Annotated in this window: 53 protein-coding genes; 14 read left to right on the top strand and 39 right to left on the bottom strand. The window is 60.0% G+C overall.

All coding sequences use genetic code 11. The features are described from left to right. Positions 1-127: 127 nt before the first annotated feature. The 26 genes from HX793_RS17895 to HX793_RS18020 all read right to left on the bottom strand — a co-directional run bounded on the left by HX793_RS17895 (position 128) and on the right by HX793_RS18020 (position 28,655). The gene (locus tag HX793_RS17895; RefSeq protein WP_028617322.1) at positions 128-472 is read right to left on the bottom strand and encodes an Hpt domain-containing protein; all 345 of its coding nucleotides are present in this window, start codon (positions 470-472) and stop codon (positions 128-130) included. 30 nt (positions 473-502) lie between these two features. Continuing rightward, on the bottom strand, positions 503-2,221 hold the full coding sequence (locus tag HX793_RS17900; RefSeq protein ID WP_177061719.1) for an ATP-binding SpoIIE family protein phosphatase: 1,719 nt from the start codon (positions 2,219-2,221) through the stop codon (positions 503-505). After that, a complete protein-coding gene (locus HX793_RS17905) occupies positions 2,218-2,523 on the bottom strand; it encodes an STAS domain-containing protein (RefSeq protein ID WP_016975641.1) in 306 nt (101 codons plus the stop codon). The genes HX793_RS17900 and HX793_RS17905 overlap by 4 nt, the downstream gene beginning before the upstream one ends. 65 nt (positions 2,524-2,588) lie before the next feature. Next, positions 2,589-3,038, bottom strand: a complete 450-nt coding sequence (gene fliJ / locus HX793_RS17910) for a flagellar export protein FliJ (RefSeq protein WP_016975640.1) — start codon at positions 3,036-3,038, stop codon at positions 2,589-2,591. 3 nt (positions 3,039-3,041) lie between these two features. Then, positions 3,042-4,400, bottom strand: a complete 1,359-nt coding sequence (gene fliI / locus HX793_RS17915) for a flagellar protein export ATPase FliI (RefSeq protein ID WP_016975639.1) — start codon at positions 4,398-4,400, stop codon at positions 3,042-3,044. Then, entirely contained in the window at positions 4,390-5,154 is a 765-nt protein-coding gene (gene fliH, locus HX793_RS17920; RefSeq protein WP_177061717.1) for a flagellar assembly protein FliH, read from the bottom strand. The genes fliI and fliH overlap by 11 nt, the downstream gene beginning before the upstream one ends. 10 nt (positions 5,155-5,164) lie before the next feature. Then, entirely contained in the window at positions 5,165-6,184 is a 1,020-nt protein-coding gene (gene fliG, locus HX793_RS17925) for a flagellar motor switch protein FliG (RefSeq protein WP_010208743.1), read from the bottom strand. Beyond that, positions 6,177-7,955 (bottom strand): flagellar basal-body MS-ring/collar protein FliF, encoded by a 1,779-nt coding sequence (gene fliF, locus HX793_RS17930; protein WP_016975637.1) that lies wholly within the window; start codon positions 7,953-7,955, stop codon positions 6,177-6,179. The genes fliG and fliF overlap by 8 nt, the downstream gene beginning before the upstream one ends. Positions 7,956-7,971: 16 nt before the next feature. Next, positions 7,972-8,301, bottom strand: a complete 330-nt coding sequence (fliE, locus tag HX793_RS17935; protein WP_015885194.1) for a flagellar hook-basal body complex protein FliE — start codon at positions 8,299-8,301, stop codon at positions 7,972-7,974. A gap of 131 nt (positions 8,302-8,432) precedes the next feature. Beyond that, positions 8,433-9,809, bottom strand: coding sequence for a sigma-54-dependent transcriptional regulator (locus HX793_RS17940; protein ID WP_016975636.1), 1,377 nt, complete (start codon positions 9,807-9,809; stop codon positions 8,433-8,435). Between the two features lie 7 nt (positions 9,810-9,816). Then, positions 9,817-11,028 carry a sensor histidine kinase gene (locus tag HX793_RS17945; RefSeq protein WP_256349142.1) on the bottom strand — a complete coding sequence of 404 codons (1,212 nt, stop codon included), beginning with the start codon at positions 11,026-11,028 and terminating at the stop codon, positions 9,817-9,819. Between the two features lie 110 nt (positions 11,029-11,138). Then, positions 11,139-12,614, bottom strand: coding sequence for a sigma-54 dependent transcriptional regulator (locus HX793_RS17950; protein WP_016975634.1), 1,476 nt, complete (start codon positions 12,612-12,614; stop codon positions 11,139-11,141). Positions 12,615-12,782: 168 nt separating this feature from the next. After that, positions 12,783-13,079 (bottom strand): flagellar protein FliT, encoded by a 297-nt coding sequence (fliT, locus tag HX793_RS17955; protein WP_177094450.1) that lies wholly within the window; start codon positions 13,077-13,079, stop codon positions 12,783-12,785. Between the two features lie 24 nt (positions 13,080-13,103). Then, positions 13,104-13,493, bottom strand: coding sequence for a flagellar export chaperone FliS (gene fliS, locus HX793_RS17960; RefSeq protein WP_016975632.1), 390 nt, complete (start codon positions 13,491-13,493; stop codon positions 13,104-13,106). Positions 13,494-13,630: 137 nt separating this feature from the next. Continuing rightward, on the bottom strand, positions 13,631-15,022 hold the full coding sequence (gene fliD / locus HX793_RS17965) for a flagellar filament capping protein FliD (protein ID WP_016975631.1): 1,392 nt from the start codon (positions 15,020-15,022) through the stop codon (positions 13,631-13,633). An 81-nt stretch (positions 15,023-15,103) separates the two neighbouring features. Continuing rightward, positions 15,104-15,460: a flagellar protein FlaG gene (locus HX793_RS17970; RefSeq protein WP_016975630.1), complete on the bottom strand. Its 357-nt coding sequence runs from the start codon at positions 15,458-15,460 to the stop codon at positions 15,104-15,106. Positions 15,461-15,534: 74 nt separating this feature from the next. Then, positions 15,535-16,968, bottom strand: a complete 1,434-nt coding sequence (locus HX793_RS17975) for a flagellin N-terminal helical domain-containing protein (protein WP_016975629.1) — start codon at positions 16,966-16,968, stop codon at positions 15,535-15,537. Positions 16,969-17,233: 265 nt separating this feature from the next. Continuing rightward, the gene (locus HX793_RS17980; protein ID WP_016976557.1) at positions 17,234-18,163 is read right to left on the bottom strand and encodes a ketoacyl-ACP synthase III; all 930 of its coding nucleotides are present in this window, start codon (positions 18,161-18,163) and stop codon (positions 17,234-17,236) included. Positions 18,164-18,438: 275 nt separating this feature from the next. Further along, positions 18,439-20,034, bottom strand: coding sequence for a flagellar hook-associated protein 3 (locus HX793_RS17985; RefSeq protein ID WP_016976556.1), 1,596 nt, complete (start codon positions 20,032-20,034; stop codon positions 18,439-18,441). A gap of 14 nt (positions 20,035-20,048) precedes the next feature. Continuing rightward, positions 20,049-22,103 (bottom strand): flagellar hook-associated protein FlgK, encoded by a 2,055-nt coding sequence (gene flgK, locus HX793_RS17990; protein ID WP_016976555.1) that lies wholly within the window; start codon positions 22,101-22,103, stop codon positions 20,049-20,051. Between the two features lie 10 nt (positions 22,104-22,113). Continuing rightward, positions 22,114-23,385 carry a flagellar assembly peptidoglycan hydrolase FlgJ gene (gene flgJ, locus HX793_RS17995; RefSeq protein WP_016976554.1) on the bottom strand — a complete coding sequence of 424 codons (1,272 nt, stop codon included), beginning with the start codon at positions 23,383-23,385 and terminating at the stop codon, positions 22,114-22,116. Between the two features lie 4 nt (positions 23,386-23,389). Further along, on the bottom strand, positions 23,390-24,478 hold the full coding sequence (locus tag HX793_RS18000; RefSeq protein ID WP_033901075.1) for a flagellar basal body P-ring protein FlgI: 1,089 nt from the start codon (positions 24,476-24,478) through the stop codon (positions 23,390-23,392). Between the two features lie 27 nt (positions 24,479-24,505). After that, positions 24,506-25,201 (bottom strand): flagellar basal body L-ring protein FlgH, encoded by a 696-nt coding sequence (gene flgH / locus HX793_RS18005; RefSeq protein ID WP_033900737.1) that lies wholly within the window; start codon positions 25,199-25,201, stop codon positions 24,506-24,508. Positions 25,202-25,254: 53 nt separating this feature from the next. After that, on the bottom strand, positions 25,255-26,040 hold the full coding sequence (flgG, locus tag HX793_RS18010) for a flagellar basal-body rod protein FlgG (RefSeq protein ID WP_005790105.1): 786 nt from the start codon (positions 26,038-26,040) through the stop codon (positions 25,255-25,257). Positions 26,041-26,102: 62 nt separating this feature from the next. Then, the gene (locus HX793_RS18015) at positions 26,103-26,843 is read right to left on the bottom strand and encodes a flagellar basal body rod protein FlgF (protein ID WP_015885209.1); all 741 of its coding nucleotides are present in this window, start codon (positions 26,841-26,843) and stop codon (positions 26,103-26,105) included. A 246-nt stretch (positions 26,844-27,089) separates the two neighbouring features. Then, positions 27,090-28,655 (bottom strand): sigma-54-dependent transcriptional regulator, encoded by a 1,566-nt coding sequence (locus HX793_RS18020; protein WP_177061715.1) that lies wholly within the window; start codon positions 28,653-28,655, stop codon positions 27,090-27,092. Between the two features lie 257 nt (positions 28,656-28,912). Between HX793_RS18020 and phhA the strand changes: the two genes are divergently transcribed. The 3 genes from phhA to HX793_RS18035 all read left to right on the top strand — a co-directional run bounded on the left by phhA (position 28,913) and on the right by HX793_RS18035 (position 31,381). Further along, positions 28,913-29,704, top strand: coding sequence for a phenylalanine 4-monooxygenase (gene phhA / locus HX793_RS18025; RefSeq protein WP_016976550.1), 792 nt, complete (start codon positions 28,913-28,915; stop codon positions 29,702-29,704). Between the two features lie 97 nt (positions 29,705-29,801). Beyond that, complete coding sequence (locus HX793_RS18030; RefSeq protein ID WP_016976549.1) at positions 29,802-30,158, top strand: 4a-hydroxytetrahydrobiopterin dehydratase; 357 nt, start codon at positions 29,802-29,804, stop codon at positions 30,156-30,158. Continuing rightward, on the top strand, positions 30,158-31,381 hold the full coding sequence (locus tag HX793_RS18035) for an amino acid aminotransferase (protein WP_177052491.1): 1,224 nt from the start codon (positions 30,158-30,160) through the stop codon (positions 31,379-31,381). The genes HX793_RS18030 and HX793_RS18035 overlap by 1 nt, the downstream gene beginning before the upstream one ends. A gap of 78 nt (positions 31,382-31,459) precedes the next feature. Here HX793_RS18035 and HX793_RS18040 read toward each other — a convergent pair whose 3' ends face one another. Next, positions 31,460-32,269, bottom strand: a complete 810-nt coding sequence (locus tag HX793_RS18040) for a UDP-2,3-diacylglucosamine diphosphatase (RefSeq protein ID WP_177052490.1) — start codon at positions 32,267-32,269, stop codon at positions 31,460-31,462. A gap of 137 nt (positions 32,270-32,406) precedes the next feature. Here HX793_RS18040 and HX793_RS18045 point away from each other — a divergent pair, with 137 nt between their 5' ends. From HX793_RS18045 to HX793_RS18055, 3 genes are all read left to right on the top strand, one after another. Beyond that, positions 32,407-33,156, top strand: coding sequence for an AraC family transcriptional regulator (locus HX793_RS18045; protein WP_177052489.1), 750 nt, complete (start codon positions 32,407-32,409; stop codon positions 33,154-33,156). 99 nt (positions 33,157-33,255) lie between these two features. Then, on the top strand, positions 33,256-34,140 hold the full coding sequence (locus tag HX793_RS18050; RefSeq protein WP_095017129.1) for a DMT family transporter: 885 nt from the start codon (positions 33,256-33,258) through the stop codon (positions 34,138-34,140). Positions 34,141-34,272: 132 nt separating this feature from the next. Further along, positions 34,273-34,554: a hypothetical protein gene (locus HX793_RS18055; protein ID WP_016976544.1), complete on the top strand. Its 282-nt coding sequence runs from the start codon at positions 34,273-34,275 to the stop codon at positions 34,552-34,554. A 33-nt stretch (positions 34,555-34,587) separates the two neighbouring features. On the opposite strand, the gene HX793_RS18060 is transcribed toward HX793_RS18055, so the two are convergent. Beyond that, complete coding sequence (locus HX793_RS18060) at positions 34,588-34,875, bottom strand: Rdx family protein (RefSeq protein ID WP_016976543.1); 288 nt, start codon at positions 34,873-34,875, stop codon at positions 34,588-34,590. An 84-nt stretch (positions 34,876-34,959) separates the two neighbouring features. Here HX793_RS18060 and HX793_RS18065 point away from each other — a divergent pair, with 84 nt between their 5' ends. Next, positions 34,960-37,149, top strand: coding sequence for a patatin-like phospholipase family protein (locus HX793_RS18065; protein WP_095017130.1), 2,190 nt, complete (start codon positions 34,960-34,962; stop codon positions 37,147-37,149). Positions 37,150-37,333: 184 nt separating this feature from the next. On the opposite strand, the gene HX793_RS18070 is transcribed toward HX793_RS18065, so the two are convergent. Further along, the gene (locus tag HX793_RS18070; RefSeq protein ID WP_010208708.1) at positions 37,334-37,768 is read right to left on the bottom strand and encodes a MarR family transcriptional regulator; all 435 of its coding nucleotides are present in this window, start codon (positions 37,766-37,768) and stop codon (positions 37,334-37,336) included. 121 nt (positions 37,769-37,889) lie between these two features. Next, positions 37,890-40,016: a DNA helicase RecQ gene (gene recQ / locus HX793_RS18075; protein ID WP_177094452.1), complete on the bottom strand. Its 2,127-nt coding sequence runs from the start codon at positions 40,014-40,016 to the stop codon at positions 37,890-37,892. A gap of 275 nt (positions 40,017-40,291) precedes the next feature. Between recQ and HX793_RS18080 the strand changes: the two genes are divergently transcribed. From HX793_RS18080 to HX793_RS18090, 3 genes are all read left to right on the top strand, one after another. Continuing rightward, entirely contained in the window at positions 40,292-40,879 is a 588-nt protein-coding gene (locus HX793_RS18080) for a UPF0149 family protein (RefSeq protein WP_016976541.1), read from the top strand. Between the two features lie 20 nt (positions 40,880-40,899). Then, the gene (locus HX793_RS18085) at positions 40,900-41,307 is read left to right on the top strand and encodes a YbaN family protein (protein ID WP_042942931.1); all 408 of its coding nucleotides are present in this window, start codon (positions 40,900-40,902) and stop codon (positions 41,305-41,307) included. A gap of 73 nt (positions 41,308-41,380) precedes the next feature. Continuing rightward, a complete protein-coding gene (locus HX793_RS18090; protein ID WP_177052487.1) occupies positions 41,381-44,851 on the top strand; it encodes a hybrid sensor histidine kinase/response regulator in 3,471 nt (1,156 codons plus the stop codon). Between the two features lie 107 nt (positions 44,852-44,958). Here HX793_RS18090 and HX793_RS18095 read toward each other — a convergent pair whose 3' ends face one another. Beyond that, the gene (locus HX793_RS18095) at positions 44,959-46,323 is read right to left on the bottom strand and encodes a DNA recombination protein RmuC (protein WP_166794315.1); all 1,365 of its coding nucleotides are present in this window, start codon (positions 46,321-46,323) and stop codon (positions 44,959-44,961) included. Positions 46,324-46,499: 176 nt separating this feature from the next. Continuing rightward, complete coding sequence (locus HX793_RS18100; protein ID WP_095017134.1) at positions 46,500-46,823, bottom strand: SEL1-like repeat protein; 324 nt, start codon at positions 46,821-46,823, stop codon at positions 46,500-46,502. 457 nt (positions 46,824-47,280) lie between these two features. On the opposite strand from HX793_RS18100, the gene HX793_RS18105 reads away from it, so the two are divergent. From HX793_RS18105 to HX793_RS18120, 4 genes are all read left to right on the top strand, one after another. Then, positions 47,281-47,586 carry a hypothetical protein gene (locus HX793_RS18105; protein WP_016976536.1) on the top strand — a complete coding sequence of 102 codons (306 nt, stop codon included), beginning with the start codon at positions 47,281-47,283 and terminating at the stop codon, positions 47,584-47,586. Positions 47,587-48,029: 443 nt separating this feature from the next. Continuing rightward, positions 48,030-48,254: a hypothetical protein gene (locus HX793_RS18110; protein WP_005790139.1), complete on the top strand. Its 225-nt coding sequence runs from the start codon at positions 48,030-48,032 to the stop codon at positions 48,252-48,254. Positions 48,255-48,534: 280 nt separating this feature from the next. After that, positions 48,535-49,017, top strand: coding sequence for a hypothetical protein (locus HX793_RS18115; RefSeq protein ID WP_177052486.1), 483 nt, complete (start codon positions 48,535-48,537; stop codon positions 49,015-49,017). A 146-nt stretch (positions 49,018-49,163) separates the two neighbouring features. After that, entirely contained in the window at positions 49,164-50,459 is a 1,296-nt protein-coding gene (locus tag HX793_RS18120) for an OmpP1/FadL family transporter (protein WP_095017137.1), read from the top strand. 65 nt (positions 50,460-50,524) lie between these two features. Here HX793_RS18120 and HX793_RS18125 read toward each other — a convergent pair whose 3' ends face one another. The 7 genes from HX793_RS18125 to cobU form a co-directional block, all read right to left on the bottom strand. Then, positions 50,525-51,076: a glutathione peroxidase gene (locus tag HX793_RS18125; protein ID WP_177052485.1), complete on the bottom strand. Its 552-nt coding sequence runs from the start codon at positions 51,074-51,076 to the stop codon at positions 50,525-50,527. A gap of 148 nt (positions 51,077-51,224) precedes the next feature. Then, positions 51,225-52,424, bottom strand: a complete 1,200-nt coding sequence (locus tag HX793_RS18130) for an MFS transporter (protein WP_177052498.1) — start codon at positions 52,422-52,424, stop codon at positions 51,225-51,227. A 63-nt stretch (positions 52,425-52,487) separates the two neighbouring features. After that, positions 52,488-52,892, bottom strand: coding sequence for a MarR family winged helix-turn-helix transcriptional regulator (locus tag HX793_RS18135; protein WP_177052484.1), 405 nt, complete (start codon positions 52,890-52,892; stop codon positions 52,488-52,490). Positions 52,893-52,934: 42 nt separating this feature from the next. Further along, positions 52,935-53,663: an adenosylcobinamide-GDP ribazoletransferase gene (locus tag HX793_RS18140; RefSeq protein WP_177052483.1), complete on the bottom strand. Its 729-nt coding sequence runs from the start codon at positions 53,661-53,663 to the stop codon at positions 52,935-52,937. A gap of 2 nt (positions 53,664-53,665) precedes the next feature. Continuing rightward, complete coding sequence (cobC, locus tag HX793_RS18145) at positions 53,666-54,241, bottom strand: alpha-ribazole phosphatase family protein (RefSeq protein ID WP_016976528.1); 576 nt, start codon at positions 54,239-54,241, stop codon at positions 53,666-53,668. Continuing rightward, positions 54,238-55,293 carry a nicotinate-nucleotide--dimethylbenzimidazole phosphoribosyltransferase gene (gene cobT, locus HX793_RS18150; protein WP_177094454.1) on the bottom strand — a complete coding sequence of 352 codons (1,056 nt, stop codon included), beginning with the start codon at positions 55,291-55,293 and terminating at the stop codon, positions 54,238-54,240. The genes cobC and cobT overlap by 4 nt, the downstream gene beginning before the upstream one ends. After that, positions 55,290-55,811, bottom strand: coding sequence for a bifunctional adenosylcobinamide kinase/adenosylcobinamide-phosphate guanylyltransferase (gene cobU / locus HX793_RS18155; protein ID WP_177052481.1), 522 nt, complete (start codon positions 55,809-55,811; stop codon positions 55,290-55,292). Before cobU ends, cobT begins: the two co-directional genes overlap by 4 nt. Between the last annotated feature and the right edge of the window lie 146 nt (positions 55,812-55,957).

The raw sequence follows: 55,957 nt of genomic DNA on the forward strand, positions 1-55,957 counted from the left end.
AGCCTAGGCGAGGTGCCGAGTGTTGGGGCGGAGCGTTTTTGGTTACTTTTTGCGCTCTTCAAAAAGTGACCCGCTGTAAGAGCGGAACCATAAGCAGCCGTTACCGCAGAAATGGATATGTACTCAATCAAATCTGAAACCGCTGCCGCTCCGTCTCATACAACGGCTTCACCAACGCAAACTCATGATCAATCTGATCCACCAACGCCCCCAAATCTGCATTGGACTCAACAGACTCAACCTCCAACCGCTGACACAACTGCGCCAACCGCACCGCCCCAAGGTTCCCACTACTCCCCTTGAAACTATGCGCAATCCGCCCCAACGCCTTGGCATCATCCCTAGCCTTGCGCAGCGCCTCGACACGCTTCTGGGAATCATCGAGAAAGGTATCCAGCAACTTCGGATACTCGCCTTCCATCACTTCCTGCAAACCCGACAACACCGCCGGGTCCAGATGTAGATCAACCACTTGCTCGCTCCTTGATCAAGAATCGGCGGATTATGCCAGAGCCTCCCAGCAAAACTCCACGCAGACACTACGCCCGCCATCCGACCAGCCTACATGGCTACTCAACTGACGGACCAGGCTCAAGCCCCGGCCAGACAAACGGTCGACATCCAGCGGCCGCGCCAACACCTGCGCCACATCAAACCCCGGACCGCTGTCCTCAAGGCGCAGGGTCATCTTCCCACCCGCCCCAACCGGCACCACCTGCACATGCACCCGTATATACCCACTGTTCAGTTGCGCGAGGCGGTCATTACGCTGACGGTAATACTCGGCAAACCCTTGAGCATCGCGCTTGAGCCGCGAATCCAGCCCCAGCACGCCATGCTCCAGCGCGTTCGAATACAGCTCGGCCATCACACTGTAGAGCGCCCCGCTCTGCTCACGCAGGCCATGGATCTCCAGCAACAGTTGCAACAGATAGGGCAACGGGTTGTAACGTTTCAAGGTTTCAGCGCGAAACTCGAAACTCACCGACCAATCCAGCGGGCACGACTGCCCACTGTCTGCATACAACGGCCCCGAAGCACGCAGTTGCTGGCCAGGCTGCAAGGTGATTTCCACCATGCTCACGTCATCGCGCACTTCACCGCGAAACGCCGCCAGTGCCTGTTCGATCTCTTCAAATAAACGATCAGGCTCGCGATTGGCGGCAAATACCTGCTGTAGGCGTTCGGCACCGAACAATTGATCGTTGGCATCGGCGGTATCCAGCACGCCATCGGACAACAGGAACACCCGATCACCCAGGGCCATAGGCCAGACTTCAGTGCGATCATCAAAAGCCTCGGCCGACAGCACCCCCAACGGCAAGTGCCGCGATTGCAGCGGAGTGCGTTTGCCGGTGGCGACTTCATGCACATAGCCTTCCGGCATGCCGCCATTCCACACTTCCACCACCCGCCTCTGCGTGCTCAGGCACAACAGGGTGGCGCAGCAGAACATGTCCACCGGCAGGATGCGTTTGAGCTTGGCGTTCATCTCCCGCAGGGTTTGTCCCAGGCCGTAGCCCTTGGCGGTCATGCCGTAAAACACTTCGGCCAAAGGCATAGCCCCCACCGCCGCCGGCAAGCCATGGCCGGTGAAGTCGCCGAGCAGCACGTGCATGTCACCGGACGGCGTATAGGCCGCCAGCAGCAGGTCGCCGTTGAACAGTGCGTAGGGCGATTGCAGGTAGCGGATATTCGGCGCGGCATTGATGCAGCCCGAATGCGCGACCTTATCGAACACCGCCTTGGCCACCCGCTGCTCATGCAGGAGGTAGTCGTGATGCTTGGCGATCAGGTCGCGCTGCTGCAGGACCGTGGCCTGCAACCGGCGCAGGCGGTCCATGGCGTTGATTTTCGCCGCGAGAATCAGCTGGTTGTAGGGTTTTGGCAGGAAGTCATCGCCGCCGGCATCCAGGCACTGGGCCAGGGCTTCGCTCTCGCGCAGGGAGGTGAGGAAAATCAGCGGCACCAACGCCTCACCCGCCAACTGCTTGATCCGGCGTGCCGCTTCAAAGCCGTCCATCACCGGCATCAGCGCATCCATCAACACCAGTTGCGGGCGCTCACGGGTAAACACCTCGACCGCCTCAGCGCCATTGGTGGCCGTGAGTACCTGGTGACCCTGGCGCCGCACGATAGTCGACAGCAACAGCAAATCGGCGGCGCTGTCTTCGGCGATCAGGATCGTCAGCGGCTCAAGGACCGGGGCCAGGGCGCTCAACTGATGTCGAACAGTTTGTCGAAGTTGGAGATGGCGAGGATCTTGCGCACGTCGGAGTTGCTGTTGACCACCCTGACCTCCGACTCGTCGCCACCGGCGTGGTCACGCAGGAGCAGGAGCATGCCCAAGGCCGAACTGTCCATGTAGGTGGTGTCCTTCAAGTCGACCACGTACAACTCGGGCACCTTGTAGAAACGCTCGTAGGCATCGCGAAACGTCTGGTGGCTGCCGAAATCGAACCGGCCCTTGACGGCGATCGTCAACTTCTTCCCATCCAGGGATACTTCTGACTCGACTGACATGCGACTGCTTCCTTGTCATTGGCAATGACACAAGGTTTAGCAGGAGAAGGCGTCGCGGGCAACTTTCAATAGACGTCTTTGCGCGGCATGCGTTGGGACAGCTCGTCGAGCAACTTCTGCTCGCGCTTGTCTTCCAGCGCCCGCGCTTCGTCAATGTAGCGCTGCACCAGCTTGCGCAAACCTTCAACCCGGGCAAACGCCGCTTGCCAGCTTTCGCGGGCTTTATCGAGGTTGTTCTGATGCCACGCCAGGCTCTGGCGCTGCTGCCCGACGGCGGTTTCCAACTGGTTGAGAAAGCCTTGGTAGCCCATCAGCCATTGTCCGGACACGCCTTTGCTGCCGCGCTCGATCCACTGCTGCTGGTACTCACCGCGAAAGCGCTCCAGGTCGCCCAGCTTGCTTTCGGCCAAACGGACTTGCCCCTGGAAATAACCCAGGCGCTGCACGGCGGTTTTCTCGGCCTTTTCGGCCATGTCCACCACCGGAGCCAGGCGTGCGGCGCGGCTGTTGGCCATGGTTTAGCCGCCCGGCGCCGGGGCGAAGATCGACTGCAAGTGCGCTTCGCTTTCGCCCATGCTGATCTTGTCGTTGAGGCCCTGGCGCAGGTAGGTCACCAACTGCGGTTGCAGGGCGATGGCCAGGTCGGTGTCGCGATCGCCGCCGGCCACGTAGGCGCCGACGCTGATCAAGTCGCGGCTCTGTTGATAGCGCGACCACAATTGCTTGAACTGTTGCGCGCGGATCATGTGTTCCGGCGTCACTACCGCCGGCATTACCCGGCTGATAGAGGCCTCAATGTCGATGGCCGGGTAATGCCCTTCTTCAGCCAAGCGCCGTGACAGCACGATGTGACCATCGAGTACACCCCGCGCCGAGTCGGCAATCGGGTCTTGCTGGTCATCGCCTTCGGACAGCACGGTGTAGAACGCGGTGATCGAGCCGCCACCGGCTTCGGCGTTACCGGCACGCTCCACCAGTTTGGGCAACTTGGCGAACACTGACGGCGGGTAACCCTTGGTGGCCGGTGGTTCGCCGATGGCCAGGGCAATCTCCCGCTGGGCCTGGGCGAAACGGGTCAGCGAGTCCATCAATAACAGGACGTTCTTGCCCTTGTCGCGGAAGTATTCGGCAATACGCGTGCAGTACATGGCGGCGCGCAGGCGCATCAGCGGCGCATCGTCCGCCGGGGACGCGACGACGACCGAACGCTTGAGCCCTTCTTCCCCCAGGCTGTGCTCGATGAATTCCTTTACCTCGCGGCCCCGTTCGCCGATCAGCCCGACCACGATGATGTCAGCCTCGGTAAAGCGCGTCATCATGCCCAGCAACACCGACTTACCCACGCCGGTACCGGCAAACAGGCCCAGACGCTGGCCACGGCCGACCGTCAATAATCCGTTGATGCTGCGAATGCCCACGTCCAGCGGCACGCTGATGGGGTTGCGGTTGAGCGGGTTGATGGTGGGGCCGTCCATCGGCACCCAGTCTTCGGCCTTCATGCCGCCCTTGCCATCCAACGCGCGACCGGCGCCGTCGAGTACGCGGCCGAGCATGCTCATGCCCATCGGCAGGCGGCCGGTGTCGGCCAAGGGCACCACGCGGGCGCCGGGAGCAATGCCCGCCAGGCTGCCCACAGGCATCAGGAAAATCTTGCTGCCGGAGAAGCCCATCACTTCGGCTTCGACCTGCACCGGGTGGTAGCTGTCATCGTTGATCACCATGCAGCGGCTGCCCATGGCGGCGCGCAGGCCTTCGGCTTCGAGGGTCAGGCCGACCATGCGCAGCAGGCGACCTTCAAGGATCGGCTGGCCAGGCAACTCGGCGGCTTCGGTATAACCGCTCAAGCGCTTGGCGAAGCTGGTGCGATCAAGGCGCATCGGGGGCGTCCAGGTCCAGGCTGAGGTCCGGCTCGGCAGGGTTCAGCACCTGCTCGTGGGCTTGGTCCAGCAGCTTGGCCATGATCTGGCTGATGCGGGTTTCCACCGTGGCATCGATGCGACTGTGTTCGGTCTCGACGCGGCAACCACCGGGCTGCAACGACGCGTCCTCGACGATGCGCCAGGTTTCTTCATGGCGCTCGCGCAGGGCTTTGACCTGTTCGAAATCCTGCGGGTTGATGTACAGCCGCACATTGCCGACGCCCAGGGGCAGCAGCTTGAGGGCTTCGCGCATCACGCTTTCGATATGGCTGGAGTCCAGCACCAGCTCGCGCTGGATCACCTGGCGGGCGATGTGCTGCACCAGCTCGACCATGGCTTTTTCGATTTGCGCATCCTGCTCGGCGATGGGGTCGAACAGCCCGCCCATCAAGCGTTCCAGGCTGGCCAGTCTGACGCTCAGCGCCTCCTCGGCTTCCTGGCGGACCTTGAGGGTGGTGCTGCGAAAACCATCTTTTTCACCGGCCGCGAACCCCTCGTTGTAGGCCTCCTGGCGGATGGCTTCCAACTCTTCGAGGGTCAGTGGCTGGACTTCCTCCAGCGGCACTTCTTCCATTTCCGCCGGTGGCTCTTCAACCGGTTCCGGCTCGGGCTCCGGCACATGCGGATCGAAGCTGGGCAACGACCAGATGTCGAACCCACCGACGTCCCGTGCGCGAATCAGATCGCTGGGCGCCTCATCTTTGTTCGACATGAGAGGCGCCTTAGATCATTTCTTCGCCGCCCTTCCCGCCGAGAACGATTTCTCCGGCTTCGGCCATACGGCGGGCAATGGTGAGGATTTCTTTCTGCGCGGTTTCCACGTCGCTGACGCGCACCGGACCTTTGGCTTCCAGGTCGTCGCGCAACAGTTCCGAGGCACGCTTGGACATGTTCTTGAAGATTTTCTCTTTGACGTTTTCGTCCGAACCCTTGAGGGCCAGTACCAGCACATCGGAGGACACTTCGCGCAGCAACGCCTGGATGCCACGGTCGTCGACATCGGAGAGGTTGTTGAACACGAACATGAGGTCTTCGATCTGGCCGGACAGGGTGTCGTCGATCTCGCGGATCGAGTCCATCAACTGGCCTTCGACCGAGCTGTCGAGGAAGTTCATGATATCGGCCGCGCGCTTGATACCGCCCAAGGTGGTGCGCGAAGCATTCGAGTTGCCGGAGAACTGCTTCTCCAGAATCGTGTTGAGTTCTTTCAGGGCCGCCGGCTGCACGGTGTTCAGCGACGACACACGCAGGATGATGTCCAGGCGCACTTTATGGTCGAAGTGGCCGAGCACTTCACCGGCCTGGTCCGGGTCGAGGTAGGCCACCACGATCGCCTGGATCTGCGGGTGCTCGTAGCGGATCACGTCGGCAACGGCGCGCGGCTCCATCCATTTGAGGCTGTCGAGGCCGCTGGTGTTGCCACCGAGCAGGATACGGTCGATCAGGCCGTTGGCCTTGTCTTCGCCCAGGGCCGAGGTGAGCATCTTGCGGATGTAGCTGTCGGAGCCGACACCCAGGCTGGTCTGGTCGCCGACGATCTCGACGAACTCGCTCATCACCTGCTCGACTTGCTCGCGGTGCACATTGCGCATCTGCGCCATGGCCACGCCCACTCGCTGAACCTCTTTGGGGCCCATGTGGCGCAGCACTTGGGCGGCGTCGGTTTCACCGAGGGACAGCAGCAGGACTGCGGCTTTGTCGACCTTGGTGAGCTTGGCAACAGCGGCTCGATTATCACTCATCTGCGTTGATCCACTCTTTCACGACCTGGGCCACACGGCCCGGGTCTTCTGCCACCAGACTCTTGATTGCGTTCAACTGAGCGTCATAGCCTTCGCTCGGGCTTGGCAACAGAATGCTTTGCGGGCCGCCGAGGCTGACGCGGTCGTTGGCCAGTTCGCCGTCGAGACCGCCCATGCCACCCAGTTCCACGTCGCCACCGGCCAGGGCCAGCTGTTTCTTGCCGTTGCCGGTGATGTTGTTGAGCACCGGGCGCAGCACGCCGAACACCAGCACCAGGATGAACAACACGCCCAGCACTTGCTTGACGATGTCCCAGAACCACGGCTGCGAGTAGAACGACGGTTCAGCGATCACTTCGCCACGCTCGGCAGAGAACGGCATGTTGATCACGCTGACACTGTCACCACGACTGGCGTCAAACCCGACAGCGTCCTGCACCAGGCGGGTGAAGCGCGCCAATTCATCGGCGGTCCATGGGGCACGGGTAACGGCGCCATCGGCGGCATTGACCTTGACCTGGTCATCCACCACCACCGACACCGACAGGCGATTGACGCGACCCTGTTGCTGCTTGGTGTGGCTGATGGAACGGTCAAGCTCGAAGTTCTTGGTGGACTGGTTGCGTTTGTCCGCCGGGTACGGGGCGAGCATCGGCTGGCCAGTGGCCGGGTCCATGATCTGTTGGCCGTTGGCATCCAGCAGTGGCTGGCCTGGCTGAATCGCACCCGCGCTGGCAGCAGTGCCACCGGTGGTTTGCGGCGCCGAAGCCGGGGCTGGCGGCTGGTTGCTCAGGGCGCCCGGCACACCCTGCGGCGGGCCATTGGCGGCGGTGCGTTGTTCGCTGGTGGACTGCTCGCTGCGCAGGGCAGGCTGGTCCGGGTTGAATTGCTCGGAGGTCGACTCGACGGCGCTGAAGTCCACATCGGCGGACACTTCAGCCTTGTAACGGTCGTTGCCCAGCACCGGCTGCAGGATGTTGTGCACACGCTGGGTAAGCATGCTTTCCACGCGACGGCTGTAGTCGAACTGCTTGCCGGCCTGGGTCAGCGCGGAGTTTTCCGCCTGGTCGGACAGCAGGTTGCCCTTCTGGTCCACCACGGTAATTTGCGACTTGCTCAGTTCAGGCACGCTGGTGGCAACCAGGTTGACGATCGCCAACACCTGGCCAGGCTCCAGGGAGCGACCGGCAAACAGTTCCACCAATACCGACGCGCTTGGCTTGCGCTCATCGCGCACAAACACCGAGCTTTTCGGAATGGCCAGGTGCACGCGGGCACCCTTGACGTTGTTGAGGCTGGAGATAGTGCGCGCCAGTTCGCCTTCCAGGCCGCGACGGTAGCGGGTGGCTTCCATGAACTGGCTGGTGCCCAGGCCCTGGTCCTTGTCGAGGATCTCAAAACCGATGTTGCTGTCAGACGGGGTCACGCCGGCGGCGGCGAGTTTCATGCGCGCACGGGCCACGTCGTCGGCCTTGACCAGCAGGGCCCCGGAGTTGGGCTCCACGGTGTAGGCGATGTCGGCGGCGGCCAGGGTTTCCATGATCTGCTTGGAGTCCATGCCCGCCAGGCTGCCGTACAGCGGCCGGTAATCAGGTTGCTGCGACCACAACACCACGGCAAAACCAATCGCCACGCTCGCTGCCAGGCCGACCATCAGGCCCACCTGACGCAGCATGGTCATTTCGGAGAGGTTTTCCAGGAACGACAGGCCAAACAGCGGCGGCTTGCCGTCTGCCTTGGCGGGTGCGTTGTCCACGACTGCTTCTGCCATGACTTAAATCTCGTCCTTAAACCGGCATCTGCATGATGTCTTGGTAGGCCTGAACCAGCTTGTTACGCACTTGGGTCAGGGCCTGGAAGGAAACGCTGGCCTTTTGCGAGGCGACCATCACATCGGTGAGGTCCACACCACTTTTGCCAATTTCAAAGGCGTTGGCCAACTGGCTGGAGGCTTGCTGGGTGTCACTGACTTTGTTGATGGCCTGGCCGAGCATATCGGCGAAGCTGCTTTGGCCCAATTCCGGCGCTGGCGCGACGGATTTCGGTTGAGCCATGGCATCCATTTGCATGGAGCGCATATCCAACATCAACCGATTGAACTCAATACCCTGGCTCATGAACTTCTCTCTCCGACAACCCGCATGTTTTTTGACGCTACGCCGCAATTACTAGGGAGGTAGCAACAAGGGTGCCAGCTCTGTATCAACTCGTAAGAAAAGGCGACAAACCTTGTCGACCTTGTTACCGGTTATGTGGCGAACAGATACGCTTCCACATCCATCCCGGCATCGCGCATCTGCGCCAGCTTGTAGCGCAAGGTCCGCGGGCTGATGCCCAAGCGTTCGGCGGCCTCTTTACGGCGACCGCGCTCAGAGCGCAGGGTGTCGATGATCATCTGGAATTCACGGCGACGCAGGTCGTCGCCCAGTGCACCGGCGGTCTCGGTTTCAACCACCCCGGGCGCCGGCGCCAAGGTCGGCAACGGCACAGCACCGCTGCCCATTGCCAGGCAGAAATCCTGGGGCTGGATCAACCCGCCCTGTTGCAGGATCAGCGCACGCTGGATGGCGTTGTCCAATTCCCGCACGTTACCCGGCCATGGATAAGCGATCAGGCAGGCCTGAGCCTCGGCCGACAGGCGCGCCTGGGCATGCTTCATTTTTTTGACGTGGTTGTTCAGCAGGCGCTCGGCCAGCGGAATGATGTCCGCCGGGCGCTCGCGCAACGGGCGCCAGGCCAGCGGGAATACCGAGAGCCGGTAGAACAAATCTTCACGGAAGCGCCCCGCCGCCACTTCGCCCGCCAGGTCGCGGTTGGTGGTGGCAACCACACGAATATCCAGCTGGATCGGCTTGCGCGCGCCGACGCGCTCAACCTCACGCTCCTGCAGCACCCGCAGCAACTTGGCTTGCAGGCCCAGGGGCATTTCCGAAATCTCATCGAGCAGGATGGTGCCGCCGTCGGCCTGTTCGAACTTGCCCGCCTGGGCCGCGATGGCGCCAGTGAAGGAACCCTTTTCGTGGCCGAACAGTGTGGCTTCGAGCATGTTGTCTGGGATCGCCGCGCAGTTGATCGCGATAAACGGCTGCTTGGCGCGGGTCGATTGCTGGTGGATGTAGCGCGCCAACACCTCCTTGCCGGTGCCGGACTCGCCGGAAATCAACACAGTGGAATCGCTGCGCGCCACGCGGGCCGCCAGTTCCAGCAATTGTGCGCTGGCCGGCTCGAAGGCAATCGGGCCCTCGCCTTCACTGGCGGAGATCACGCCCAAGGCATGCCGCGCGACCAGTTCGATCAGCGCTTTAGGTTCGAATGGCTTGACCAGGTAATCCGCCGCGCCCTGGCGCATGGCGTCGACCGCACGCTCGACCGCACCGTGGGCGGTCATCAGTAACACCGGCAACTGCGGCTGGCGCGCACGCAGCAGGCCGAGCAACTGGTGGCCGTCCATGCCGGGCATGTTGACGTCACTGACCACCAGGCTGAAGGACTCCTGCTCCACCGCCTCCAAGGCGTCCTCGGCAGAACCGACTGCCCGGTAGTCATGGCCCGCCAACAGCAGCGTGTCAGCCAATGCTTCACGCAGGGCGCGATCGTCTTCCACCAACAGAACCTTGATAGCCATAACCTTTCTACTCCGCGCTTGCCGCGCTGGAAAACAGCGGCAAGGTCATCAATGCACAGGTGCCACGCCCGACACGGGAATGCAGTTGCAATTCTCCCTGATGGGCACGTGCCACTGCCTTGACCACGGTCAGGCCCAGGCCGGTACCGTTGGTCTTGGTGGTGAAAAAGGGTTCGCCCAGGCGCTGCAACACGGCGGGCTCGATACCACTGCCACTGTCACTGATGCACAGCCGCAGGTTTTGCCCGCGGCTGTACAGGTGCACCTTGAGCCGCGCACCGGGGCCGCTGGCCTGGGTGGCGTTTTCGATCAGGTTGAGCAGCGAACCCACCAGCGTGTCGCGGTTGCACAGCAGCTCACCGAGGTGGCTGTCGCACTGCCAACGCACCTGGACATCCTGAATATGGGTAGCGGCCGCCGCTTGCAGGGCCTGCATCAGCTCGGCTGGTTTGATGCGGTCGGTGAGCGGTAACTCGCCACGGGCAAACACCAGCATGTCGCGCACCTGGTGCTCCAACTCATGCAGGCGCTCCTTGAGACGACCGGCAAACCGCTGGTGGGTGGCGGCGGGCAATTGCTCATCAGTCAAATGACTGGCGTAGATCAAGGCAGCCGACAGCGGCGTGCGGATCTGATGCGCCAAAGAAGCGACCATGCGCCCCAGGGACGACAAACGCTCATGGCGCGCCAACTGGTCTTGCAGGTGACGGGTTTCAGTCAGGTCATTGAGCAACACCAGTTGGCCTGGCTCTGCGTCCAGGGAACGAGTGGCAATGGACAAGCGGCGACCGTCTTTCAAGGAAATTTCGTGACCGTCATCTTCACGCGGCGCAAAGCAGCGGGTGATGACATGCCGCCACAGCTCGCCTTCCAGCGGCAGGCCAAGCATGTCGCAGGCAGCCGGGTTGGCTTCGCGCACGCGGCCTTCTTCGTCGATGACGATCACCCCGCCGGGCAGCAGCGACAGCAGGTTTTGCAGACGGTTGGCCAGGCGTTCTTTCTCGGCCAACTCTTCCATGCGCTGGGCACTGACCACCGCCAGTTCACCTTTAAGCTCGGAAACCCGGGCTTCGAGCAGGCTGTAGGAATCGGTCAATTGGCTGGACATCTGATTGAACAGCGAAAAGGCCTGTTCCAGGCCCTGGCGGCTTTGCTGTTCTACAGAGGGAACCAGCCCCGCAATGGCAGGACTGGAAGAATGTTGGGCGGCGTGGGGCATCATGCTCTCTCGCTTGGCTGACCGTCAGTTAAACGGAACGTTGCGAGGGCTGTAGCAATACCCGTGCCTAAAAAAATAGGCTTAGTTTTCAGTCAGTTGAAAAACAGGCGTCAATCATCCGCCTGTTCATCACCTTCTTTGCGGCTCATGCCGTACTTGCGCATCTTCTCCACCAGGGTGGTCCGACGGATGCGCAGGCGCTCGGCGGCACGAGCGACAATGCCGTTGGCATCGTCCAGGGCTTGCTGGATCAGGCCTTGCTCCAGGTTGCCGAGGTAGTCCTTCAGGTCCAGGCCTTCGGGCGGCAGCATCGCGGTGTTGCTGAAGTCCGGAGCATGACCATTGATGGCAACGCGCTCCTCCATGTCGCTGCGCAGGCTGTCGACCAGTTGCTCGTCTTCGTCGTCGACGTAGCGGAATTTCTTCGGCAGCTCGACCACGCCGATCACGCCGTAGGGGTGCATGATCGCCATGCGTTCCACCAGGTTGGCCAACTCGCGGACGTTGCCCGGCCAGCCGTGGCGGCACAGGGACATGATCGCGGCAGAGTTGAAACGGATCGAACCACGCTTTTCGTGCTCCATGCGCGAGATCAGTTCGTTCATCAGCAGCGGGATGTCTTCCACGCGCTCGCGCAGCGGGGCCATCTCGATCGGGAATACGTTGAGGCGGTAGTACAGGTCTTCGCGGAAGCTGCCGACCTCGATCATGCTTTCGAGGTTCTTGTGGGTGGCTGCGATGATGCGCACGTCGACGCTCTGGGTCTTGTTGCTGCCCACGCGCTCGAAGGTACGTTCCTGCAACACGCGCAGCAGCTTGACCTGCATTGGCAACGGCATATCGCCGATTTCATCGAGGAACAGCGTGCCGCCGTTGGCCAACTCGAAACGCCCGGCACGGCTGGTGATCGCCCCGGTAAAGGCGCCCTTCTCGTGGCCAAACAATTCGCTTTCGAGCAGCTCCGCCGGGATCGCCCCGCAGTTGACCGGCACGAAAGGCCCGTCGCGGCGCTTGGAGTGATAGTGCAGGTTGCGCGCAACCACTTCCTTGCCGGTGCCCGACTCGCCGAGGATCAGCACGCTGGCATCGGTGTCGGCCACTTGCTGCATCATCTGGCGTACGTGCTGGATGGCGCGGCTGGTGCCGACCAGGCTGCGGAACAGGTTGGGTTCGCGGTGACGGCCGCGCTCGCGGGCCTGGTCGTACATCTCGCGATAAACCTGGGCACGGTGCAGGGAATCGAGCAATTTGCTGTAGCTGGGGGGCATTTCCAGGGTGGAAAGCACCCGGCGGCGCTGGTCTTCGGGCAGGTCGACGGAAGAAATATCGCCCATCAGCAACACGGGAAGGAACTCATCCCAGGTTGACAGTGTCTTTAACAGGCCCAAAACAGCGCCAGGAGCGTTTACCGTCCCGATCAGCACACAAATGACTTCACGGCTCGATGACAATGAGCTGACCGCCTGCTGCCAATCATGGCTGCCGCAGGGCAGATTTTCTTCGCCAAGAAAATTCAAAATCACCGCTAAATCGCGGCGGCGCACGCTATCGTCATCAATCAGCAGAATTTTGGTTTCACGCCACATGCAATAGCAACTTCCCTAGTTAACTCAAATGCCCTCGAGTCGGGGCAATCTAGATGGCTGTAGGCTTTTTCTGCCCACAGCCGTCTGAATTCTGAAAACAGCACTAGTTAAGTCAAAAAATCGCGCGCAGTCAAATTTATGACGCGCGTTCGGATTAACTGAGCCAGTTCAGCCGAACAGATGGTAAACCTTTGACGCATTTTTCGCTTGGTTGATCTGCGACATCTCTTCGAAAATCGCCTGGCGTTCGCCCTTCGTCACTTCCAACAAACGCTCATAGACAGCAAGCAGGCCCTCCAACTTTTGGCGCAGCATGTCTTCGTCCACCGGCGCTTCGCAGAGCACTTGATCAATCACCGCACGACACCCCAAATCCAGCTCACCAATGGCATCCCAGTTACGCTCAGCCAGCGCGCCAACCAAGGCATCACGGGTTTCGTCGATCTTTTGCAGTGCATGACTCATGACATCATCCTCAGGCCAATTGGCCTACAGTGTTGCAATCCCGTCCCAGCCTTCCTTCAACGTAATCATCAGCCCGGCGACTTCATCGATCATCGCAACGTCGTTTTGACGGTTCGCTTCCATTAAACGCGTGCTCATGTAAGCGTACAAATTATCCAATTGCTGCAACGCTGCAGGATCATCGGTTTTTTCTGGATTCAGACCGTCGCGCAAACCGACAAGAATATCCACGGCCTTACCCAGCAGCAGCCCCTTCTGTGCGATATCGCCACGGGCCATAGCGCCTTTGGCCTGGGCCATACGATCCAACGCCCCCTCCATCAACATCTGTACCAAGCGATGGGGGCTCGCCTCGGAGACTTGAGCATGGGAATTGACCTTCTGATATTGGCGAAGGGCTCTCATGGGATTCATGTTTCTACCTCGTAACCGGCACAGCTAAATAAGAAGGCTCTGATTAATATGTCGACTGTGTCGCAAAAAACTTTAACCCGAACCGCCAAGGGAGATACCCGGCACCCCGGCTCGGCGCGCCAGGCAACGCAGTGGAATCAGTTGTTCTTGGCATTGTTCAACGCGTTGAGAGTCCCCAGAACACTGTCTTTCTGGGCATTCAGCTGTGCGACCAAGCCGTCCATTGCCGTGTACTTCGCAGTCAGGCTGGTTTGCAGGCCGGCAATACGCTGATCCAAGGCATCCTGCTGTTTTTTCAAATCAGTGAGACTGTCACTCAGACTCGAGGATCGTTTCGCAAATACACCCGTATTGCTTTGAGCGAAGCTGGCCGTCGCCTTCGTCATGCGCGCCAACAGACCATTATCACCACTGAAAACACTGTTAATGTCCGTCGAGTTGGTCTTTAGTGCAGCGTCCCACTTCTTATCATCGATCGACAGCAAACCGGTTTTCTGATCGGTGGAAATACCGAAAGACGCAAGAGATTTAAGCGCCCCAGTTCCCGATAACGCGTTCAACTCGTTACGAACCGACGTCACCAACGAGCGAACCTGAGCATCCCCGGTAAGCGCTGCGGCGGTAATGGAATTATCAGGGTTCTTTGTGGCAACGGTTTCGGTGTTGATCGCCTTCATCAGTGCGTTGTAGGTGTCGACAAAACCTTTCACCGATGACTTCAAGGTGGCGTTACTGGCCGCCACAGAGATAGTGCTTGCAATCGGCACAGGCGGCGTACCCGTCGTCTTTGGCGACTCAGCCAACAACTTGATCGTAACGCCACTAATTGCGTCAGCCAGCGTATTATTTGTGGACTCTTGCTCACTCCCGTCGAGGGTGTACTTGGCGTTTTGCGGAGGATTACCCACCACGGTCGCCCCCACATCCAGGCCCGAATTGCCCGAAAGGGTCAGGTCCGTCCCTTTACCAGTGGTCGTTGAAGTAACAACCAGGCGAGAGCCATTGGAGTCAGTCAAAATGTTTGCACTCAAGCCTGCCGAAGCAAACTGAGTATTCAGGGAGTCACGTACCTGCTGCAATGTCGAACCCGCCGGAATATTAAGATCGTAGTCTTTTCCGGACTGAGTGATCGTCAGCGTGGTAGGGGCTGTACCGCTGTTGACAACCGTGTTGGCGCCGCCCTTGAAGTTTGCTGTAGATACCTTCGAGGCCGTCGCCAACTGGGTAACGATCAGCGAGTAGCTCCCCGAAGACGCGCCAGTCCCCATGGTGACCGTGGAGACTTTCTCATCCGAGGATGTTGCCGACAAACCACTGAAACTGGTGTTCTTCGACATATTGTCAATGGCGCCACGGAAAGCATCCAGGGCCGCCTGAATTTTCCCGATTGACGATAGCTGGGTGGTAGCTTTCAGCGTCTGGTTGTTGATCGCTGTTTGCTTGGGCGCTTTTTCAGCGTCCACCAGAGATTTCACAATTGCCTGGGTATCGATATGCGAACCCGGGCCGCTAATCGTTGGACCTGCCATCGTCTTTCTCCTAATTCAAAGGCTGATGCTTTATTGACGGACTACGTCTCGAACAGCACCAGCAACAAAATTCATGCCACTTCAGGCCTTCGCGTCAAACAGCAGACTGCTGGCATCGTGAAGGCTTTGAGCGAGTTTTAAAGCCGTTTCCGAAGGGATCTGGCGAATCACTTCACCACTCTCGGTAGCAATGACCTTGACCACAACCTGGTGGGTCGAATCATCAATGGAAAAATCGAGTGTGCGCTGGGTAGCCTGAATAAATTCTCGGATATCCGAGACCGCTTTTTCCAGATCAGCACGCTTGGGCTCAGTCGCAGGCTGGATCTTGGTGTCCGGCTTGGTATCGATCTGGTCGGCGATCACATTTACGGGTGCAGACACATTCTGTTGTGCCGGCGCTGGATAAGACAGGTTCAACTTGACGCTCATGTCCATGTCCAATCTCCTCATCACGTAAAAGACAAAAGGGCACGTAAACGCGCCCTTCCGTCAGTCATCAAGCATCGCTGTTACTGAAGCAGCTTCAGTACGGCAGACGGCAGCTGGTTAGCTTGCGACAGGATCGCAGTGGACGCCTGCTGCAGGGTTTGCTGCTTGGTCAGCTGAGCTGTTTCAGATGCGAAGTCAACGTCCTGGATCACGCCACGAGCTGCAGTGGAGTTGTCCGAGATGCTGCGCAGGTTCGCAACAGTGCTGTCAAAACGGTTTTGGACCGCACCGAGGTCAGCACGCTGGGAGTCGATGTTCGAGATCGCCTGGGAGATCACGTCGACAGCGTTCTGAGCGCTGGTGGAAGTCAGCACGTTAGTGTCGGAAACAGCGGTTTTCTGCGAGCTGATAGAGGTAGCACCGAACAGGGCAGTAGCACCGGCAGCACCTGCAACGGAGTAGCTGCTGCTGGAGTTCAGGGAAATAGCACCTACAGCAACCAGGTTGTCAGCCAGAGCGGTTGCGTTGGCACCAACATAGGCACCGTCGCCACCCTTGGTGTTGATGCTAATGCCTGCCGCAGCAGCGTTAGAACCGCCTACAGTGATGTTTTCACCGGTGTCGGACTTGATCGACAGGTTACCCAGCTTGGCGTCGTAGTTAACGCTGATGCCCAGTTTGGCAGCGTTGGACTTCAACTGTTCTGCCATGCTGGAAGCGTCGGTTACACCAACGAACTTAACAGTGGCGCCACCGATAGTCAGGCTGAAGTTGGCCGGTGCAGTAGCGTTGACAGTCGCGGAGTTGAAAGTGAACTGAGCTTCAGTGCTGGCAGTTGCAGCCAGGCCACTGACGCCCGCAGCGTTGATCTTGGAAGCCAGGGAGCCGGCAGTGTCAGCCGCAGTCACAGCAACAGTAGGAGCAGCGCCGCTACCGGTCAGGGTCAGGGTGTCTGGAGTAAAGCCAGTACCTGCTTTGATGGCAGCAGTTTTGAGTTGCTGCGAACCAATGGCCTTGGCCGACACGTCACCCAGAGTCATGTTGATCGTCTGGTTGGCGTTGGCGCCTACTTGGAAAGCGGTAGTACCGAAAGAACCGTCCAGCAGGTTACGACCACCGAAAGTGGTAGTAGTGGAAATACGGGTCAGTTCTGCAGTCAGTGCAGCGTATTCGGCGTTGTTCGACTTACGGTCGTCTTCGCTTGGCGAGCCGTTGGCGGATTGCAGTGCCAGGGTACGCATTTTTTGCAGAATGTTGGTGGATTCCTGCATCGCGCCTTCAGCAGTTTGCGCGATGGAGATACCGTCACCGGCGTTCTTGATGGCAGTGCCCAGGCCGTTGATTTGGCTGGTCAGACGGTTGGAGATTTGCAGGCCGGCCGCATCGTCCTTGGCGCTATTGATACGCAGGCCAGAGGACAGGCGCTGCATGGAGGTTTGCAGGGAGCCGGAAGCCTTGTTCAGGTTGTTCTGAACGGTCAACGATGCAAGGTTGGTATTTACTGTTAAAGCCATGACGAAATCCTCGTTGGATGGATACTGCGGCTTCCGGCCCTGGCATCCGCCGGGTGTGGCCTAGAGAACCTACGTAATAGTTATCGTCGTGGTAGCCGGTTGCTTGAGGATTTTTTTTGATTTTTTTACTGGCGCCGTGCCACCCCTTGCAATTCAAGGGTTTACGCGGTTCCGAAACCCCGTTTTCATTGGGTTTTCTGGCGCCAAATAAAAAACGCCGAAGCTCTTTCGAGCCTCGGCGTTTTTTATTGAGACTATCAAGGCATCAAGAACGATAGAGAATCGCCGACCCCCAAGACAAGCCCACACCAAACCCGCTGATGGCCACGCGCTTCCAGGTGGCGTCCATCACGTGCTTTTCCAGCAGCAGCGGAATGCTCGACGACACAGTGTTGCCGGTCTCGACCATGTCCTTGATGAACTTGTCCACCGGTGCATCTTCAAAGCGTCGCGCCACCGCGTCGACAATCGCCGCACTGCCCTGGTGGATGCAGAACGCGTCGATCTCGTCGGCCTTCAGATCCGACTCATTGAGCAGCTCGTGCAAATGCGCCGGCACCTTGAGCAAGGCGAAGTTGAATACCTGACGGCCATTCATGAAGAACACGCCATCGCTGACCTTCAGGTGCGGCGCGCCGGAACCGTCGGTGCCGAACTTGGACTTGCCCAGCAACCACGGCGCGTCTTCGCCCATCCAGGTAGCCGTAGCGGCATCGCCGAACAGCATGGTGGTGTTGCGGTCTTCCGGGTCGACAATCTTGGAGTACGGGTCGGCAGTGATCAGCAGGCCGTTTTTCAGGCCGGCGGCTTCCATGAAGCCCTTCATCGCGTAGATGCCGTAGACGTAGCCGGAGCAGCCCAAGGAAATATCGAACGCAGCGACGTGGGTCGGCAAGCCGAGTTTGTCCTGGACGATGGCAGCCGTGTGCGGCAGGCCCTCTTCATCACCGTTCTGGGTGACGACGATCAGCGCGTCAATCGACTCGCGCTTCAAATCCGGGTTGTTGGCAAACAAAGCGTTGACCGCCTCGACACACAGATCGGAGGTTTCCTGCGCAGCTTCCTTGCGCGGCAAGAACGCCGAACCGATCTTGCCAATGATGAACTCTTCATCCTTGGCGAATTTGGCACCCTGGGCGTAGTTATCGATCCCGTCTGCCGGCACGTAACTGGCGATGCTTTTTATGCCAATCATTGTGGCTTCCCAATACTAAATAGCTGGAGAACACCCCTGGGCCACGCCCGGAGTGCTGACAATAAAGGGGATAACCCCATAAAAATCTCGCTGAAAGCCGCCTCGCAAGGACCCTGTGACGACTTATCCTTTTCACACGATACAGTGAAGATGCGCTTTATGACTCACAGGTCACTCAATTGTGTGTGCTTTGTGCAAAACCTTCAAACAATTAAATCCCGGAAACGACAACGGCCCGCCCTGTTTCCAGGGCGGGCCGCTTGGGGTGGCGCCGATTACATCTTGTTGAACAGGCTCAACTGGGCAATTTTAACAAAGGCCAGCTGCGAAGCCTGCAACATGGTTTGCTGCAACGTCAGGTTGATGGCAGCCTCACCGATATCGATATTGGCCAGCGAGCTCATCGTCTGCGAATTAGCCAAACCCAAGCTCGCGTTCTCCTCTGCCTGTATATCCAAAGCGTTCTGACGAGCACCGATAGAGCCGCGCACCTGATCAATCTGAGTCTTGGCGTTGTTCAGGTTGCCAATGGTCTTGGCCACCACATCCTTAAGCTTGTTTTGCGCAACAAGATTTCCGTCCGTTGGCGCCTGCAAGGTTTTGCGCAATTGACTCAGGGTATCCAGCACATTCTCGTTCTTGGTACTCGTGGCCCCAACCGCAAATTGATCACCCGGCCCTGGCGGCGGCGTGGCGGTCACATCAAAAGTAACGCCAGCCACAGTGATCGAGGTCGCGCCTGCTGCCAGAGTGCCGCTAGCAATTGACTTGCTGTCCGGCGTGTAAGGTTGCGCAAACACATCATAAGTGCCGCCTGCGCCGAACTTGATCATGGCGCCCGAGTTGGGAAAGGTGCTGGCGTAAGCCGCAGGGTCCGTCACCTTGCCTCCGCTCAGTTGCGCGGCTGTCGGGTTGCTGGCGGTACGCGACACACTGAATACATCCGGCTTCGTACTGAGGCTGAAAGACTTGCCGGCAACCGCCGCATCAGTCGGAGCACCCGGTGCCACATCCTTGCCCAGGTTCAAACTGATATCGAACTTCACGCCTCGCAGATTGACACTGGACGCGCCTTCCTTCGTCGCATCAAAGGTACCATTGCCAGGAATTTCCGACGTGATGTCGTTACCGTCTTTGTCGGTTACGCTGTATTGGGTGCTGCTGCTGAATGTCAGCTTATAGGGCTGACCGTCGGCAAAGCTCTTACTGTAGGTAGTGCCGGACGTAATCAGGCCAGAGGAAATTGCTACCTTGCCGTCATCCACAGCAGGTGGTACCAGGATCCGCGTTGCCTGGGTTCGCCCCGTGTTGGGAGAACCTTCAAGCAGAGATTTGCCGGTGTCTCCAGCTGACATCGTAAGGCTATTCGAAATCTGCAGGCTCAGCGGGGTCTCATCGCCTTGATAAGTGTACGTGCCATCGTTGTTACGGGAATAAGGAGGGGTCTCTGTCTTACTTCCCGAGAACATGTACTTGCCATTGGCATCCTTGGAGTTGAGCAGGCCGAGTATCTGGTCTTCAAGCGCCCCCACTTCACTGGCAATTGACTTGCGATCGTCGTCACTGATGCCAACGTTACCGGCACGCAGCGCCAGCTCGCTGGCTTTCTGCAGCGCGGTGTTAACACTATCCAGCACGCTTTCTTCGTTCGTAAGGGAGTTCTTCAAACTATTAATGTTGCCGTTGAACTGCCCCAGCATATCTTTCTGTTGTTGCAACAAAAGCAGTCGCGCAGCGGCAACAGGATCATCGCCCGCAGTTTGTACCCGCACACCGGAACTCGCTTGATCCTGGGCCTTCACCACACTGGAATAGTTATTTTGATACTGATTTGCACTGACTTCGTAAAACTGCTGTGTAGAAATACGCATCGTCTCAGACTCCTTTAAAGGGCATTGATCAGTGTGCTGAAGGTTTCTTGCGCAGCTTTGATGATCTGCGACGACGCGGTGTAGTACTGCTGGAATCTGATCATGTCGCCCGCCTCTTCATCCAGGTTGACCTGAGAGACTGAATTGCGCGCATTTTTGTTGGCAGTCAGCAGCGCGTTGGTCGCCGTGCTGTCGGAAGCTGCCGAAGCGGCTTTGCCGCCCACAGTCGATACCAACTTGCTGTTGGCCCCCACCAGGCTGGTACCGCCACTGCCATCCGCAGCCGTACCAACAGTCGCCTTGGTCTGCAGGTTGAGCAGTTCCTGAGCGTTGCGGTTGTCGGACTTGCCGGAGGCGTTGAAGGAAAAGGTGGTGCTGTCACCGCCAGCCGGCGAGCCGCCCACTGTAGTGTCGAAGCTGAAACTTTTGGCCGGCGTCACCAGCGCACCGTTGGCATCGCGCATAGGGACGTTGATCGTGATTTTATTGGCCTGCCCGGGGACAATGCTGCCGGTGCCGATCGGATTGCCCTGCGCATCATTGACCGTATACGACTGCGTACCATCCGCTGCCGGTTTGCCGAACACCATCTTCACCGGCATCGAATGCTCGATACCCGTACGCAATTGAGCGGAGTTGGCACCTCCGTAGATGTCCACGGGCAGGGTCAGGGTAGGCGGCGTGAAGGTACCGGTACCCGAATTGGTCTTGCTGGCTTCACCCAGCAATGGCGCAGCAAACGCAATCTTGCTCGGGTCAGTGAGCACCGTGCCAATGTCCTTGGCACCGTTGGCGGTCGGGCTGACTTTGAAGCTATCACCCGTAGCCATCGGGCCCTTGCCGTCGAGCGCCAGGGTAAAACCATCGATCACTGCCGGTGGGGTGGCGTTGATGTTGAATGTGCCCATGGCCTTGCCATCGGAACGCACCACGGTGACGTTGTTCGGGTTGGCGCTGTCGCTGAAGGTGACTTTGTAATCGAAGTTGGTCAGCTTGCTGCTGTCCTTGATCGTCACGTTCAGGTTGCCGGAACCGGCACTATTGCCAGCCGACGCCTGGCTGCGCTGGGCAATGGCGACGGCGCTGTTGATGTCCTTGAACAGCGAGGCGCCAAACTGGCCGTTGAGGTCCAGGCCCTGGCCCAACTGCTTGTTGATGGTGTCTGCGGTGACGATGGCAAGACGCCCCAGGTCATTGATGGCTGGCATCAGGACGTCACTGCGATAGCGCAACAGACCGCCGATGCTGCCGCCGCTGATCACGTCTCCCAGGTCGAGCGATTCACCGCCGCCCACGTTGAGCTGGATAGTGAACTGACTGGTGTCGTTCTTGCTCGGCACTGCGGAGATGGTGTTGGACTGATCACCCAGCACCAACGACTGGCCGGAACCGGTACTGACGCTGAACACACCGTTCTTTTCAGTGGCGGTCACGCCGACCAGTTCATTCAGCGAACGCACCGCCTCGGCACGCGCATCCAGCAGATTGGCCGGGGCCGAATTCGACGAACCCTGTGCCTGGGAGATCTGTTTGTTAAGGGAAGCAATCGACGACGTCAGCTTGTTGACCTGATCGCTCATCGATGTCAATTGGCTGTTGATCGTCTCTTTCTGCTGACCCAACTGGTTGGAGATCGAGTTGAAACGATTACTCAGTGTTTGCGCACTGGTGAGCAAGAGCTGACGGGCCGAGCTGTCACTCGGGTTGGCAGAAGCAGTCTGCGCGGCAGCGAAGAACGCGCTGAGTACCGCAGACATGCCGGTGGTCTTGTCCGACAAGGTCTTGTCGACGGCACTGACCTGATCCAGGTACGCCTTGGCATCGCTATTGAGCGCAGTGCTGTTCTGGTAAGCCGTATCGAGGAACTCGTTATACACCCGACGCACATCGGACAGGGTAGTGCCGCTGCCGATGAACACGCCGCCAAACTGGTTCACCGCACTCGCGTTCTGAGTGGTCTGCTGGCGCGAATACCCTGGGGTATTCACGTTGGCAATGTTGTTACTCAAGACCGACAACGATCCTTGAGAGGCGTTGAGCCCCGACATCCCGATACTGAGCAAACTCATGGTTCAGACCTTATAAATGTGTGGTTGCGCCAGCGGCAGCGTAATTCTGGTAACTGTCCATCGTTTTGGCGATCTGCGAAATCTTGCTGGCATAGGCCGGATCGGTGGCGTAACCGGCTTTTTGCAACTCGCGAACAAACTGTTCCGGGTTGTCGGCCGACTTCACAACTTCTTTATAGCGATCATTGCTTTGCAGCAACGTCACCAGGTCATGGAAGCTGTCCTGGTAAGAGTCGTAGGAACGGAACTGCGCCGTTTCCTTGACCATCGCCCCATCACGAAACTCGCTGGTGATCGCGCGAGCTTGGCCGCCCTGCCAACTCTGGCCGGCCTTGATACCGAACAGGTTGTGGCTGCTGCTGCCGTCCTCGGCGCGCATCACCGATTTACCCCAGCCGGTTTCCAGGGCAGCCTGGGCCACCAGGTACTTCGGATCGACACCAATACGGGCGGCGGCGGCCTTGGCCATCGGCAACATGGTGGCGACAAACTCATCCTGCGAACTGAAGGCTTTCTTTGCCGGCGCCAACGGTGGCTGGGCCACGGCGCGGCCGTAGACTTGCATACGCCCGCTCGGCACGGCGAAAGTGCGCGCTGCACTGTTGACGACGTTGTCGTCAGCGGCACTATTGCGCAGTGGCGCGGCCTTGGCTTCGCCGGTCACCTGGGGGCTCGGCACGATGCCGGCGAGCAGGCGATCGGTCAGCTTGCTCGGCAAGGCGATGCGCCGCTGATTCATCAATTCCATGTCATTGCTATGGGCCGACGGGGCACCCGCCTGTGGCTCAGCCACGCGGTAAGCCCACAGCGGACGCTGGCCATTGGAGCGACCCAAAGGCCCATCAGCCTGGGTGCCCGCGGCAATTTCAGTCGGCACATCAACTTTCTTCACAGGCTCAGCCGCCGCCGGGCCCTGCAAGGTGGCGGCCTGGGCCTCCACCGGTTTGTTCTTCTGCATCTGGCGCATCAGCACGTCGGCCAAGCCGATACCACCGCCTTCGCGGGACATCGAGACCGCCAACTGCTGGTCGTACATTTCCTGGTACTGCTTGGCGGCCGGCGTGTTCATCGGGTTGTCCTTGCCCAACGCCTCGGTGGCCGAACGCATGGACTTGAGCATCTCGCTCAGGAACAACGATTCGAACTCCTGCGCCACCTTGCGCATGTTGCCTTCGCTGTTCTTGTCGGCACCGACCTTGAGCTGGTTAAGCCGGTTCAAGTCGGAGTAAGACCCCGAGTCCGCCGTGCTGCTGATCCCGCTCTTGCGCATATCCATGGCCATGGCCTCAGATCACGATCAGGTCGGCTTGCAAGGCGCCGGCCTGTTTCAATGCTTCGAGGATCGCCATCAAGTCGCCGGGCGCAGCGCCCACCTGGTTCACCGCGCGGACAATCTCATCCAGGGTGGTGCCGGGGCCGAACTTGAACATCGGCTTGGCTTCTTGCTGGGCGTTGACGCGCGAACGCGGCACCACCGCCGTCTGGCCGTTGGACAACGGCCCAGGCTGGCTGACGATCGGGTCTTCGGTGATGGTCACGGTCAGGCTGCCGTGGGTCACCGCTGCCGGCGAAACCTTGACGTTCTGACCGATCACGATGGTGCCGGTACGCGAGTTGATGATGACCTTGGCCACGGCCTGGCCTGGGTCGACCTCAAGGTTTTCCAGGATCGACAAATAGTCGACGCGCTGGCTTGGGTCCAGTGGCGCGGTCACGCGGATCGAGCCGCCGTCGATGGCCTGGGCCACGCCAGGGCCGAGCATGTCGTTGATCTTGTCGACTACGCGCTTGGCGGTGGTGAAGTCGGAACGGTTGAGGTTCAGGGTCAGGCTGTTGCCCTGGTTGAAGCCGCTTGGCACGGTGCGCTCAACGGTGGCACCACCCGGAATTCGACCGGCTGATGGCACGTTGACGGTGATCTTCGAACCGTCGCGACCTTCGGCGTCAAACCCGCCCACCACCAGGTTGCCCTGGGCAATGGCGTAGACGTTGCCGTCGATACCCTTGAGGGGCGTCATCAGCAAGGTGCCGCCGCGCAGGCTTTTCGAGTTACCGATGGACGACACGGTGATGTCCACCACCTGGCCCGGCTTGGAGAACGCCGGCAAGTCAGCACTGATCGACACCGCCGCGACGTTTTTCAACTGCACGTTGCCCGAACCCGCCGGCACCTTGATGCCGAACTGCGAGAGCATGTTGTTGAAGGTCTGCAGGGTGAACGGAGTCTGGGTAGTTTGGTCACCCGTACCGTTGAGCCCCACTACCAGGCCGTAGCCGATCAACTGGTTGGAACGCACGCCGGAGATGCTGGCGATGTCCTTCAGGCGTTCGGCCTGGGCGACAGCGCTCAAGGAAAGCAGGAGTGCGGCCGCCATCAGCTGTTTGAAGTTCAAAGTGGCCACCTAGAAAGGGAACAGCGGGCTAAGGAAGAAACGGTCGAACCAGCCCGGCTGGCTTGCATCAGCGAACGAACCTGTACCCGAGTAGGTGATGCGCGCATCGGCAATCCGCGTCGACGGCACGGTGTTGTCGGTGGAGATGTCATCGGCGCGGACCATGCCGGCAATGCGCACCAGCTCGTCGCCGGTGTTGAGGGTCATCCACTTTTCACCGCGCACGGCGATGATGCCGTTGGGCAATACGTCGGCCACGGTCACGGTAATCGAACCGGTCAGGCTGTTGCCCTGCCCTGCCGCGCTCTTGCCGTTGGTGGCGCGGTCGCCGCTGTAGCCGGCGCTGAGGCTGAGGTCGCCATCACCAAGCGGGTTGTTGGTGTTGGGCACCGCACCGAACAACGAGGTCAAGCCGATGTTGGCCTTGCTGGTCTTGCCGATCTGCGAGTTGGCGTTCTTGCTCGCCTGGGTGCGCTCGTTCAGGGTGATGGTGATGATGTCACCGACCCGGAACGCCTTGCGGTCGCTGTACAGGTTCTGTTCGAAACCGGCCTGGTAGATCGAGCCGTTGTTGGCAGCCGCTGGCAACGGCGTGCGTGGCAACACCGGCGCGTAGTACGGGTCATTGGGTTTTGGCGTCGGGGCGACACAGCCCGCGAGCACGGCAATCCCACTCAATGCCAGAACGGAAACATAGCGATTCATGACCCTTACCTCACGGTGTTGCAGGCGCCCTCAAGAGCGCCCCATAGACTTGATTACAGATTCTGCGTTACGAACGAAAGCATCTGGTCGGCGGTGGAGATCACCTTGGAGTTCATCTCGTAGGCGCGCTGGGTGGTGATCATGTTGACCATCTCCTCAACCGTGCTCACGTTGGAGGTTTCCAGGGTGCTTTGCAGCGTGGTGCCAAAACCATTCAAGCCAGGAGTGCCGATTTGCGGTGCGCCGCTGGAGGCGGTTTCCAGGAACAGGTTGTTACCCATGGCTTGCAGGCCAGCCGGGTTGATGAAGTCGGCGGTCTGCAGGTTGCCGATCACTTGCGACGCGGGGTTACCGGCCACGGTGATGGACACGGTGCCGTCGTTGCCGACGGTGAAGGTCTTGGCGTCGGCGGGAACGACCACGGCCGGCTCCAGGGCAAAACCGTTGGCGGTGACGATCTGGCCGTTGGAGTCCAGGTGGAAAGTACCGTCACGCGTGTAGGACGTGGTGCCATCCGGTTGCAGGATCTGGAAGAAACCACGGCCGTTGATGGCCATGTCCAGCGGCTGGCCGGTCTGCTGCAGGTTACCGGCGCTGAAGTTCTTCTGGGTGCCGACGATCTGCACACCGGTACCCAATTGCAGGCCGGACGGCAGTTCGCTGTCCTGGGTCGACTGGGCGCCTGGCTGCTTCTTGATCTGATAGAGCAAGTCCTGGAACTCGGCACGGTCACGTTTGAAACCCGTGGTCGACACGTTGGCCAAGTTGTTGGAAATGGTGGTCAGGTTGGTGTCCTGGGCGGACAGGCCTGTTTTGGCAACCCATAGAGCCGGAAGCATGCTGTTCTCCTCTGCGCGCCTGTTTGTTGGCGCTACATCACAAATTAATTAGTGGGCTGCAATCAGCTCATCTGCATGACGCGAGTCATGGCCTGGTCGTCTTCCTTGGCGCTGTTCATCATCTTGATGTGCAGCTCGAACTGTTTGGAAAGCGCCAGCACCGCGGTCATTTCTTCCACCGCGTTGACGTTGCTCGCCTGCAGGAAACCCGAGGTCAGCGTGACTGTCGCGTCAGCCTGGGCCGGTTGGCCATCCTTGGTGTGGATGGTGCCGTCGAGGCCTTTATTCATGTTCTTCAGGTCCGGCTGGACCAACTTGATGCGGTCCACTTCAGCCATCACCCGCGGGCCTTCGCCCATGGCGCGGATGCTGATGGTGCCGTCAGCCCCCACTTCGATTTTCTGCTGGGGCGGCACGGCAATCGGCCCCCCGTTGCCCATGATCGGCATGCCGTTGCCGGCCCGCAGCACGCCCAATGCATCAACGTTCATGCTCGCACTGCGCACGTAGGCTTCGCTGCCGTCCGGGGTCTGCACGGCCATCCAGCCATTGCCGCTGACGGCAACGTCCAAGTCACGGCCGGTCTCGATCATCGCGCCAGGAGAAAAGTCAGTGCCCGGGCGCTCAGTCAAGGCAAACGCCCGCGCCGGAAAGCTGTCACCGAACACCGGCATCGAACGCGCCTGCTCCAGGTCACGTTGAAAACCATTGGTGGAAATGTTCGCCAGGTTGTTGGCATGGGCCTTCTGCGCCAGAGCATTCTGGCTGGCGCCGGTCATTGCCACATAAAGGTACTTGTCCACGCTCTTTCCTCTTTCTGACGGACGCTTGCCGCCCACCGCTGTACTGATGAGGCTTAAGCAATTTGCGAACCAACTTTTTAAAAGAGGGTGAAGTCCAGGCGGGGCGGGGGTTTGCGGGTGGCCGTCAAGATCTGATGGGTGAGCGAGAGTCGAAAAAACGGCGGACTACTGCCGCCTGCGGCAAGCGCATGTCTGGAAAACGACGAAGATTGAATGTGGGAGCGAGCAAGCCCGCTCCCACAGTTTTTAACCGCGCTCGGACTTGAGAATTTCATGATCACGCAATTTATTGGCGATAGTGGTGTGAGACACCCCCAGGCGCTTGCCCAACTGTCGGCTGCTGGGATGCTCGGCGTACAGGGCTTCCAGCACCGCTTTCTCGAAGCGGCCGACGATATCTTCCAGGCCGCCCTCCAAGGAAAAATCGCCAAGGGGCTGACGCACGCCATAATCCGGCAGCCGAATATGCTCAGCCTTGACCGTCCCGCCGTCGCACAACGACACCGCCTGGAACAGCACGTTTTCCAACTGCCGCACGTTACCTGGCCAATGGTAATGGCTCAGGCGGTCCATCGCGGCCGGCGCCAGCTTGGGCAACGGGCAGCCGATCTGGCGACTGGCCTGGTCGAGAAAGTGATCAATCAGCGGCGCCAACCCATCGAGGCATTCGCGCAGCGGTGGAATATGCAGCGACAGCACGTTGAGGCGGTGATAAAGGTCCTGGCGGAATTCGCCACGCGCGCACAACTCGGACAAGTCCACTTGGGTGGCGCAGATCACCCGTACGTCGAGGTACACCTCTTCATCGCTGCCTACACGTCGGAAGCATCCATCCTGCAAAAAACGCAGCAATTTTACCTGCAGCCGCGCGCTCATTTCCCCGACACCATCGAGAAACAGCGTGCCGCCCGCCGTCAACTCCAACAGCCCCAACTTGCCTTCAGCCCGAGCGCCTTCGAACGCGCCAGGGCCATAGCCGAACAGCTCGGTCTCGGCCATCGACTCGGGCAAGCCCGCGCAATTAAGCGCCATCAGCGGCGATTGCCCACGCGGGCTGGCCAGGTGACAGGCGCGCGCCAGCAGTTCCTTGCCGGTGCCGGTTTCGCCTTCTATTAATAGAGGCGCATCCAGCGGCGCCATGCGTCGGGCTTCGCGCACTACGGCAGCCATGACTTTGGAGCTTTGGAAGATACTGTCAAAGCCACGCAGCTCCTGCTTGCGCACGTTGTAAATGCGCTCACCGACGCGGTCGGCGCGGTGCAGGGTCAGCACGGCACCGGCCATGGCCTCGCTGTCGTCATGTTCGGAGGATTGCAGCGGCGCGATGTCCGCCAGGAACACGTCACCCTTGACCTTGACCCGCAGGCCGTTAATCCGCGATTTGCTGGCGCGCACCAATTCCGGCAAGTCGAAGTCCTCGGCATACCGCGACAACGGAATGCCCGGCACCTCATCCACCCGCACGCCGAGCAACTGCGCCGCTGCACGGTTGGCGGCGACGATAGAGCCGCCCATATCGATGGACAGTACCGGGAACTCCAGTGCGCCGAGCAGTGCATTGAGCTCCATATGCCGCCGCTCGCTGGGCATCAACCCTACCCTTTTGACGCCAAACACCCCGGCAATCGCCTCGAATTGCGGGCGCAGCGCCTGGAACTGCATGTTCACCAGGTTCGGGCAAAACAGGTAGATGGCATTGCCATGCTCACCGCCGACCTCGCCCTTGGCGACGTTGACGCCGTATTCCACCAACAGGTTGAGGATGTCCCGCAGGATGCCGATGCGGTTCTGGCAGTGCACTTTGATACGCATGAAGAGGCCCGAAAAGTGGGAAGGCGCCGCGTCTTTTTGTCGCCGGGCGCAGATAGTCGTCAAGATTATGTGACAGCTTGCAGGCTTTTCCCAGCCCAACACAACGGCCAACCTCACAGACGTAACGAATACTTTACAAAAAACGGTAACTTTTCCTACTTGAAGCCGTTTTAAACAGATGGAATCTAGCCGCGCACGGGTTATCAATAAGCTCATCGCAGGACATAACAAGAACGAATGCCTAGCAGGAGAGCCGTATGAAGCAGACGCAGTACGTGGCCCGCGAGCCCGATGCGCAAGGTTTTATCCACTACTCGCAGGAAGAACATGCGGTGTGGAACACCCTGATCACTCGCCAGTTGAAAGTGATCGAAGGTCGCGCCTGCCAGGAATACCTGGACGGCATCGACAAGCTCGGCCTGCCCCATGATCGTATTCCGCAACTGGGCGAAATCAACCAGGTGCTGGCCGAGACCACCGGCTGGCAGGTCGCCCGCGTGCCGGCGCTGATCCCCTTCCAGACGTTCTTCGAATTACTCGCCAGCAAGCAGTTTCCAGTGGCGACGTTTATCCGCACCCGCGAAGAACTCGACTACCTGCAAGAACCGGATATTTTTCACGAGATCTTCGGCCACTGCCCGCTGCTGACCAACCCTTGGTTCGCCGAATTCACCCACACCTACGGCAAGCTCGGCCTGGCCGCCACCAAGGAGCAACGCGTGTACCTGGCGCGCCTGTACTGGATGACCATCGAGTTCGGCCTGGTGGACACGCCCGAAGGTCGGCGCATCTACGGTGGCGGCATTCTGTCGTCACCCAAGGAGACGGTGTACAGCCTGTCGTCCGAGCCCGAGCATCAAATGTTCGACCCACTGGAGGCGATGCGCACGCCGTATCGCATTGACATCCTGCAACCGCTGTACTTCGTCCTCCCCAACCTCAAGCGCCTGTTCGAAGTGGCGCAGGAGGACATCATGGGCATGGTGGAACGCGGGATGCAGCTAGGTCTGCACGCACCAAAGTTTCCCCCAAAACCCAAGGCTGCGTGAACCTTACATCTTGAGGCCAGGTGAGTCTGTTCCCTGGCCGCGCGTTGCTTTAGGGTGACGCTACTGATCTTCAATCATTCGAATTCAGGACACCACCATGACCACCTTGAACCAAGCCCACTGCGAAGCCTGCCGTGCCGATGCCCCGCAAGTCAGCGACGAAGAACTGCCGGTGCTGCTCAAGCAGATCCCCGACTGGAACATCGAAGTCCGCGACGGCGTGATGCAACTGGAAAAGGTTTTCCTGTTCAAGAACTTCAAATTCGCCCTGGCCTTCACCAACGCCATGGGTGACATCTCCGAAGCCGAAGGCCATCACCCAGGTCTGCTCACGGAGTGGGGCAAGGTCACCGTGACCTGGTGGAGCCATTCCATCAAAGGCCTGCACCGCAACGACTTCATCATGGCCGCGCGCACCGACGAAGTGGCCAAGGACGCCGAGGGCCGCAAGTAATGCATTTCGATGCCATTGGCCGCGTGCCCGGCGACCCGATCCTCGGGCTGATGGACCTGTATGCCCAGGATGCCAACCCGAATAAATTCGACCTGGGCGTGGGTGTCTATAAAGACGACCAAGGCCTGACGCCAATTCCACATTCGGTGAAACTGGCCGAACAGCGCCTGGTGGACACACAAACCACCAAGACCTACATCGGCGGCCACGGCAATGCGGCGTTCGGCAAGCTGATCAGCGAGCTGGTGCTCGGTGCCGATTCTGCGCTGCTTCGCGAACACCGGGCCGGCGCCACCCAGACACCGGGCGGCACCGGGGCCCTGCGCCTGAGCGCCGACTTCATCGCGCACAACCTGCCCGGTCGTGGCGTCTGGCTGAGCAACCCGACCTGGCCGATCCACGAAACGATCTTTGCCAAGGCCGGGATCCCGGTGAGTCATTACCCTTACGTGGGTGCTGACAACTGCCTGGATGTGGCAGCGATGCTCGCCACCCTGTCCAGCGTGCCGAAGGGCGACGTGGTGCTGCTGCACGCCTGCTGCCATAACCCGACCGGTTTCGACCTGTCCCAGGACGACTGGCGCCAGGTGTTGCAGATCGTACGTGAGCGCCAATTGCTGCCATTGATCGACTTCGCCTACCAAGGCTTCGGCGATGGTTTGGAGCAGGACGCCTGGGCCGTGCGGTTGTTTGCGGCCGAACTCCCGGAAGTGCTGATCACCAGTTCGTGCTCGAAGAACTTCGGCCTGTACAGTGACCGCGTAGGCGCGTTGATCGTGTGTGCGGCAGATGCCGAAAAACTGACGGATGTGCGCAGCCAACTGGCCAACACGGCGCGCAACCTGTGGTCGACGCCACCGGACCATGGTGCTGCGGTAGTGGCGACCATCCTGGGGGATACCGAACTGAAAAAGCGCTGGAGCGACGAAGTCGAAGCCATGCGCTCGCGGATCGCACACCTGCGTTCGGGGTTGGTGGAGGCGTTGGCGCCGCACGGTCTGTCGGAGCGCTTTGCGCACATCGGGGCGCAGCGTGGGATGTTTTCCTATACCGGCTTGAGTGCCGAACAGGTGAAGCAACTGCGCGAGAAGCACAGCGTGTATATGGTGAGTTCGGGTCGGGCCAACGTGGCGGGCATCGATGCGACACGCCTGACATTGCTGGCTGAAGCCATCGCGGATACCTGTAGGAGCGAGCTTGCTCGCGAAGGACATCAACGATGACGCGGGTTGCCTGACTGAACGCGGTGCCCTGTAGTTTTTCGCGAGCAAGCTCGCTCCTACAGGGTGCCACGCGCTGTATCAGCCTGCGACCATCTCTGCTTTCAGCAGTGCCTCTTTGGCCTGCGCATCCGCCAACCGATACAACTCGATACTCCCATCCCAGTGCTCGATCAACGCCGTGCACGATTCCACCCAATCCCCGCAGTTGAGGTAATCCACCTCGCCCACCTTGCGAATCTCCGCATGGTGGATATGCCCACAGACCACGCCATGCAACTCGCGCTTGGTCACCTCGTGGGCGATGGCTTCTTCGAAATCGCTGATGAAATTCACGGCCGTCTTGACCTTGTGCTTGAGGTACGCCGACAGCGACCAATAACCGTAGCCGTAACGCGCACGCCAGTGGTTCAGCCAACGGTTCAGCGTGAGGGTAAACTCGTAGGCCGAGTCACCGAGAAACGCCAGCCAGCGGTGATAGCGGGTGATCACGTCGAACTGATCGCCATGGATCACCAACAGGTGCCGGCCATCGGCAGTCACGTGTATTGCTTCATCCACAAGCTGGATATTGCCGAGGATCAGTTTGGAATAACGACGCAGGAATTCGTCGTGGTTGCCGGTGACGTAGATCACCTCGGCGCCGCGCTTGGCCATGGTCAGCAAACGGCGGATCACATTGGTGTGGGCCTGGGGCCAGTACATGCCGCCACGCAGTTTCCAGCCGTCAATAATGTCACCGACCAAATAGACCTTGTCGGCGTGGTAGCCCTTGAGGAACTGCGACAGATGTTCAGCCTGGCAATCCCGGGTGCCTAGGTGCACATCGGAAATCCACAGGGTACGAACCCGTTGCTTGCGGCTGGGCTTGGCGAACTCGGCACTGGTCATGGGCATCCCTCGACGGTGTTTTCGCGAGCTTGCGCCCTGGCGATTAATAGCCCATGACAACTGTGCGTCAGTCTGATGACAGCGCTCAGGGCGCGCAAAGCGTTGTAGACTGCCAGCTTGCCGCCCAGGAGACCGCAATGGGACCCACCCTCACCCTACGCCACTACGTCGAAGCGCCCCTCGCCCACAGCCATGACCATGCGCAGCTGGTGTTCGGCCTGTCCGGGCACCTGGACCTGGAAGTGGACGGGCGTGGCAGCCAGGTGCGCGAAAGCAGCGTGATGGTGCTGCCCTTCTCCGCCCACCACGCGTGCGGCAGTCGCGATGGCAGCCGTTGCCTGGTGCTGGATGTACCCACCGAGCATTGGGTGCTGCAATCGCTGGGCGAGCATGCCGATGCCAGTCGTCGCCTGCTCGATCAGCCCGCGCGGCTGACCTTGGACTCGCGGCAAAGCCAGCTAGTGCAATGGCTGGCGCACAGCCCGGTGCATGACCCATTGATCGTGCAGCAAGGCGCGGTGCTGTTGCTGGCCAGCCTCAATCATCCGCTGGCCCCACCGCAGCCGGGCCGACGCCTGCCGTACGCAGCATTCAATAAACATATCGAACGTCACCTTGCGCATCCGCTGCAAGTGGCTGACCTGGCGCGTATCGCTGACTTGTCGGTGGCGCGACTGCACGCACGGTTCATGGCGGAATGCGGGCAAACACCGATGGACTACATCCGTATCCGCCGCCTGCACATGGCGCTAGACCTGCTGCGTCAAACACCGCTGCCTATCGGTGAAATTGCCGACCGCGTCGGTTACGCCTCGCAAAGCGCCTTCGCCGCCGCGATGCTGCGAGAGTTTGGCGCCTCGCCGGGCGCTTTGCGTCGCAACCCGTAGGAAGAGTTTCGCGATAAACATCGCGAGCCGGACGACAGACACCCACGCGGGCGACCCACTAGACTGCGTTGCTGTCACCCCCATGACTCAAGGATCGCAATGACTCCCCGTTCAGCCCTCGGCGCCCTGCATATCGGCGCATTGATGTTTGGCCTCACCGGCGTATTCGGCAAACTGGCGGCCGCCTCCCCGGCCATCATCGTCTTTGGTCGCGCCGTATTTGCCGTGGTAGCGCTGGCGGTATTCGCACGATTCGCCAGCAGCACCGCCTGGAAAACCCTGGAGTTGCGCGACTGGCGCCGACTGCTGATCAGCGGCGTGTTGCTGGCGGCGCACTGGGTGACCTTCTTTATTGCCGTGAAAGTAGCCGGCGTAGCGGTTGCGACCCTGGGCTTCACCGCATTTCCGGCCTTTACCGTGATCCTCGAAGGGCTGATTTTCCGCGAGCGCATCCGCGCCAACGAAGTGGTACTGGTCGTGCTGGTCAGCGTCGGCCTGGTGCTGGTTACCCCGGACTTCAACCTTGCCAGCGAAGCCACTGGCGGATTGCTCTGGGGGATCGCCTCGGGGTTGCTGTTTTCCCTGCTGTCACTGAATAACCGCGCCAGCTCCGGGCGTATCCCGGCGGTGCAGGCAGCGCTGTGCCAGAACGTGGTGGTCGCTGTGTGCCTGTTGCCCGTGGCGGCGCCTGGCCTGACAGAGGTGCGCGCAATTGACTGGTTGTGGATCGGTTTGCTCGGCGTGTTCTGCACCGGCCTGGCCCATAGCCTGTTTGTCGCCAGCCTCGCGGTGATCAAGGCACGTACCGCCTCGGTGGTGTTCGCCATGGAACCGGTCTACGGCATCACCGCGGCCTGGCTGCTGTTTGCCGAAACCCCGACGCTGCGCATGCTGTTGGGCGGCGTGTTGATCATCGTCGCGATCGTGCTGTCAGGGTTGATGGGCGGTGCCAGCCAGGCCAAGCAGCCCGCAGCCACGGCCTGATCTATACTTTGAATATCCGCAACAGTCTGCAGTCGTTCAACGGATAACCGACAGCTCGATGACAGCCTGGGTATTTTCTGAAGTTGCTGCACGCGAGTGGTCACAACCTCAACGCGATGCGGGAGCTTTACCATGGAAATGCTCATCAATTTGTTAGTGCAGATCATCAGCGGGGCCGTCGGCGGCAACATCGCCGGCATGACCAAACAGAGCCTCGGGACCGGGCTCAATACACTGATAGGTGGTGTCGGCGGGCTGGTGTTGGGCCAGGTCGTCGCGGCACTCACCGGCACCTCGGGCGGTGAAGCGCTGGATGTGGCGGCGGTTGGCAGCAATATTGTCGGGGGTGGTGTCGGCGGACTGGTGCTGACGTGGGTGATTGGCTTCATCAAGCAAAAGATGGCGGCCAAATAACCACAGTGTCACCGCCCTACGGGGCGGTGACTTTCACTGAGTGCGGTCGTTATGCCCCAGGTCACGCTGCGGGTCGATCTGGTCACGTACGCGCTGCTTGAGCACCTTGGCCTCGGGAAAACCGCCGTCCGCCTTGCGCTCCCAAATCTGCACACCGTCGCAAGTGATGCGAAACGCGCCACCGGTGGCCGGTTCCAGCGCCACTCTGCCCAAGTCATCGGCAAACGTACTCAACAGTTCCTGCGCCAACCACGCGGCACGCAGTAGCCACTGGCACTGGGTGCAATAGGTGATGACGATCTCGGGTTTGATCGAAGACATAATTTGAGAGGCTCCAGGCGTAACGGGCTCAGCGGATCGAGTGGCTATAATAGCGGCCTTTATCGCCCAGCCTCGAGATTCATGATGCGCCGCCTGCTGTCCTGCCTGTTTCTATGCCTGCTCCCCCTTATCGCCGACGCCGTTGAACCGCCACGCCCGAAAATCGGCCTGGTGCTGTCTGGCGGTGCCGCCCGTGGGCTGGCGCATATCGGCGTGCTCAAGGCGCTGGAAGAGCAAGGCATTCAGATCGACGCCATTGCCGGCACCAGCATGGGCGCGGTGATTGGCGGGCTGTACGCCTCGGGCTACAAGATCGACGAACTGGAAAAACTGGCACTGAGCATCGACTGGCAACAGGCACTGTCCGACGCACCGCCTCGGGAAGACGTGCCGTTCCGGCGCAAGCAGGATGACCGGGATTTCCTGGTCAAACAGAAACTCAGCTTTCGCGACGATGGCAGCCTGGGCCTGCCACTGGGCGTGATCCAGGGCCAGAACCTGGCGCTGCTGCTGGAAAGCATGTTCGCCCATAGCAGCAACACGCGTAACTTCGACAAGCTGCCGATCCCCTTCCGTGCGGTGGCGACCGATATCACCACCGGCGAGAAAGTGGTGTTCCGCAAGGGCCACCTGCCCCAGGTGATCCGCGCCAGCATGTCGATCCCGGCGGTCTTCGCGCCAGTGGAGCTGGACGGCAGGCTGCTGGTGGACGGTGGCATGACCGATAACATCCCGCTGGATGTGGCACGGGAAATGGGCGTGGATATCGCCATCGTCGTCGACATCGGCACGCCGCTGCGTTCGCGCAAGCAACTGGCGACGGTGGTGGATGTGCTCAACCAGTCGATCACCCTGATGACCCGGCGCAACTCTGAAGAACAACTCAAGGCCCTGCACCCCAAGGACGTGCTGATCCAGCCGCCCCTTGCTGCCTATGGGGTAACCGACTTCGGCCGCGCCAAGGACATGATCGATGCCGGTTACCGCGCCACCCGCGCCCTCGACGCGCGCCTTGCCCACCTGCGCCCCGCCGAGCCGATCGACCCCCAACTGGTAGCCGCCCGCACACCCGGCGAACGCACGCCGGTGATCACCGCCATCAATGTGGAAAACGACTCGAAAGTCAGCGACGACGTGATCCGCTACTACATCCGCCAACCCCTGGGCGAGCCGCTGAACCTGGGGCGTTTGCAAACCGACATGGGCACCTTGTACGGCCTGGATTACTTCGAACAGGTGCAATACCGCGTGGTGAAAAAGGGCCAGGACAATACTCTGGTGATCAGCGCGCGCGGCAAACGCAGCGGCACCGACTACCTGCGCCTGGGCTTGAACCTGTCGGATGACATGCGTGGCGACAGCGCCTTCAACCTCGGCGCCAGCTACCGCATGAACGGCATCAACCGTCTCGGCGCCGAATGGCTGACGCGGGTGCAGATTGGTGATCGCCAAGAGCTGTACAGCGAGTTCTACCAGCCAATGGACACCGGCTCGCGTTACTTTGTCGCGCCGTACATCAGCGCCCAGGCACAGAACGTCGAGCTGATCCTGGACAACGACCCCATCTCCGAATATCGCCTGGAACGCTACGGTTTCGGCTTGAACGTCGGACGGCAGATCGGCAACAGCGGCGAGATCCGCTTCGGCGTCGGCGAAGCCTGGGGCAAGGCGGATGTGCGCATTGGCGACCGGGATCTGCCCAGCGTGAGTTTCAGCGAAGGCTTCTATGAACTGAAGTACTCCTTCGATTCCCTGGACAACGTGTACTTCCCCCATACCGGCGAAGACATCGGCCTGGCCTACCGCGAATTCGAACCGGGGCTGGGCTCGGACCAGCGCTACCGCCAGTGGGAGTTCAAGCTCGACAAAGCCATGAGCCACGGCCCGGATACGCTGGTGCTGGGCGGGCGTTACGGGCGCACCCTGGATGATTCGGATGTGGTGATTTCCAGCTTCCTGCTGGGCGGTGCGCGGCAGTTGTCGGGCTTCCGCCAGGACGCGATCTCAGGGCAGAACATCAGCCTGATGCGCGCGGTGTACTACCGCCGGCTCACACCGCGTTCGTACCTGCCGCTGGATTTCCCACTGTACCTGGGCGCGTCACTTGAGCGTGGACGGGCGTGGAACAACGACAATGAATTCGACAGCGGGTATATCAACGCCGCGAGTATTTTCCTGGGGTTCGATACACCGCTGGGGCCGCTGAACTTCAGCTATGGGTTCAATGATGATAATCAGAAGGCGGTATACCTGAACCTGGGGCAGACGTTCTAAAGCTGCCACAGCACGAATGTATGGGCTTTTCATGGCGAGGGAGCTTGCTCCCGCCGGGGCGCGAAGCGGCCCTGAAAAGATTAACGCGTTTTTTCAGATAGACCGGGGCTGCCATAGGGCTGCTGCGCAGCCCAGCGGGAGCAAGCTCCCTCGCCACAACAAGCCCCATTATCAATCCGCGGTATCAGGACTTTTCCAGATTCGACAGGATGTGTGCATGCACACGCATGCACACGCTCAAGTCGGCTTCGTCCACGCCTACAAACAGTTCATGGCGCAGGGCGGTGGCGATGGTTTCGATTTGCTCGATCAAAGGCCGGGCGGTATCGCACAGCAGGATGCGCTTGGCACGACGGTCTTCTACCACTGCCTGACGTTGCACCAGGCCCTGGCCTTCCAGACTGTCCAGTAGGCGGGCCAGTGTCGGCCCTTCGACGCCAACGCTTTGCGCCAGCTCGCGCTGGGTGGGTGCTTCTTCGAAACGGGCCAGGTGCAGCAGCACCAGCCAGCGCGCCTGAGACAGGCCAAGCCCCGCCAGACGTCGGTCCAGCTCGGCGCGCCAACCACGGGACATTTGCGCCAACTGCATGCCAAATCGGTGTTGATCGGTTAACGGCATAAAAAACTCATGTTTTAGACTGAAAATAAAGTGTGGCTAATTATTAGTCAGCTAAGCATGAGCTTCGCAAGTAGGCAAGAGTTGCTATGTACTGATTCGTTACATTGTCGTAATTGGCGCACTAAATTTCGAATTCAGACTGCAAAGCCGCCCGCACGCAGTACAAAACACCTTCAGGAACACGCCCGGCAAACAGCGGAGCAATCTCCGCCACAGGTGGCAATTCGCCCTCTCCGTCCAAGAAAGCATCCTGGATTTCGCCGAGCAGATCCTCTGGCAAATCAAGGGCTTGCTCCAGGGACAATTGCTGCTTGCCGATGGATTCGGCAAGCAAGGTGTAGACGTTCTTCTCCGAGCATTGCAACTGGCCGGCGATCTGGATCGGGGTCATGCCAGCACGTGCCAGGCTGATCAGTTCGTGGCGAATATCGGCGACTTCCTTCGGTGCTTCGGCCTGGCCGCCGAGCACTTCGAGGAACGCCTGGCCGTAGCGCTCCAACTTGCGTGCACCGACGCCGCTGACCCTGGCCATTTCCGACATAGTCGTAGGTTGCTCACGCAACATCTCCAACAAGGTGGAGTCGGGGAAAATAACGTACGGCGGCACGCTGTGTTCCTGGGCCAGTTTGCGGCGCAGGGTGCGCAGGGCTTCCCACTGTTCGCGTTCTTCGCCACGTACAAGCTGACTGGCCTGGCTGGTGCTGGTCTTGGCGGTGGTCTGCGGCTTGAGGTCACGACGCAGCTCCAGCGTCACTTCACCCTTGAGCAGCGGCCGGCAGCTGTCATTCAGGCGAAGGCCGCCATAGCCTTCGATGTCGATGTCCACCAGGCCGCGCGCCACCATTTGCCGGAACAGCGAGCGCCACTCGCCTTCGGCGCGGGCCTTGCCGACGCCGTAGACCGAGAGTTTTTCATGGCCGAAGCTGCGTACTTTCTCATTGTCCTTGCCCAGCAACACATCCACCAAGTGGCCGACGCCGTAACGCTGGCCGGTGCGATAGATGGCGGACAAACCCTGGCGCGCCGGCTCGGTGGCGTCCCAGGTCTGCACGCCGTCGGTGCAGTTATCACAGTGGCCACAGGGTTCGGGCATGTCTTCGTCGAAATACGCCAGCAAGGTCTGGCGGCGGCAGCGAGTCTCTTCGCACAGCGAGAGCATGGCGTCGAGTTTGTGCTGTTCCAGGCGCTTGTGGCGCTCGTCGCCTTCGGAGTTCTGCAGCATCTGCTTGAGCATCACCACGTCTTGCAGGCCGTAGACCATCCACGCATCCGCCGGCAAACCGTCACGGCCGGCACGCCCGGTTTCCTGGTAGTACGCCTCAAGGGATTTGGGCAGGTCCATGTGCGCAACGAAGCGCACGTTGGATTTGTCGATGCCCATGCCGAACGCGATGGTGGCGACCATGATCAGGCCTTCCTCGTTGAGGAAGCGTTTCTGGTGAGCCGAACGCGTGTCGTTGGGCAGGCCGGCGTGATACGGCAACGCCGGATAGCCTTGCTCGCAGAGAAACGCAGCCACTTCATCGACCTTCTTGCGCGACAGGCAATAGACGATGCCCGCATCGCTGCGCCGCTCGGAAAGGAACGCCAGCAACTGTTTGCGCGGCTGCTCCTTGGGCACGATACGGTAGAAAATATTCGGTCGGTCAAAGCTCGACAGGAAGCGCTCGGCGTTCTGCAGATGCAGGCGCTCGACGATTTCTTCGCGGGTACGCTTGTCAGCAGTGGCGGTCAGGGCAATGCGCGGCACATCGGGAAACAGCTCCGCCAATTGGCCAAGCTGCAAATATTCGCGACGGAAGTCATGACCCCATTGCGACACGCAGTGAGCTTCATCAATCGCGAACAGGGCGATTTCCAGGCTCTGCAAAAAAGCCAGCATGCGCGGCTGCACCAGACGCTCGGGGGCCAAGTACAGCATCTTCACTTCACCGCGCTTGATCCGCGCCGCCAGGTCGCGCTGCTGCTCGGCACTGAGGGTGGAGTTCAACGACGCGGCGGCGACACCCAGCTCTTCCAGGGTTGCCACCTGGTCGTCCATCAGAGCGATCAGCGGCGACACCACCACGGCCAAGCCATTGCGCAACAGCGCCGGCACCTGGAAGCACAACGATTTACCGCCGCCGGTAGGCATCAGTACCAGGGCGTCACCGCCACTGGCCACGCGCTCAATGATCGCACCCTGGCGGCCACGAAAACTGTCGTAGCCGAAGATGTCCTTGAGGACGCGTTGTGCCTGTTCGAGCATGTAAAACTCCAAAATAGTGCCGAAATCCCTCTGTACAGGCTGGCCGAAAAAAACCGCTTTCACGGGAAATAATCCGTAAGCGAAGTTTTCGCGCACTGGGCTTGGCCTGCAAGGGCATCACAAAACGCGGCAGTATACCCGAGCGCTCCCCGGCAAAGGGCGCCACTGACGAATAGCGAGCGCTATCTAAAACCTGGCAAATATGCAGTGCGGCTGGCCTGGGCGCTCAAGAAAGCCTAGAATTCAGCATCGTTTATTCCCAAGGTAGTCCTTCAATGTCCTTCGCTGAGCAACTAACCCGCCTGCAAGCCTTCCTCGACGCCGATGAGCTGCATGACGAGGCGCTGGACTACGTGGCCGCCCACGGCTACCTGACCGCCCTGTCGATCTGCTCCGACGTCGTCCCCGACCGTGAATGGATCGACGCGCTGTTCGCCGAAGAGCCGCACTACACCGACGCAGCCCAACGCGAAGAAATCGAATCCACCCTGCTGGCCCTCAAGGCCCACATCGGTCGCCAACTGGCCTCCGACGAGGAGTTCGAGCTGCCGTGCGAACTGGACCTGGGCGAAGAGCCGGATGACTCCGACCTGCGCGGCTGGTGCATCGGCTTCATGGAAGGCGTGTTCCTGCGCGAAGCCGCCTGGTTTGAAACCGCCGAGGAAGAAGTCAGCGAAATGCTGCTGCCGATCATGGTCGGTTCGGGCCTGTTCGACGACCAGCCTGAGTTCGCCGACATCGCCGCCGACGCCAACCTGATGGACGACATGATCGTCCAGATCCCGGAAGCCCTGACCGCGCTGTACCTGCTGTGCAACGCACCTGACGAAAAACCGGCGATCCTCAAGCCACGTCACCACTGAGTCGCTTGCCCGTGACACCCATGGGCAATCGTCCTCTGCTCCTGCGCTACCTGTTGCTGGCCATCGGCTGGCTCAGTGTGGCGTTGGGGGTGATCGGCATTTTCCTACCGGTATTGCCGACTACGCCCTTCCTGCTCCTCGCTGCCGCCTGCTTCGCCCGAAGCTCCCCGCGTTTCTACCATTGGCTGGTGCAACACCCGCGCCTGGGGCCGTGGATCCGTGATTACCTGGACGGCAATGGCATTCCCCTCAAAGGCAAGGTCTACGCCATCGGTTTGATGTGGCTGAGCATTGGCGTGTCGTGCTACCTGGTGCCACTGCCGTGGGCGCGCGGGTTCATGCTGACCAGCGCGGTGCTGGTGACGATCTATATCCTGCGCCAAAAGACCCTGCGACATAAGAACCCACACGACCTTGGTCGACACTGACTAACTCCAGGCATTCTGCGAGACTGTCCAACCGGGCCTGGAATGCCTGGGTGTTCTTATGTGCGGAGTTACCATGACGTTGTCCAGCGGGCTGATCGCCGCCGTTGCCCTGGCCTATATGGCCATTATGTTTGCCATCGCCTTCTACGGTGACCGCCGCCGCGCGCCATTGCCGCCGCGCATGCGCGCCTGGGTGTACAGCCTGTCGTTGGCTGTTTACTGCACCAGTTGGACGTTCTTCGGAGCTGTAGGCCAGGCCGCCGAACAGTTGTGGGCTTTTTTACCAATCTACCTGGGACCGGTGTTGCTGCTGGTATTGGCACCTTGGGTGCTGCAGAAGATGATCCTGATCAGCAAGCAGGAAAACATCACCTCCATCGCCGACTTTATTGCGGCACGCTACGGCAAATCCCAATCCCTCGCCGTGGTCGTCGCCCTGATCTGCCTGGTCGGCGTGCTGCCTTATATCGCCCTGCAACTCAAAGGCATCGTGCTGGGCGTCAATCTGCTGATCGGTGCCGGCGCCGACACCACGGGCACCCGCGCCCAGGACACCGCGCTGATCGTGTCGCTGGTGCTGGCGCTGTTCACCATTGTGTTTGGTACGCGCAACCTCGATGCCACGGAACACCACCGTGGCATGGTGCTGGCGATTGCGTTTGAATCGCTGGTCAAGCTGTTCGCGTTTCTGGCGGTCGGCGCGTTTGTGACCTACGGCCTGTACGACGGTTTCGGCGACCTGTTCAGCCAGGCCATGCTCGCGCCACGCCTGGAGGAATACTGGAAAGAGACCGTCAACTGGCCCTCCATGGTGGTGCAGACCGGCGTGGCCATGATGGCGATCATCTGCCTACCCCGACAGTTCCACGTCACGGTGGTGGAGAACATCGACCCGCAGGACCTGCGCCTGGCCAAGTGGGTGTTTCCCGCCTATCTGATTCTTGCCGCACTGTTTGTAGTACCGATCGCCTTGGGCGGCAAGATGATGCTGCCCAGTTCGGTACTGCCGGACTCCTACGTGATCAGCCTGCCGATGGCCGAAGCTCATCCCGCGCTGGCCGTGCTGGCATTTATCGGTGGCGCATCAGCCGCTACCGGCATGGTCATCGTGGCGAGCATCGCCCTGTCGACCATGGTGTCCAACGACATGCTGCTGCCCTGGCTGCTGCGTCGTTCCAGCGCCGAGCGGCCGTTCGAAGTGTTCCGCCACTGGATGCTGTCGGTACGCCGCGTGAGCATCGTGATCATTCTGTTGCTGGCTTATGTCAGCTATCGCCTGCTGGGCTCCACCGCGAGCCTGGCGACCATCGGCCAGATCGCCTTTGCCGCCGTGACGCAACTGGCTCCAGCCATGCTCGGTGCGTTGTATTGGAAACAAGCCAACCGGCGCGGGGTGTTTGCCGGGCTGGCAGCCGGTACTTTCCTGTGGTTCTACACCTTGGTCCTACCAGTGACGGCGAAAAGCCTGGGCTGGTCCCTCAGTCTTTTCCCAGGATTGACGTGGATGCATTCCCACCCGCTGGGCCTGTCCGTCACCTCATTGACCTTGGGCACCGTGTTCTCCCTGGCGGGTAACTTCACGCTGTTTGTGTGGGTGTCGATGCTGTCGCGCACGCGGGTTTCCGAGCACTGGCAAGCCGGGCGTTTCATCGGCCAGGAAATCAGCCAACGTGCCAGCGCTCGCTCGATGTTGTCGGTGCAGATCAGCGACTTGCTCAGCCTGGCGGCGCGCTTTGTCGGTGAAGAACGCGCCCAGCAAAGCTTTATCCGCTTCGCCTATCGCCAGGGCAAAGGCTTCAACCCTAACCAGAATGCCGACAATGATTGGATCGCCCACACCGAGCGGCTATTGGCTGGCGTGCTGGGAGCATCTTCGACACGTGCGGTCGTAAAAGCTGCCATCGAAGGGCGGGAAATGCAGCTGGAAGACGTAGTCCGAATCGCCGACGAAGCGTCGGAAGTGCTGCAGTTCAACCGCGCGTTGCTCCAAGGCGCCATCGAGAACATTACCCAGGGCATCAGCGTGGTCGACCAGTCCCTCAAGTTGGTGGCCTGGAACCGGCGTTATCTGGAGCTGTTCAATTACCCGGACGGCCTGATCAGCGTGGGTCGACCTATCGCCGACATCATCCGCTACAACGCCGAACGCGGCCTGTGCGGGCCGGGCGAGGCCGAAGTGCATGTGGCGCGACGGCTGCATTGGATGCGCCAGGGCCGCGCGCACACCTCCGAGCGCTTGTTCCCCAATGGCCGGGTGATCGAGTTGATCGGCAACCCGATGCCCGGCGGCGGTTTCGTCATGAGTTTCACCGACATTACCGCGTTCCGCGAAGCCGAGCAGGCGCTCACCGAGGCCAACGAAGGTTTAGAACAACGGGTGACCGAGCGTACCCATGAACTGTCGCAGCTCAATGTGGCGCTCACCGATGCCAAGGGCGTGGCCGAGTCCGCCAGCCAGTCAAAGACTCGCTTCCTGGCGGCCGTCAGCCATGACTTGATGCAACCCTTGAATGCCGCGCGGCTGTTTTCCGCCGCTCTCTCCCACCAGAACGATGGCCTCTCCAGCGAAGCGCGGAAATTGGTGCAACACCTGGACAGCTCACTGCGTTCCGCCGAAGACCTGATCAGCGACCTGCTGGATATCTCACGCCTGGAAAACGGCAAGATCAATCCGCAGCGCCAGCCGTTTGTACTCAACGAACTGTTCGACACCTTGGGCGCGGAGTTCAAGGCGCTGGCCCAGGAACAAGGCCTGCGTTTCCGCCTGCGCGGCAGTCGCTTGCGCGTCGACAGCGACATCAAGTTGCTGCGGCGCATCCTGCAGAATTTTCTTACCAACGCTTTCCGTTATGCCGACGGCCCGGTGCTGCTTGGCGTACGCCGACGCAAGGGCGAGCTGTGCCTGGAAGTATGGGACCGTGGCCCCGGTATCCCGCTGGATAAACAGAAGGTGATCTTCGAAGAATTCAAGCGCCTGGACAGCCACCAGACCCGCGCGGAGAAAGGCCTGGGGCTGGGCCTGGCAATCGCCGACGGCTTGTGTCGTGTGCTCGGCCATCGGTTGAGCGTGCGTTCATGGCCAGGCAAAGGCAGCGTGTTCAGCGTACGCGTGCCGTTGGCGCGCAACCAGGCCAGCCAGCAGGTCAAGACGCCACAGGAAACCGGACTGCCGTTGAGCGGTGCACAGGTCCTGTGTGTGGATAATGAAGAGAGCATCCTGATCGGCATGCGCAGCCTGTTGACGCGCTGGGGCTGCGAGGTGTGGACCGCCACCGACCAGGCGCAGTGTGCGGCGTTGCTCGCCGACGGTGTGCGCCCGCAACTGGCTCTGGTGGACTACCACCTGGACCATGGCGAAACCGGTACTGAGCTGATGGGTTGGTTGCGCGCGCAATTGGCCGAGCCGATTCCCGGCGTGGTGATCAGTGCCGACGGTCGCCCGGAGATGGTGGCCGAGGTGCACGCGGCGGGGTTGGATTACCTGGCCAAGCCGGTGAAGCCAGCGGCGTTGCGGGCACTTTTAAGCAGACACCTACCTCTGTAGGAGCGAGCTTGCTCGCGAAGAACGCACAGGCAACACGGTCATTCAAAATGCCGGCGTTATCGTTGACGTTTTTCGCGAGCAAGCTCGCTCCTACAAAAGGCGATCGTTTATTCAGGAAGATGGGCCACGCCATCTGAATCCGTCATCGCCCGCTCAAGCAAATCAGCCGGCAGGCTTTTACTCGCCCGTGCCCCCAGCAACCTCAATTGCTCGGTGCGGCTGACAAGATTTCCGCGTCCATCTGTCAGCTTGTTTCGCGCCGCGCTGTAAGCCTTATCCAACTGCTGCAAACGGTTACCCACTTCATCCAAGTCTTGGATAAACAGCACGAACTTGTCGTACAGCCAACCGGCGCGCTCAGCAATTTCCCGGGCGTTCTGGCTCTGGCGTTCCTGCTTCCACAAGCTGTCGATCACGCGCAGGGTCGCGAGCAAGGTGGTCGGGCTGACGATCACAATATGGCGGTCAAAGGCTTCCTGGAACAGGTTGGGCTCGGCCTGCAATGCAGCAGAAAACGCCGCCTCGATCGGCACGAACAGCAACACGAAATCCAGGCTGTGCAGGCCTTCCAGGCGTTTGTAATCCTTGCCGGCCAAACCTTTGACGTGGTTTCGCAGCGACAGCACATGCTGCTTCAGAGCTGCCTGGCCGATCACTTCGTCATCCGCCGCCACGTACTGTTGATACGCGGTGAGACTGACCTTGGAGTCCACCACCACCTGCTTGTCGCCGGGCAACATGATCAGCACGTCGGGCTGGAATCGCTCGCCATCCGGGCCTTTGAGGCTGACCTGGGTCTGGTACTCGCGACCCTTTTCCAGGCCTGCATGCTCCAACACCCGTTCAAGGATCAACTCACCCCAGTTACCTTGGGTTTTCTGGCCCTTGAGCGCGCGGGTCAGGTTGGTGGCCTCGTCCGACAGGCGCAGGTTCAGCTGCTGTAGGCGCTCCAGCTCTTTAGCCAGGGAAAAACGCTCGCGCGCCTCGTTCTGATAGCTTTCTTCCACACGCTTCTCGAAGGACTGGATGCGCTCCTTCAAGGGATCAAGCAATTGGCCCAGGCGTTCCTGGCTGGTTTCGGCGAAGCGCTGTTCGCGCTCGTCGAAAATCTTTCCGGCCAACTCGGCGAACTGCGCACGCAACTCATCGCGCGAGCCTTGCAGGTCGGTCAGGCGTTGTTGATGACTGTCCTGTTGTTCACGCAGTTCGGCGCGCAAGGCGGCCGATAAGGCATCGAGGCGGCGCAGCTCGGTTTCCTTGGCGCTACGATCAAGGTTCCAGGCGTGGGCAGCATCGCGGGCGTTGTCACGATCGATTTGCAGCAACTCGACCTCGCGGCGTACTGCTGCGAGATCGGCTTGCTTGGCGGCGTTGGCCTGGCTCAAGTCGCTGATTTCATCGCGGCTGGCATCCAGCTGTGCGGCCAGGCCTTCTTGGGCCAGCTGTGCAGTGGCCAAGCGCTCCTCGAGCAACTCCCAGCCAGTCATGCTTGCGGTCAACCGTCGCTGGAGCTGCCAGCACACGGCCAGTAAGGGCACGGCAGCGCCAGCGAGGCCCAAGGCAATACTGGTCCAGTCAAAAACCATAGACATGTCTGCCATCACCGAAAAAAAACCAAGGTTAGCGGAGCACAGGGCCTGAGGACAGCTCAGTCTTCGACCTGACCCAGTTCGCGCTGTGCGCGCCGGTCACCGGCGCGGGCCGCCTGGCGCAGCAAGTCGTGACCGATGCGGCGGTCGCGGGCATTCCCGCATTCGCGGCACATCAGTTGGCCCAGGCGGCTCTGCGCAGCGACCACCCCTTCACGGGCCGGCTGCTTGAGCAAACGCCCGGCGAAGTGCTTGACGTTGGGGTTGTGACCCAGGCGCGGGCTGTCGAGCAACCACAGGGCAACTTTCAAGGAGAAGCGCTTGGGAGCGGTAACAGTTTGAGGGGCGTCGGTAACAGAAGGTGATACTGAGCGAAACTTCATAAAGCACTGTGGGACAGAACGGAAGGCGCGCCACTCTACTCTTTTTTTCGTACAGGTAAAGCTGAAAAAACTCTGCACGCCCGTTCTAGAGCAAGCGCTCGGGACAATCCACAGAAGCTGTGGATAACTCAGTGGACAACCCCCCTTGAACTCGCGCAAAGCCCCATGGAATGGGGGCCGCAGTCAAACTGACGATTTTTTCACCAATAAAAAAAAGCCAGATTTTTCATTGACTTAAATTTCCAATGCAGGCAAATGGCAGCCCCACAGTGCACTTGACAGAGCGGTTACACACGCCGCAACCAATGTGCACAAGTACCCACTCGATGGTTATATAGCCGGCCTTTTTTGAAGCCAGTCGCTACAAAAATGTTACCGCAAGGACAAACCAGGGACTTTTCAAATCTTTCCCGGCTCGCCACACTCCCCAACCTACAACGCAACAGTGGGTGGGTTGATGAAAGGGATTCTGTTATTCGCCGTGTTGCTGCTGGCCATCTGCGCCGTTTCCTTGGGGATCAATGCAGCACTTCCGTCACCGGATGGGGCGCTGTTCGCCATCGCGATCCTGCTGTCGGCGGCGTTCACTGCTGTGAGCCTGTGCATCGAACTGGGCGAAGGCCGGATAAATGACATGGGCGACGTGATGAAGGTGGTCGAGACCGGCCGATCCCTACGCCTGACCCTTGCCGCCTACGGGCTGGGCTGTTCACTGGCGGCGGCGACTACAGTGCTGGTTTATCGGGGCCTTCTGGGCGGCTGATGAAAGTTTTTTAGCTAACACACTTCCCTTACCTGTTTCAATCCGTTACTATCCGCGGCGTTAGTACCAAGCTGAAAGTCAATTCTGGTCGAACAACTCCCCTGTCCAACACGGGATCGACCACCTCGATGGTTTCCAGGTATCACTTGCGACGACACTGCCTTTGAACAAGCAAAGGGTGTTGCGAAGTTTCCATACTCTGACCGAACCAACCTGCAAATTGATCAGGATCTTCACCCCGGGCCCAGAACCTTTGCCCCTGTTGTGTTGCCTGCCCTCCTAAGTACCTACCTGCCAGCCCAAGCGCGCCTAACTTATCAGCGCTTCAAACTGGCTGCTTTGTTCCAGTCGGTTTCTTCGTTCGATCAATCGTGATCAACGTCGCTGGAACGTTTTAATACGGCACGGTTCTTATCTGTGTCATTTGTAGGAACACCAATAATATGAACGCTCAAATCCATACTCAGGATGCCATTCGCACCCTCACCAACGCTTTTGCTCCAATGAACTGCCTGATCATGGCCGCTCGCAAAGGCTGCTTCAGCTTCACCCTGGTCAACGAACATGGCATCGCTCGTCACAGCGAACGTCTGTACCCCGATCAATACTCCAGCGCAGAACCGCTGCAGGCCGTGATCGAGCGTACCCGCCAGGCACTGACTGCCTGATCGACCCGAGTCGCTGAAATACAAAAACCCTGTTTAAAAAGCAGGGTTTTTTATTGCCCGGAATTTGCCAATTGAGTCTTTGCACTAAGTTCAAATAGGCATAAACGTTATAACTAAATGAAGAAGATGCTTTAAAAACAGTCCTTTACATCATAAATATGACACTACACTTCAACTCAAGCGGCATGATCCGCTTCCGGCGAGCCTGAGATCCGATCCACTGCTGCCAAGCCCCCACCTTCTCAGGCTTCGTCGACCACTTTCACGGATTGAGGCTTGTATGGGTATCGCTGCCAGCGAATTGTGTCGTTATGTGATCCGGCCAACCTTGATGTACCTCGGCCGCCATGACCCGACGGCCGAGTCCCTGCTGCTGGGCATTGCCGCCAGTCAGTCGGAACTCGGTTCCGCACTGCACGACCGCCGTGGGCATGGCCTGTACAGCATCACCGAACCGCGCCACCGCGCCTTGTGGGATGACTACCTGGCGCTCGACCCCGAGCGCGCCAGCCTGGTCCGCGGGCTCGCGAGCCAGCACGCGTTCCTCAGCGCCCCGCAACTGGAACTCACCGTCAACCTGCGTTACGCCACGGCCATCGCATGGTTGTTGGTGGAACAACACACCCCCGCACTGCCTCCGCCCGGTGATGTGCTGGCAATGGCACGTATCTGGAAAGAAATTTTTCACCCACAAGGACGGCTGCGCGATTTCACTCAAGCCTGGCAAACCTGTGTTTCACCCATGAATCACGTGGTTTGCTGACCGGGCAATTTGCAAGATTCGTCAAAAACCCTGGAATTTGGTCGGATTGTCCTACAAAACCGCTCTATCTCCTGCATTACAGCCTATAGCGCGATCTTAAATTTATTGTTACTTTCCGCAGCGGTGATCACCACGGAGTTCTAATAATGAAAAAAGTAATGCTCAAGACCACACTTAGCCTCGCCGTTGCCATGGCATCTTCCCAACTGTTCGCAAGCGGTTTCGCACTGAACGAACAGAGCGTCAGCGGGATGGGTACGGGTTTCGCAGGTCGCTCTTCTTCTGCCGATGATGCAAGCACTGTTTACGGTAACCCGGCCGGTATGGCTCGCCTGAATGGGCAGCAAATTACAGGCGGTGTTGCTGCGATTGACGCTTCGACCGATATCAGCCACGTCAGTGGCAACACCAACACCAGCGGTAGCAACAAAGGTGACATGGTGCCTTTCACAGCCGTTCCATTCGGCTTCTACACAAACAAGCTCAATGAGCAGTGGGCCGTCGGTTTCGGCGTCTATGCTCCGTTCGGCTTGGTGACTGACTACGAAAGTGGTTTCCAGGGCCGTGGCTTTGGCAGCAAGAGCGAAGTGAAGGTCATCACCTTCCAGCCGACCGTCAGCTACGCGTTCAACGACAAGGTTTCCATCGGTTTTGGCCCGACCATCAACCGGATCTCTGGTGTATTGGAGTCGGACGTCTCGTTGCCTCAGGTTCCAGGCAGCGGCCCGAACAACATCAAGATCAAGGGTGACGATACTGCCCTGGGCTTCAATTTCGGTGTTCTGGTGCAAGCCACCGACACCACCCGCGTGGGCCTGACTTATCACTCGAAAGTGAAGTACAAGCTCGAAGGCCATACTGAAGTGACCCCGGGTACGGGTGTTCCAGGCATTGCGCTACGCGGGAATCGTTACGATGCTTCGCTGAAGATCGACACCCCTGAATCCTGGGATCTGTCGGTCACTCAGGACATGAACGATGCATGGAAACTTTATGCGGGCGCTACCTGGACTCGTTGGAGCCGCCTGAAAGACATCACCGTCAACAACGAAGGTGTAACCGCTGCCAACGGTGGCGGCGTTGCCCCGGCGCTGGTCGGTACCATCAAAGAAGATCAGAACTGGCACGACACCTGGGCATATGCAGTCGGTACTTCGTACCAACTGACCAAACAGGTGGTACTGCGTACCGGCCTGACCTTTGACCAGTCGCCTACCAACAATACTGATCGCTCACCACGCATCCCGACAGGCGACCGTACGATCTTCAGTGTGGGTCTGGGCTACGCGGTCATGGATAACATGACCATCGACCTGGCTTACTCGTACCTCAAGGAAGAAGACGTCAAAGTACAGCGCACCAATGCCCTGCGCCAGACGTACAACGCCAAGTACGAAAACAGCGCCAACGGTTTCGGCCTGGGCCTGACCTACAAGTTCTAACCCACAGCCGTATAAAAAAGCCCCACTCTCCTGCAAAGGAGGCGGGGCTTTTTATTGGCTGGCGATCAAGGCTTGGACGCTATCGCCTCCTCCACCGCCTTGATCATGTCCGGGCTGTCCGGCTTGGTGAGGCTAGAAAAATTGGCAATCACCTTGCCCTGCCGATCCACCACGTACTTGTAGAAATTCCACTTCGGCGGCGTGTCGGTCTGCTGCGCCAACACCTTGAACAGGTGCACCGCATCGGGCCCCTTGACCTTCTGTGGCTCGGTCATGGTGAAGGTCACGCCGTAATTCACGTAGCAGACCTTGGCGGTCTCTTCACCGGTCTTGGCTTCCTGCTTGAAGTCATCGGACGGCACGCCGATCACTTCCAGTCCGTCGCCCTTGTAGCGCTGATACAACGCTTCGAGGCCTTTGAATTGCGGGGCGAACCCGCAAAAGCTGGCGGTGTTGACGATGACCAGGGGCTTGCCGGCAAAACGCTGGCACAGGTCGATGGATTCCTTGGCGCGCAGCTTGGGCAACTGGCCTTCCAGCAGCGGCGGGCAACTGGCAGCCAGCGCAGCACTGCCAATAGCCATCAGGACGGGTACAGCAAGCCAACGCATCTGCATGTCGTGTGTCCTTAAGTAGTCAAACCATGAACTTAACAGATCGACATACCCAGTTGCATCAACGCCAGCCCGCCGTTTTGCCAGCCCCACCAGGCCAGCAACATCAAAACCAACACCGCGGCGAGTATCAACCCGCGTATCGTTATGCTCATGCCGCCTCCATCTGCGCCTGCAATCGCGCCACTGGCCGCTCGCGTACCGGCCAATTCAGGGCCGCAGCGAGCAGGCTCAGCAGGATCGCGACCTGCCAGATCAAATCGTAGTTGCCGGTTCGATCATAGACCACCCCGCCTAGCCAGCCACCCAGGAACGAACCGAGTTGGTGGAACAGGAACACGATCCCACCGAGCATGGAGAGGTTTCGTACGCCGAACAATGTGGCGACGGTGCCGTTGGTCAGCGGAACGGTAGACAGCCACAGGAAGCCCATCGCCATACCAAACAGATAGGCGGTGACTTCAGTGACCGGCGCCCACAGGAACAGCACGATCACCACCGCACGCAGCAGGTACAAACCGGTCAACAAGCGCGGCTTGGACATGCGCCCACCGAGCCATCCGGCGGTGTAGGTGCCGAAAATATTGAATAGGCCTATCAGCGCCAGCACCGTGGTCCCGACGGTGGCCGGCAAGTGCTGATCCACCAGGTAGGCCGGCAAATGCACGCCGATAAACACCACCTGGAAACCGCAGACAAAAAAACCGAAGGCCAACAGCCAGAAACCGGAATGGGAACAGGCTTCCTTCAAGGCTTCGCGCAAGGTTTGCTGCCCCGCCAGCACCGGCAATGGCCGGTCCTTGAGCATCGCCACCAGCGGCAGAATCAGCGCCACCATCAGGCCCAGTGCCAGCAGTGCCGCAGACCACCCCAACCAACTGATCAAACCCAAGGTGCCGGGCACCATGGCGAACTGACCAAACGAACCCGCAGCACTCGCAATCCCCATGGCCATGCTGCGTTTTTCCGGCGCCACGGCCCGGCCGACCACACCAAGAATCACCGAGAACGAGGTGCCGGACAGGCCGATACCAATCAGCAAGCCGGCACTTAAGGACAACGACCACGCCGAATCGGACATGCCCATCAACACCAGGCCCACCGCGTACAGGACGCCGCCGACGAACACCGCTTTAGTCGCGCCAAAGCGGTCAGCCAGGGCGCCGGTGAACGGTTGCGCCAGGCCCCAGATCAGGTTCTGCAAGGCAATGGCAAAGGCGAAGGTCTCACGGCCCCAGCCGAACTCGCTGCTCATCGGTGCCAGGAACAGGCCGAAACCGTGCCGCACGCCCAATGACAACGCCAGGATCAGCGCACTCCCTACAAGAATCCAGCCACTGGTGCGCCACATCGAGGTCATTTCTTATTCTCCGCTCGCGGGTATATACCCGCTTGTATTCGAACAAATCCGCGCTCAGGCGAGTTCGTCCAGCAAGGCCAACAAGGTTTCGCGTTTTTGCGCGCCGAGTTGATCGATCAATTTCTGCTGCGCCGCTTCCCAGGCGGGTAATGCCGCCGCCAGTCGTGCGACACCGTCCTCGGTCAACATCACCAGGCGGTTGCGCAGGTCATCGCCTTCCACCAACCGCACCAGGCCCTCGCCTTCCAGCACCCGCAGGTTGCGCCCCAAGGTGCTGCGATCCAGCCCCATCGCTTCCGCCAGGCTGGAAATGCTCGGCTGGTCGAGACGCTGCAAGTTACACAGCAAAGAATACTGGGCAACGTTGATCCCGAAGCCATCCAGGGCGCCGTCGTAATGCCTGCTGACGCCACGGGCGGCACGTCGCAGGTTGGTACATAAACATTGGGAGGCAAGCATGGAAGGTGTATATACCCGCGATTAATGAAATGCAAGAAAGTGTTACAGCGCCAGGCCGACCAGAACCGCGACTTCCAGCAGCTCCAGCAAGGCGCCTGCGGTGTCGCCCGTGGTGCCGCCCAGGCGGTTGACCATCAATTGGCGCAGCCCGATAAAGCAGACCGCAGCGAGCAATACAGCCATCCCACCGTTGAAGCCGCCGATAAGAATGCAGGCCAAACCACTGAGGATCAGTACCTGTTGGCCGACAATTCTCGGCAAATGATCCGATAACGCCTGGCCCAATCCACCGGTACGCACATAGCGCGTGGTAAGAAACAGCGCCAGCATCGAGGCGCGGCCGATCAGTGGCGCCAGGATCAGTGCGGCGCCGTTGCGCTGCTCAATCAAGGCTACCAACGCGGTGAACTTGAGCAGCAGCACCAACCCGAGGGTGACTACGGCAATCGGCCCGCTACGTGGGTCCTTCATGATCGTCAGCGTGCGCTCGCGGTCGCCAAAACCGCCGAGCCAGGCATCGGCGCTGTCCGCCAAACCGTCTAGGTGCAGGCCACCACTGAGCAACACCCAGGCCGTCAGCAACAATGCGGCATGCAGCAGCAACGGGGCGCCCATCAATACCGAATTCAAGCCCCACAACAGCACGCCGAACAACAAACCCACCACCGGATAAAACAGCAGTGAGCGTCCCAACTCCTGAGGCTGCGGCATACCCGGCAAGCGAATCGGCAGGCTGCTGAGAAATTGCAGGGCGATCCAGAAGGGCAGCATGTCTACACCCCTTCCGTCAGTGTGCCGTCAGCATCGACGTGCAGGCTGAACAACCCGCCATGGCCCACTTCGACATTCAGCAGCTGCTCCCTCGGCAGACCACGCGCTCGCGCCAGTAACAGACGCATCACACCGCCATGACTGATCAACAGCACACGCTCACCGGCATAGGCCTGATGCAAGCGTGCGACAGCGCCCAAGACCCGGTCGGAAAAGGCGCTGACAGGCTCGCCCTCCGGCGGTGTAAAGCGGTAGGGATCCGCCCAGAACAACCCCAGCCCTTCGGCGTCGGTTTCCATCAAGGCCGCCGCACTGTGCCCTTCCCAGGCACCGAAGTGCAGCTCTTGCAGATCTTTTTCCAGGCTCACCGGCAGCTTGAGTTGAGCCCCCAATTCCTCGGCAAACCGCGCGCAGCGCTGCAACGGCGAGCTGACCAGACGGTCCCAAGGCCCCTGCGCCACCACGGCCGCGCGCATCTGCGCCCAGCCGTTGGCGGTGAGGGCATCGTCCAGGCTGCCGCGCAGGCCGCCGCCCAGCTCGGTTTCACCGTGACGCAGCAGGTCCAGGCGCAAGGTCATGCCGGGCGGTCTGCCACGGCGGCTTCGGCGAAGGTCGCCATCTGCCCGTGTAATGCACACGCCAGACGCAACAACGGAACTGCCAGCGCCGCACCGCTGCCTTCGCCCAAGCGCAGGCCCAGTTCCAGCAGCGGCTGCGCGTCGAAGCTTTGCAACACATGGCGATGACCCGGCTCGGCACCGCGATGGCCGAACACCAGCCATTCACGGCAGGCCGGGTTCAAGCGTGTCGCGACCAGCGCCGCGACGGTACAGATAAAACCATCCACCAGCACCACGATACCTTTCTGGGCGCAGGCCAGGTAGGCGCCCACCAGAGCGGCAATTTCAAAGCCACCCAGATTGAACAGCGTCTGCAACGCATCACCACGCTGACCGGCGTGCAGCGCCAGGGCGCGCTCGATCACGGCCACCTTGTGGCTGACGCCTTGGGCATTCAAACCCGTCCCCGGCCCAGTGAGATCACTGACCTGGCAATCGAGCAAGGCACACGCCAACGCACTGGCAGCGGTGGTGTTGCCGATGCCCATCTCGCCACCGATAAACAGCTGCGCCCCGCTCGCCAACGCACGCCGCGCACTGTCGCGGCCGGCCTGCAGGGCGAGCAGCCCCTGAGCCACGGTCATCGCCGGGCCGTTGACGAAATTGGCGGTGCCCGCGCCGATATTCAGGTGACGCACACCGGGCAGGTCCAGAGACGGCGTGACCGTGCCGAGGTCGACCACCTCCAACTGCGCGTCTAACTGCCGCGCCAACACACTGATGGCCGCGCCACCGCTGACAAAGTTGAGCAGCATCTGCCCGGTGACTTCCTGAGGAAACGCCGACACGCCTTCCGCGACCACGCCGTGGTCACCGGCGAAGATGGCGATCCACACGTGATCGACCAACGGTTTGACCTGGCCCTGCAAGCCCGCCAATTGCACCGCCAGCGCCTCCAACTGCCCGAGAGAGCCGGCCGGCTTAGTCAATTGCTGCTGGCGCGCCAGCGCATGTTCGTACGCTTGGGCGTCAATCGCCTTACAAGGGTTGAGCCACCAGGTGTCAGTCATAACGCAGTACCTTTCAAAGTCAGGGGCAGGCCGGCAACCGTCAGGACAACACGCTGACAGCGCTCGGCCAAGGCTTGATGCAGCCAACCGGCTTCATCCACATAGCGGCGAGTCAATTCGCCCAGCGGCACGACACCCAGACCGGTCTCGTTGCTGACAAAAATGATTTCACCCGGCAGCGTGGCCAGGGTTTCCAGCAGTTGATCGCGTTCGGACGCCAGGCGATTAGCGTCTTCAAGCATTAGCAGATTGGTGAGCCATAGCGTCAGGCAATCCACTAGCAAACACTGCGCAGGCGCCGCGTTTTCGCGCAGCACGCGAGCCAGTTCCACAGGTTCTTCAATCAGGCCCCAATGCTCGGGGCGACGCTGGCGATGCAGCGCGACGCGCTCATTCATCTCACCATCCAACGGCTGGCTGGTGGCGATATAAGTGACGGGCAAACCACTGTCGCTGGCGAGCTTTTCGGCGAGACGACTTTTGCCGGAACGGGCGCCGCCGAGTATTAGTTGGAGCATGGGATGGCACCTTGAATCGGCTGAAATGTATCGGCCATCAGGCCGCCATCGCGGGCAAGCCCGCTCCTACAGAAAAGCCAATCTGCTTTTGATCTGGCTTTTGATGTTGATCTCAAGCGCCCCGTAAAACCACGCTGGCCGAACGC

The organism is Pseudomonas reactans (assembly GCF_013387025.1).
Classification (GTDB): domain Bacteria; phylum Pseudomonadota; class Gammaproteobacteria; order Pseudomonadales; family Pseudomonadaceae; genus Aquipseudomonas; species Aquipseudomonas reactans.

Bases quoted from the DNA above. Each gene is read 5' to 3' on its own strand.
- HX793_RS17905 (WP_016975641.1), bottom strand. From the start codon at position 2,523: ATGTCAGTCGAGTCAGAAGTATCCCTGGATGGGAAGAAGTTGACGATC.
- fliJ (WP_016975640.1), bottom strand. From the start codon at position 3,038: ATGGCCAACAGCCGCGCCGCACGCCTGGCTCCGGTGGTGGACATGGCC.
- fliI (WP_016975639.1), bottom strand. From the start codon at position 4,400: ATGCGCCTTGATCGCACCAGCTTCGCCAAGCGCTTGAGCGGTTATACC.
- fliH (WP_177061717.1), bottom strand. From the start codon at position 5,154: ATGTCGAACAAAGATGAGGCGCCCAGCGATCTGATTCGCGCACGGGAC.
- fliG (WP_010208743.1), bottom strand. From the start codon at position 6,184: ATGAGTGATAATCGAGCCGCTGTTGCCAAGCTCACCAAGGTCGACAAA.
- fliF (WP_016975637.1), bottom strand. From the start codon at position 7,955: ATGGCAGAAGCAGTCGTGGACAACGCACCCGCCAAGGCAGACGGCAAG.
- fliE (WP_015885194.1), bottom strand. From the start codon at position 8,301: ATGAGCCAGGGTATTGAGTTCAATCGGTTGATGTTGGATATGCGCTCC.
- HX793_RS17940 (WP_016975636.1), bottom strand. From the start codon at position 9,809: ATGGCTATCAAGGTTCTGTTGGTGGAAGACGATCGCGCCCTGCGTGAA.
- HX793_RS17945 (WP_256349142.1), bottom strand. From the start codon at position 11,028: ATGCCCCACGCCGCCCAACATTCTTCCAGTCCTGCCATTGCGGGGCTG.
- HX793_RS17950 (WP_016975634.1), bottom strand. From the start codon at position 12,614: ATGTGGCGTGAAACCAAAATTCTGCTGATTGATGACGATAGCGTGCGC.
- fliT (WP_177094450.1), bottom strand. From the start codon at position 13,079: ATGAGTCATGCACTGCAAAAGATCGACGAAACCCGTGATGCCTTGGTT.
- fliS (WP_016975632.1), bottom strand. From the start codon at position 13,493: ATGAATCCCATGAGAGCCCTTCGCCAATATCAGAAGGTCAATTCCCAT.
- fliD (WP_016975631.1), bottom strand. From the start codon at position 15,022: ATGGCAGGTCCAACGATTAGCGGCCCGGGTTCGCATATCGATACCCAG.
- HX793_RS17970 (WP_016975630.1), bottom strand. From the start codon at position 15,460: ATGGACATGAGCGTCAAGTTGAACCTGTCTTATCCAGCGCCGGCACAA.
- HX793_RS17975 (WP_016975629.1), bottom strand. From the start codon at position 16,968: ATGGCTTTAACAGTAAATACCAACCTTGCATCGTTGACCGTTCAGAAC.
- HX793_RS17980 (WP_016976557.1), bottom strand. From the start codon at position 18,163: ATGATTGGCATAAAAAGCATCGCCAGTTACGTGCCGGCAGACGGGATC.
- HX793_RS17985 (WP_016976556.1), bottom strand. From the start codon at position 20,034: ATGCGTATTTCTACACAGCAGTTTTACGAAGTCAGTGCAAATCAGTAT.
- flgK (WP_016976555.1), bottom strand. From the start codon at position 22,103: ATGAGTTTGCTCAGTATCGGGATGTCGGGGCTCAACGCCTCTCAAGGA.
- flgJ (WP_016976554.1), bottom strand. From the start codon at position 23,385: ATGGCCATGGATATGCGCAAGAGCGGGATCAGCAGCACGGCGGACTCG.
- HX793_RS18000 (WP_033901075.1), bottom strand. From the start codon at position 24,478: ATGGCGGCCGCACTCCTGCTTTCCTTGAGCGCTGTCGCCCAGGCCGAA.
- flgH (WP_033900737.1), bottom strand. From the start codon at position 25,201: ATGAATCGCTATGTTTCCGTTCTGGCATTGAGTGGGATTGCCGTGCTC.
- flgG (WP_005790105.1), bottom strand. From the start codon at position 26,040: ATGCTTCCGGCTCTATGGGTTGCCAAAACAGGCCTGTCCGCCCAGGAC.
- HX793_RS18020 (WP_177061715.1), bottom strand. From the start codon at position 28,655: ATGCGTATCAAAGTGCACTGCCAGAACCGCATCGGCATCCTGCGGGAC.
- phhA (WP_016976550.1), top strand. From the start codon at position 28,913: ATGAAGCAGACGCAGTACGTGGCCCGCGAGCCCGATGCGCAAGGTTTT.
- HX793_RS18030 (WP_016976549.1), top strand. From the start codon at position 29,802: ATGACCACCTTGAACCAAGCCCACTGCGAAGCCTGCCGTGCCGATGCC.
- HX793_RS18035 (WP_177052491.1), top strand. From the start codon at position 30,158: ATGCATTTCGATGCCATTGGCCGCGTGCCCGGCGACCCGATCCTCGGG.
- HX793_RS18040 (WP_177052490.1), bottom strand. From the start codon at position 32,269: ATGACCAGTGCCGAGTTCGCCAAGCCCAGCCGCAAGCAACGGGTTCGT.
- HX793_RS18045 (WP_177052489.1), top strand. From the start codon at position 32,407: ATGGGACCCACCCTCACCCTACGCCACTACGTCGAAGCGCCCCTCGCC.
- HX793_RS18050 (WP_095017129.1), top strand. From the start codon at position 33,256: ATGACTCCCCGTTCAGCCCTCGGCGCCCTGCATATCGGCGCATTGATG.
- HX793_RS18055 (WP_016976544.1), top strand. From the start codon at position 34,273: ATGGAAATGCTCATCAATTTGTTAGTGCAGATCATCAGCGGGGCCGTC.
- HX793_RS18060 (WP_016976543.1), bottom strand. From the start codon at position 34,875: ATGTCTTCGATCAAACCCGAGATCGTCATCACCTATTGCACCCAGTGC.
- HX793_RS18065 (WP_095017130.1), top strand. From the start codon at position 34,960: ATGCGCCGCCTGCTGTCCTGCCTGTTTCTATGCCTGCTCCCCCTTATC.
- HX793_RS18070 (WP_010208708.1), bottom strand. From the start codon at position 37,768: ATGCCGTTAACCGATCAACACCGATTTGGCATGCAGTTGGCGCAAATG.
- recQ (WP_177094452.1), bottom strand. From the start codon at position 40,016: ATGCTCGAACAGGCACAACGCGTCCTCAAGGACATCTTCGGCTACGAC.
- HX793_RS18080 (WP_016976541.1), top strand. From the start codon at position 40,292: ATGTCCTTCGCTGAGCAACTAACCCGCCTGCAAGCCTTCCTCGACGCC.
- HX793_RS18085 (WP_042942931.1), top strand. From the start codon at position 40,900: ATGGGCAATCGTCCTCTGCTCCTGCGCTACCTGTTGCTGGCCATCGGC.
- HX793_RS18090 (WP_177052487.1), top strand. From the start codon at position 41,381: ATGACGTTGTCCAGCGGGCTGATCGCCGCCGTTGCCCTGGCCTATATG.
- HX793_RS18100 (WP_095017134.1), bottom strand. From the start codon at position 46,823: ATGAAGTTTCGCTCAGTATCACCTTCTGTTACCGACGCCCCTCAAACT.
- HX793_RS18105 (WP_016976536.1), top strand. From the start codon at position 47,281: ATGAAAGGGATTCTGTTATTCGCCGTGTTGCTGCTGGCCATCTGCGCC.
- HX793_RS18110 (WP_005790139.1), top strand. From the start codon at position 48,030: ATGAACGCTCAAATCCATACTCAGGATGCCATTCGCACCCTCACCAAC.
- HX793_RS18115 (WP_177052486.1), top strand. From the start codon at position 48,535: ATGGGTATCGCTGCCAGCGAATTGTGTCGTTATGTGATCCGGCCAACC.
- HX793_RS18120 (WP_095017137.1), top strand. From the start codon at position 49,164: ATGAAAAAAGTAATGCTCAAGACCACACTTAGCCTCGCCGTTGCCATG.
- HX793_RS18125 (WP_177052485.1), bottom strand. From the start codon at position 51,076: ATGCAGATGCGTTGGCTTGCTGTACCCGTCCTGATGGCTATTGGCAGT.
- HX793_RS18130 (WP_177052498.1), bottom strand. From the start codon at position 52,424: ATGTGGCGCACCAGTGGCTGGATTCTTGTAGGGAGTGCGCTGATCCTG.
- HX793_RS18135 (WP_177052484.1), bottom strand. From the start codon at position 52,892: ATGCTTGCCTCCCAATGTTTATGTACCAACCTGCGACGTGCCGCCCGT.
- HX793_RS18140 (WP_177052483.1), bottom strand. From the start codon at position 53,663: ATGCTGCCCTTCTGGATCGCCCTGCAATTTCTCAGCAGCCTGCCGATT.
- cobC (WP_016976528.1), bottom strand. From the start codon at position 54,241: ATGACCTTGCGCCTGGACCTGCTGCGTCACGGTGAAACCGAGCTGGGC.
- cobT (WP_177094454.1), bottom strand. From the start codon at position 55,293: ATGACTGACACCTGGTGGCTCAACCCTTGTAAGGCGATTGACGCCCAA.
- cobU (WP_177052481.1), bottom strand. From the start codon at position 55,811: ATGCTCCAACTAATACTCGGCGGCGCCCGTTCCGGCAAAAGTCGTCTC.